Annotated in this window: 51 protein-coding genes and 3 rRNA genes (2 of these 54 only partly in view); 36 read left to right on the forward strand and 18 right to left on the reverse strand. The window is 71.5% G+C overall.

The genetic code is table 11. The features are described 5' to 3' along the window. Positions 1-261, forward strand: the 3' portion of a protein-coding gene (locus JOF36_RS13165) for a GlcG/HbpS family heme-binding protein (protein WP_210027055.1). The gene continues 192 nt to the left of window position 1, outside the view; the window shows 261 of its 453 coding nt (coding positions 193-453); its start codon lies off the left edge, out of view; the stop codon is at positions 259-261. Between the two features lie 58 nt (positions 262-319). Here JOF36_RS13165 and JOF36_RS13170 read toward each other — a convergent pair whose 3' ends face one another. The 3 genes from JOF36_RS13170 to JOF36_RS13180 all read right to left on the reverse strand — a co-directional run bounded on the left by JOF36_RS13170 (position 320) and on the right by JOF36_RS13180 (position 3,781). Continuing rightward, positions 320-1,624 (reverse strand): MFS transporter, encoded by a 1,305-nt coding sequence (locus tag JOF36_RS13170; protein ID WP_210027057.1) that lies wholly within the window; start codon positions 1,622-1,624, stop codon positions 320-322. 68 nt (positions 1,625-1,692) lie between these two features. After that, complete coding sequence (locus JOF36_RS13175) at positions 1,693-2,157, reverse strand: RidA family protein (RefSeq protein ID WP_307862355.1); 465 nt, start codon at positions 2,155-2,157, stop codon at positions 1,693-1,695. Next, positions 2,150-3,781, reverse strand: coding sequence for a gamma-glutamyltransferase family protein (locus JOF36_RS13180; protein ID WP_245350816.1), 1,632 nt, complete (start codon positions 3,779-3,781; stop codon positions 2,150-2,152). The genes JOF36_RS13175 and JOF36_RS13180 overlap by 8 nt, the downstream gene beginning before the upstream one ends. 215 nt (positions 3,782-3,996) lie before the next feature. On the opposite strand from JOF36_RS13180, the gene JOF36_RS13185 reads away from it, so the two are divergent. The 5 genes from JOF36_RS13185 (at position 3,997) to JOF36_RS13205 (ending at position 8,656) form a co-directional block, all read left to right on the forward strand. Further along, the gene (locus JOF36_RS13185) at positions 3,997-5,640 is read left to right on the forward strand and encodes a hypothetical protein (RefSeq protein ID WP_210027059.1); all 1,644 of its coding nucleotides are present in this window, start codon (positions 3,997-3,999) and stop codon (positions 5,638-5,640) included. A gap of 257 nt (positions 5,641-5,897) precedes the next feature. Further along, positions 5,898-6,638: an iron-containing redox enzyme family protein gene (locus tag JOF36_RS13190; RefSeq protein ID WP_210027061.1), complete on the forward strand. Its 741-nt coding sequence runs from the start codon at positions 5,898-5,900 to the stop codon at positions 6,636-6,638. 61 nt (positions 6,639-6,699) lie between these two features. Then, positions 6,700-7,041, forward strand: a complete 342-nt coding sequence (locus tag JOF36_RS13195) for a Rieske (2Fe-2S) protein (protein WP_307862356.1) — start codon at positions 6,700-6,702, stop codon at positions 7,039-7,041. Further along, on the forward strand, positions 7,041-8,267 hold the full coding sequence (locus tag JOF36_RS13200; RefSeq protein ID WP_210027063.1) for an NAD(P)/FAD-dependent oxidoreductase: 1,227 nt from the start codon (positions 7,041-7,043) through the stop codon (positions 8,265-8,267). Before JOF36_RS13195 ends, JOF36_RS13200 begins: the two co-directional genes overlap by 1 nt. Before the next feature lie 11 nt (positions 8,268-8,278). Then, positions 8,279-8,656 (forward strand): Rieske (2Fe-2S) protein, encoded by a 378-nt coding sequence (locus JOF36_RS13205; RefSeq protein ID WP_210027064.1) that lies wholly within the window; start codon positions 8,279-8,281, stop codon positions 8,654-8,656. 17 nt (positions 8,657-8,673) lie between these two features. On the opposite strand, the gene JOF36_RS13210 is transcribed toward JOF36_RS13205, so the two are convergent. The 4 genes from JOF36_RS13210 to JOF36_RS13225 are packed head-to-tail and all read right to left on the reverse strand — an operon-like array spanning position 8,674 to position 12,644. Then, entirely contained in the window at positions 8,674-9,561 is an 888-nt protein-coding gene (locus JOF36_RS13210) for a DUF6282 family protein (protein WP_210027065.1), read from the reverse strand. Positions 9,562-9,598: 37 nt separating this feature from the next. Beyond that, positions 9,599-10,939, reverse strand: a complete 1,341-nt coding sequence (locus JOF36_RS13215) for an MFS transporter (protein ID WP_210027066.1) — start codon at positions 10,937-10,939, stop codon at positions 9,599-9,601. Continuing rightward, the gene (locus JOF36_RS13220; protein WP_210027067.1) at positions 10,936-11,730 is read right to left on the reverse strand and encodes an HpcH/HpaI aldolase family protein; all 795 of its coding nucleotides are present in this window, start codon (positions 11,728-11,730) and stop codon (positions 10,936-10,938) included. The genes JOF36_RS13215 and JOF36_RS13220 overlap by 4 nt, the downstream gene beginning before the upstream one ends. Further along, positions 11,727-12,644 carry a cupin domain-containing protein gene (locus JOF36_RS13225; protein ID WP_210027068.1) on the reverse strand — a complete coding sequence of 306 codons (918 nt, stop codon included), beginning with the start codon at positions 12,642-12,644 and terminating at the stop codon, positions 11,727-11,729. Before JOF36_RS13225 ends, JOF36_RS13220 begins: the two co-directional genes overlap by 4 nt. Positions 12,645-12,794: 150 nt before the next feature. Here JOF36_RS13225 and JOF36_RS13230 point away from each other — a divergent pair, with 150 nt between their 5' ends. Beyond that, entirely contained in the window at positions 12,795-13,577 is a 783-nt protein-coding gene (locus JOF36_RS13230; RefSeq protein ID WP_210027069.1) for an IclR family transcriptional regulator, read from the forward strand. Between the two features lie 153 nt (positions 13,578-13,730). Here the strand turns inward: JOF36_RS13230 and JOF36_RS13235 are convergent, their stop codons facing one another. After that, positions 13,731-15,074, reverse strand: a complete 1,344-nt coding sequence (locus JOF36_RS13235) for an MFS transporter (protein ID WP_210027070.1) — start codon at positions 15,072-15,074, stop codon at positions 13,731-13,733. A 133-nt stretch (positions 15,075-15,207) separates the two neighbouring features. Continuing rightward, positions 15,208-15,825, reverse strand: a complete 618-nt coding sequence (locus tag JOF36_RS13240; protein WP_210027071.1) for a TetR/AcrR family transcriptional regulator — start codon at positions 15,823-15,825, stop codon at positions 15,208-15,210. A 119-nt stretch (positions 15,826-15,944) separates the two neighbouring features. Here JOF36_RS13240 and JOF36_RS13245 point away from each other — a divergent pair, with 119 nt between their 5' ends. Genes JOF36_RS13245 through JOF36_RS13270 form a run of 6 tightly spaced genes read left to right on the forward strand, consistent with a single transcriptional unit; the run spans position 15,945 to position 22,470 of the window. Next, positions 15,945-16,844 carry a hotdog domain-containing protein gene (locus tag JOF36_RS13245; protein ID WP_210027072.1) on the forward strand — a complete coding sequence of 300 codons (900 nt, stop codon included), beginning with the start codon at positions 15,945-15,947 and terminating at the stop codon, positions 16,842-16,844. Beyond that, positions 16,841-17,662 carry an alpha/beta fold hydrolase gene (locus tag JOF36_RS13250; protein ID WP_210027073.1) on the forward strand — a complete coding sequence of 274 codons (822 nt, stop codon included), beginning with the start codon at positions 16,841-16,843 and terminating at the stop codon, positions 17,660-17,662. Before JOF36_RS13245 ends, JOF36_RS13250 begins: the two co-directional genes overlap by 4 nt. Then, positions 17,659-19,299, forward strand: a complete 1,641-nt coding sequence (locus tag JOF36_RS13255) for an AMP-binding protein (protein ID WP_210027074.1) — start codon at positions 17,659-17,661, stop codon at positions 19,297-19,299. The genes JOF36_RS13250 and JOF36_RS13255 overlap by 4 nt, the downstream gene beginning before the upstream one ends. Positions 19,300-19,304: 5 nt before the next feature. After that, positions 19,305-20,522, forward strand: coding sequence for an acetyl-CoA C-acetyltransferase (locus tag JOF36_RS13260; protein WP_210035539.1), 1,218 nt, complete (start codon positions 19,305-19,307; stop codon positions 20,520-20,522). After that, positions 20,519-21,304 (forward strand): NAD(P)H-dependent oxidoreductase, encoded by a 786-nt coding sequence (locus tag JOF36_RS13265; RefSeq protein ID WP_210027075.1) that lies wholly within the window; start codon positions 20,519-20,521, stop codon positions 21,302-21,304. The genes JOF36_RS13260 and JOF36_RS13265 overlap by 4 nt, the downstream gene beginning before the upstream one ends. Then, positions 21,301-22,470, forward strand: coding sequence for an acyl-CoA dehydrogenase family protein (locus JOF36_RS13270; protein WP_307862357.1), 1,170 nt, complete (start codon positions 21,301-21,303; stop codon positions 22,468-22,470). Before JOF36_RS13265 ends, JOF36_RS13270 begins: the two co-directional genes overlap by 4 nt. A 51-nt stretch (positions 22,471-22,521) precedes the next feature. Here the strand turns inward: JOF36_RS13270 and JOF36_RS13275 are convergent, their stop codons facing one another. Further along, positions 22,522-23,931: an MFS transporter gene (locus JOF36_RS13275; protein WP_210027076.1), complete on the reverse strand. Its 1,410-nt coding sequence runs from the start codon at positions 23,929-23,931 to the stop codon at positions 22,522-22,524. 226 nt (positions 23,932-24,157) lie between these two features. On the opposite strand from JOF36_RS13275, the gene JOF36_RS13280 reads away from it, so the two are divergent. Then, complete coding sequence (locus tag JOF36_RS13280) at positions 24,158-25,045, forward strand: LysR family transcriptional regulator (RefSeq protein WP_210027078.1); 888 nt, start codon at positions 24,158-24,160, stop codon at positions 25,043-25,045. Here the strand turns inward: JOF36_RS13280 and JOF36_RS13285 are convergent. Both JOF36_RS13285 and JOF36_RS13290 read right to left on the reverse strand, forming a co-directional pair. Then, positions 24,948-25,898 carry a LysR family transcriptional regulator gene (locus JOF36_RS13285; RefSeq protein WP_307862358.1) on the reverse strand — a complete coding sequence of 317 codons (951 nt, stop codon included), beginning with the start codon at positions 25,896-25,898 and terminating at the stop codon, positions 24,948-24,950. The genes JOF36_RS13280 and JOF36_RS13285 overlap by 98 nt on opposite strands. A gap of 79 nt (positions 25,899-25,977) precedes the next feature. Beyond that, positions 25,978-27,063: an FUSC family protein gene (locus JOF36_RS13290; protein WP_210027080.1), complete on the reverse strand. Its 1,086-nt coding sequence runs from the start codon at positions 27,061-27,063 to the stop codon at positions 25,978-25,980. 77 nt (positions 27,064-27,140) lie between these two features. Here JOF36_RS13290 and JOF36_RS13295 point away from each other — a divergent pair, with 77 nt between their 5' ends. The 5 genes from JOF36_RS13295 (at position 27,141) to JOF36_RS13315 (ending at position 31,132) form a co-directional block, all read left to right on the forward strand. Then, complete coding sequence (locus JOF36_RS13295; RefSeq protein ID WP_210027081.1) at positions 27,141-27,611, forward strand: MarR family winged helix-turn-helix transcriptional regulator; 471 nt, start codon at positions 27,141-27,143, stop codon at positions 27,609-27,611. Between the two features lie 99 nt (positions 27,612-27,710). Then, the gene (locus tag JOF36_RS13300; RefSeq protein WP_210027082.1) at positions 27,711-28,940 is read left to right on the forward strand and encodes an MFS transporter; all 1,230 of its coding nucleotides are present in this window, start codon (positions 27,711-27,713) and stop codon (positions 28,938-28,940) included. Positions 28,941-29,089: 149 nt separating this feature from the next. After that, the gene (locus JOF36_RS13305; protein ID WP_210035544.1) at positions 29,090-29,455 is read left to right on the forward strand and encodes a hypothetical protein; all 366 of its coding nucleotides are present in this window, start codon (positions 29,090-29,092) and stop codon (positions 29,453-29,455) included. Next, entirely contained in the window at positions 29,452-29,748 is a 297-nt protein-coding gene (locus JOF36_RS13310) for a YrhK family protein (RefSeq protein WP_210027083.1), read from the forward strand. The genes JOF36_RS13305 and JOF36_RS13310 overlap by 4 nt, the downstream gene beginning before the upstream one ends. A 76-nt stretch (positions 29,749-29,824) precedes the next feature. Next, positions 29,825-31,132: an aspartate aminotransferase family protein gene (locus tag JOF36_RS13315; protein ID WP_210027084.1), complete on the forward strand. Its 1,308-nt coding sequence runs from the start codon at positions 29,825-29,827 to the stop codon at positions 31,130-31,132. A gap of 13 nt (positions 31,133-31,145) precedes the next feature. On the opposite strand, the gene JOF36_RS13320 is transcribed toward JOF36_RS13315, so the two are convergent. Continuing rightward, complete coding sequence (locus JOF36_RS13320; RefSeq protein WP_210027086.1) at positions 31,146-31,856, reverse strand: DUF899 family protein; 711 nt, start codon at positions 31,854-31,856, stop codon at positions 31,146-31,148. Positions 31,857-31,993: 137 nt separating this feature from the next. Next, a complete protein-coding gene (locus JOF36_RS13325) occupies positions 31,994-32,212 on the reverse strand; it encodes a three-helix bundle dimerization domain-containing protein (protein ID WP_210027087.1) in 219 nt (72 codons plus the stop codon). Positions 32,213-32,635: 423 nt separating this feature from the next. On the opposite strand from JOF36_RS13325, the gene JOF36_RS13330 reads away from it, so the two are divergent. Beyond that, positions 32,636-33,682, forward strand: a complete 1,047-nt coding sequence (locus tag JOF36_RS13330) for a Glu/Leu/Phe/Val family dehydrogenase (protein WP_210027088.1) — start codon at positions 32,636-32,638, stop codon at positions 33,680-33,682. 14 nt (positions 33,683-33,696) lie between these two features. On the opposite strand, the gene JOF36_RS13335 is transcribed toward JOF36_RS13330, so the two are convergent. Together JOF36_RS13335 and JOF36_RS13340 are read right to left on the reverse strand one after the other, a co-directional pair. Then, the gene (locus JOF36_RS13335) at positions 33,697-33,930 is read right to left on the reverse strand and encodes a hypothetical protein (protein WP_210027089.1); all 234 of its coding nucleotides are present in this window, start codon (positions 33,928-33,930) and stop codon (positions 33,697-33,699) included. Position 33,931: 1 nt separating this feature from the next. Then, positions 33,932-35,194, reverse strand: coding sequence for a S8 family serine peptidase (locus JOF36_RS13340; RefSeq protein ID WP_210027090.1), 1,263 nt, complete (start codon positions 35,192-35,194; stop codon positions 33,932-33,934). A 178-nt stretch (positions 35,195-35,372) separates the two neighbouring features. Here JOF36_RS13340 and JOF36_RS13345 point away from each other — a divergent pair, with 178 nt between their 5' ends. The 15 genes from JOF36_RS13345 (at position 35,373) to JOF36_RS13415 (ending at position 52,418) form a co-directional block, all read left to right on the forward strand. Next, entirely contained in the window at positions 35,373-36,245 is an 873-nt protein-coding gene (locus JOF36_RS13345) for a universal stress protein (RefSeq protein ID WP_210027091.1), read from the forward strand. A gap of 93 nt (positions 36,246-36,338) precedes the next feature. Then, entirely contained in the window at positions 36,339-37,967 is a 1,629-nt protein-coding gene (locus JOF36_RS13350) for a long-chain fatty acid--CoA ligase (protein ID WP_210027092.1), read from the forward strand. An 11-nt stretch (positions 37,968-37,978) separates the two neighbouring features. Continuing rightward, positions 37,979-38,266 (forward strand): SDR family NAD(P)-dependent oxidoreductase, encoded by a 288-nt coding sequence (locus JOF36_RS40095; RefSeq protein WP_307862359.1) that lies wholly within the window; start codon positions 37,979-37,981, stop codon positions 38,264-38,266. Continuing rightward, positions 38,224-38,781, forward strand: a complete 558-nt coding sequence (locus JOF36_RS13355; protein WP_307862360.1) for an SDR family oxidoreductase — start codon at positions 38,224-38,226, stop codon at positions 38,779-38,781. The genes JOF36_RS40095 and JOF36_RS13355 overlap by 43 nt, the downstream gene beginning before the upstream one ends. Before the next feature lie 42 nt (positions 38,782-38,823). Further along, entirely contained in the window at positions 38,824-39,477 is a 654-nt protein-coding gene (locus tag JOF36_RS13360) for a TetR/AcrR family transcriptional regulator (RefSeq protein ID WP_307862361.1), read from the forward strand. Positions 39,478-39,614: 137 nt separating this feature from the next. Next, positions 39,615-40,253, forward strand: coding sequence for a TetR/AcrR family transcriptional regulator (locus JOF36_RS13365; protein ID WP_210027094.1), 639 nt, complete (start codon positions 39,615-39,617; stop codon positions 40,251-40,253). Further along, the gene (locus JOF36_RS13370; RefSeq protein ID WP_210027096.1) at positions 40,250-41,695 is read left to right on the forward strand and encodes an MDR family MFS transporter; all 1,446 of its coding nucleotides are present in this window, start codon (positions 40,250-40,252) and stop codon (positions 41,693-41,695) included. Before JOF36_RS13365 ends, JOF36_RS13370 begins: the two co-directional genes overlap by 4 nt. Positions 41,696-43,567: 1,872 nt before the next feature. Beyond that, positions 43,568-45,090 (forward strand): 16S ribosomal RNA (locus JOF36_RS13380). A gap of 321 nt (positions 45,091-45,411) precedes the next feature. Next, positions 45,412-48,510, forward strand: a 23S ribosomal RNA gene (locus JOF36_RS13385). 129 nt (positions 48,511-48,639) lie between these two features. Beyond that, positions 48,640-48,756 (forward strand): 5S ribosomal RNA (gene rrf, locus JOF36_RS13390). The 16S, 23S and 5S rRNA genes sit together here, the layout of an rRNA operon. A 111-nt stretch (positions 48,757-48,867) precedes the next feature. Then, on the forward strand, positions 48,868-49,032 hold the full coding sequence (locus JOF36_RS13395) for a hypothetical protein (protein WP_210027100.1): 165 nt from the start codon (positions 48,868-48,870) through the stop codon (positions 49,030-49,032). Between the two features lie 835 nt (positions 49,033-49,867). Continuing rightward, complete coding sequence (locus JOF36_RS13400) at positions 49,868-50,299, forward strand: VOC family protein (RefSeq protein ID WP_210027102.1); 432 nt, start codon at positions 49,868-49,870, stop codon at positions 50,297-50,299. 69 nt (positions 50,300-50,368) lie between these two features. Next, complete coding sequence (locus JOF36_RS13405; RefSeq protein WP_210027104.1) at positions 50,369-50,761, forward strand: zf-HC2 domain-containing protein; 393 nt, start codon at positions 50,369-50,371, stop codon at positions 50,759-50,761. A 373-nt stretch (positions 50,762-51,134) separates the two neighbouring features. Further along, on the forward strand, positions 51,135-51,839 hold the full coding sequence (locus JOF36_RS13410) for a M24 family metallopeptidase (RefSeq protein WP_210027105.1): 705 nt from the start codon (positions 51,135-51,137) through the stop codon (positions 51,837-51,839). An 81-nt stretch (positions 51,840-51,920) separates the two neighbouring features. Further along, positions 51,921-52,418 carry an Rv2732c family membrane protein gene (locus JOF36_RS13415; RefSeq protein WP_210027106.1) on the forward strand — a complete coding sequence of 166 codons (498 nt, stop codon included), beginning with the start codon at positions 51,921-51,923 and terminating at the stop codon, positions 52,416-52,418. A gap of 92 nt (positions 52,419-52,510) precedes the next feature. Here JOF36_RS13415 and JOF36_RS13420 read toward each other — a convergent pair whose 3' ends face one another. Then, positions 52,511-52,954, reverse strand: a complete 444-nt coding sequence (locus tag JOF36_RS13420) for an Lrp/AsnC family transcriptional regulator (RefSeq protein WP_210027107.1) — start codon at positions 52,952-52,954, stop codon at positions 52,511-52,513. Between the two features lie 187 nt (positions 52,955-53,141). Between JOF36_RS13420 and JOF36_RS13425 the strand changes: the two genes are divergently transcribed. Next, entirely contained in the window at positions 53,142-56,741 is a 3,600-nt protein-coding gene (locus JOF36_RS13425; protein WP_210027108.1) for an indolepyruvate ferredoxin oxidoreductase family protein, read from the forward strand. Positions 56,742-56,901: 160 nt separating this feature from the next. On the opposite strand, the gene JOF36_RS13430 is transcribed toward JOF36_RS13425, so the two are convergent. Next, on the reverse strand, positions 56,902-57,217 hold the 3' portion of the coding sequence (locus JOF36_RS13430) for an isochorismatase family protein (RefSeq protein WP_245351886.1). The gene runs 200 nt beyond the window's last position; the window shows 316 of its 516 coding nt (coding positions 201-516); its start codon lies off the right edge, out of view — the gene reads right to left on this strand; it ends in the stop codon at positions 56,902-56,904.

Genomic DNA, 57,217 nt, shown 5'->3' on the forward strand with positions numbered 1-57,217 from the left:
GCAGCCGGGCACCAGCGCGCCACCCATCTGTTCAACGAACCCCCGAACGGGCCGGCCCTGCCGGGTAACGAGGCGTTCGGGATCCAGCACATGCACACCGGACGGTTCACGGTGTTCGTCGGCGGCTTCCCCCTCGTGTACGACGGCCAGGTCGTCGGTGCGGTCGGTATCAGCGGCGGCAACGGTGAGCAGGACAAGGCGGTCGGTGCGGCGGCGCTCGCCGCATTCGAGGAGCTGGTCGCGGGCGCGGTCCCCGCCTGAGTGCTGCACGACGGACGGGCTCCTCGGCGAGGGGCCCGTCCGTCGTTCCGTTCGCGGATCAGCCGCGGACCCGGCCGGTGAAGCTGACGGCGAGAGCGACGAGCGCGGACCCGGCACACACGAGGGCGACGGCCACGACCGACGCCCGATCGGCCGGGGCGTCGCCGACCGCCAGCGCGACCACCACGCCGCCGAGTGCGGCACCGACGAAGCGCAGCGAGTTGAAGACCCCGAGCCCGGCTCCGGAACCGGCCAGCTGCGCCGATCGGGCGGCCCCGGTGGCAGCCGGGGTCTGGGTCAGGGCCATGCCGCAGCCGACGGCAGCACAGACCGCGACCAGAGCGGGCAGGGCGGAAGCCGTCGCGAAGAACCAGGCCAGGGCGCCCGCGGCGGTGGCGAGGACGAGCAGCCCGCACCGCAGGGCCCACCGAGGGCTCCAGCCCTCGGTCAGCCGCCCGACGACCGGGGCGAGCACCGTCATCGCCGCGGGCACGGCGACGACCAGCAGACCGGCCTCGCGGGCGGGGAGCCCGAACTCGGCGAGCAGGAACAGCGGGACCGCCAGCAGGATCGCGGTCAGGCACAACATCTGGGCCAGCGCGGCCACCGACGAGCGCACGAACCGCGCGTCGAGGAACAGGCCGAGCGGGACGAACGGCCGGGCGACCCGTCGCTCGACGACGACGAACGCCCCCAGTGCCAGCGAACCCGCGCCGAACCCGATCCACACCACAGGCGAGCCCGGGCCGAGGGGTCCGAGCGCCGAGGCACCGACGAGCACCCCGACAGTGCCGAGGGTGAGGGTGAGGGCACCGCCGATGTCCAGCCGGGCCGCCCGTGGTTCGTCGTGCGGGAGCAGACGCAGCGCGCCCAGGAAGGCGACCAGTGCGAAGGGGACGATCACCGCGAAGACCGACCGCCAGCCGGTCGTGTCGGCCAACAGCCCACCGATCGTCGGCCCGGCGGCCTGGCCTGCGCCGTTGGCCGCCGCCCACCACGACACGGCGCGCCCACGGTGCTCGGGGGCTGCGGCCGCGGTGAGCAGTGCGAGCACCGTCGGCAGCACCAGCGCTCCGGACAGACCCTGGACCGCGCGGAACCCGACGAGGGTCGGCAGGTTCGGGGCGAGCGCCGCACCCGTTGCGCCGACGGCGACCCCGACCATCGAGATCAGGAAGAGTCGCCGCCGGCCGATCCGGTCACCGAGCCACCCGGCGATCGGGAGCATCGCAGCGCACGTCAGGTTGAACGCGACCACCACGAGCGTCCCGGCCGTCAGCGGTGCACCGAGATCGGCGGTGATGGCAGCGAGCGGCACCGTGACCAGGGTGTTCGCGATCGTGCTCGCGAACGTCCCGATCACCAGGAACACCATGGCCGGCCCGGGCCCTGTTCCGGTCCTCCGGGCCCGCAGTGCGTCGAGAGCGCCGGTCACCGGGGTCGGACCGGCGTGAGCGCGGCGGTGAGCTCGACCTCCACCGGGGCCCCGCCGGGTAGTGCGAGCACGCCGACGGCGGCCCGCACCGGCAACAGATCCGGGCCGAACCGGTCGGCGAGTACGGCGGATGCGCCGTCCGCGACGGCCGACTGGTCGGCGAAGTCGGCTGTGCAGGCCACCCACACGGTCATCCGGACGGGCCGGGCGAGGACCCGCCCGGCCGCGTCCGCGGCGGAGCGGCACGCGGCCAGCGCGTTCCCCACGGCAAGCCTGGCAGCCGCCGCGGCCTCCGGGACACCGACGGATTCTCCGACCCGGCCGGTCAACCTCAGCCGGCCGGCCCGGCGCGGTGTCATCCCGGCGCTGTGCACCAGGTCGCCCTCGACGACGGCCGCCACATACCGGCCCTGTGGGACGGGCGGTCCCTCCGCGGCCACCGGCCCGGTCACCTCAGACACCGAGCGCCACCCCTTCCTGGCGGAAGTCCGAGCCGCCGGCCAGGCAACCGGTGCGGTGATCGACCGACACGATCTGCGCGCTGCCACCCCCTCCGCCGTCGCCGACCCGGACGACGTGGTGCCCCCGCTCGGCCAGTCCGGCGAGCACCTCCGGCCCGAGGCGGTCCTCGCAGCGCAGCTCGGCCGCGCTGCCCAGGTCACCGGCGTCACTGCCCGGGAAGACCGAGAACCGGGGTGCGTCGACGGCGTCCTGCGGATCGGCGTCCTGATCGAGCAGATGGGAGATCAACTGAACGTTCCACTGCACCTGGCCGTCGCCGCCGGGCGTGTTGCCCACGTGCAGCAGGCGACCGTCGTCGTCGGTGACCAGCCAGGTGTTGAGGGTGTGCAGCGGGCGCCGTCGCGGGCGTACCTCGTTCGGGTGCCCGGGGACGAGGTAGGCGCCGCGGGCAAGCCGGTTGTTGAGCACGATCCCGGTGCCCGGCACGGTCGTCCCCGACCCGAAGGTGAACGCCAGCGACACGATGAGGCCGACGGCACGCCCGTCGCCGTCGACAGCCACCATCGACGTCGTGTCACCGTCGGGGCGGGCGCCGGCGGGCATCGGCAGGTCGCGCGCCCGGATCCGCTCCCGGGCCTCGGCGAGGGCTTCCGGGCTGCCGGCACGGTCCGGAGCGGGCCGGTCCGAACCTGCCCGGTCGTAGCGGTCGTCGAACGCGATGCGGGCCGCACCGGCGAGCCAGTGGACGGCCTCGGCACCGAGGGGCAGGGGCGCCGTACCGCCGGCCCGTAGCTCACCGTCGCAGACGGCGAGCTGGTCGACGACCATCCAGCCGGGTGTCGGCAGCGGAGTCTGGTAGACGTTCCTGCCCGCGTACCGGCCCCGGAGCGGTGCCTCCCCGACGACATGCCCGCTCGCCGCCCACTCGGCCCCGGAGAACGGCGCGCCGCCCGCGGCGAGAGCCTCGACCGCACGCTCGGCAAGGGTTCCCGTGTAGAGCGCGTCGGGATCGCGGGCGAGGGCGGCGATCGACCGGGCGAGCTCGGGCTGCGCGAGCCGGGTTCCGACGGCCGGGGCGCGTCCGTCGCGCAGCAACGCCGCGGCGGTCTCCGGGTTCGCGGCCAGCCGCTCGCGATGGCGGTCGATGTCGTCACGGGTCCGGGCCGTGCACGGCAGCCCGCCGGTGGCCATCCGAACCGCCGGTTCCCACAGCTCCGTCAGCGGGCGTGTGGCCCCGGCCGCATGCAGCGCGGTCAGTGCGGCGACCGCCCCCGGTGCGGCGACCGACAGCGGCCCGTACCGGGGGAGCAGTGCCGCACCGGCGTAACGGTCGGGGGTCCCGCCGTCCGGGCCGAAACCACTACCGCAGAACGCCTCTACCTGCCCGCCCGGCTCGTGGACCAGGGCGAACATGTCCCCTCCGACACCGCACTGCCCGGGCAGCGCGAGCCAGGCGACGGCGGCCATCGCGAGCGCCGCGTCGACGGCGTTGCCCCCTGTAGCGAGTACCTCCGCACCCGTCCGGCTGATCGCGGGATGGCTCGAGGTCACCATCCCGTCGGCTCCGAGCGCCGGTACACGGACGGACGAGGGGAACGCGGACGGGGGCGCGAGGGCGGTCATGCACGGCACGATCCATCGCGCTCGCTCGTGACGACTACGTGAAATCTGCACAGGCAGAGGGCCGCAGCCAGGGCACTGTGTCGTAACGACAACGTGCACAATCGGAAATCCGCGTGCTGTGCACTGTTGGCCTGGATGAGTGGCCGACGGCCTGTGAGTGTGTTCCGCCACACCACCACACAGCACCGCCGTCACTCGGCGGGAAGGAGGCCGCGGTGGCACTGACTGCTGCACACTGGGTCTATCTGGGCGGGATCCTGCTGATCCTCGGCACGATGAGCGCCCGGAAGAACGTCCTCGTCCCCGCACTGCTGGCGACGGTCGCGACCGCTTGGGCGATGACGGGGGACCCGATCGTTGCCGTCCAGGCGATCTTCAACGCCACACTCACAGCGGCTGCGGAGCTCTTCAACATCTTCCTGATCATCGCGATGGTGACCGCCCTGCTCGGCGCGCTCCGCGCAATGCACGCGGATCAGCGCATGGTCACCCCGTTCCAGAAGGTGATGCGCGGCGGGTGGTCCGCCTGGGCCGTGCTGATCGTGGTCACGTTCGGAGTCAGCCTGTTTTTCTGGCCGACGCCGGCGGTGCCGTTGATCGGGGCGATCCTGGTGCCGGCCGCGATCCGGGCGGGGCTTCCCGCGATGGGTGCCGCCATGGCGATCGCGGTGGCAGGGCAGGGCATGGCGCTGTCGAGCGACTACGTGATGCAGGTTGCCCCGGGGCTCTCGGCGACGGCGGCCGGCGCCGACCCGGAGCGGGTCGCCGACGTCGCACTCGTCCTGGCGATCATCACCGGGATCACCGCGCTGGCCATCATGGGGCTGATGCTGGCCCGGCACATGCGGACGCCCTCGGACGTGTACCTCGAGGAGTGGGAGGCCGGCGTGGTTACCGGGCCGCGACCCTCGGCCGGTCTGTTCCAGCGGTTGCGTCGGCGATTCGCCGGCGCCGGGACGACCGGCGACGGGGCCGAACCGCTCATCGTGACCGAGCAGACCGAGGAACGAGTGGCGGTCGGCGCAGCCGTGGGTGGGTCGCCGACCGGCGCGAGCGGTGCGGCGCCACCGCCGTCGGGCGGCTCCGGAGACGTCCCGGACCGCGACGAGAAGCCAACCGGAAAGAACACGCCGCCCCCGGACCCACGCACGGAGCGGTTGGCGAGGCTCTTCGCCGTCGCAGTGCCGGTGACGTTCGGACTGATGATCATCTACTTGGTGCTGGGCGAAGCGGGTGTGGTGCCTCCGGTTGAGAGCGGCTCCGCTGCAGCACTGGTCGGAGGGCTCGCAATCGTGCTCGCCGTGCTGGCCTGTGTCGCGCTTGACGGGCCCCGCGCCGCACTGACCTCGGTCGGTGAGCACGTGACCGACGGGCTCGTATTTGCGTTCCGGGCGATGGGCATCGTCCTGCCGATCGCCGGGTTCTTCTTCCTGGGCAACTCCGACTTCGCGGGGGACATCCTGGGACTGCCCGACGACTCTCAGGCGCCCTCCCTGCTGGTCGACATCGTCATGTCCGCGCAGCACCTCATCCCGAGCAACCCTGTCGTCGTGAGTTTCGGAGTGCTGATCGTCGGGCTGCTCGGCGGGCTCGACGGCTCCGGCTTCTCCGGGCTGCCGATGACCGGTTCACTCTCCGGTGCGCTGGGGCCGGCCGTCGGCATCGACCCGGCGACGCTGGCCGCCGTCGGGCAAATGGGGTCGATCTGGGCGGGTGGCGGCGTACTCGTGGCCTGGTCGTCACTGCTGGTCGTCGCCGGGGTGACCCGGGTACCGGTCATCGAACTCGCCCGACGGTGCTTCCTGCCGGTGATGGCCGGATTGGTCGTCTCGACACTGGTGGCCGCGACGTTCTTCTGACCCCTCGGCGGCATCTTCCGGCCCCGGATCCCCAGGCGTTGCCTGCGGATCCGGGGCCGTCGTCGTTTCGGTCGGGAACCGTGCGAAGTGCTGCAAGATTCCGCCCGTCCTTGTGCTGACTGACCGGCGATCCGGGGCCTCCCGCCACATAACGTCGAGGTCACCGGGTCGGAGGCAACGGTGGCGGAGCGATCGGCCGCCACGAAGGCCACGCCCGGGTCCACCCGATCTCCGAGCTTCCATCTGGAGGGTTCGCCATGACCCTGACCATCGACGAGACCACCGGGGCTCCCGCACCGGGTCTGCTCTCCCGGGAGGAATTCCGAACCGCCCTGGAGGACGCCATCAAGGGCCGCGAGGCGAAGAACGCCTCGTTCTCGAAGGCCTGGGCGGAGGGAACGCTCACCCGCGAGCACTTCAGCCGGTGGGCGGAGAACCACTACCACTACGTCGGCCCGTTCGCGGACTACCTCGGCTACATCTACGGCAACACCCCCGACCACTGCACCGACGCCAAGGACTTCACCCTCCAGAACATGTACGAGGAGGAGCTCGCCGACATCCGGCACACCGACCTCCTCATCCGGTTCGGCGAGGCGTGCGGGACCACCCGGGAGCAGATCGAGAACCCGGACAACATGAACGCGGTCACCCGTGGACTGCAGTCCTGGTGCTACGCCGTCGCGATGCGCGAGCACTTCGTGGTGGCCACCGCCGCGCTGGTCGTCGGGCTGGAGTCGCAGGTGCCGAGCATCTACCGCAAGCAGATCGTCCCGTTGCGGGAGACCTACGGCTTCACCGAGGACGAGATCGAGTTCTTCGATCTGCACATCACGTCGGACGTGGTGCACGGCGAGCGGGGCTTCCAGATCGTGCTGGACCACGCCGACACCCCGGAACTGCAGCAGCGCTGTCTGCAGTTCGTGCGCTGGGGCGCCGAGATGCGGTTCTCCTACACCCGCGCGCTCTACGACACCTACGTCGCGCCCACCCTCTGACCGCCCTGCCGCGGCGGGTGCACCCGCACCCGCCGCGGCCCGACGCCCGGGAGGAGGGCTCGTGAGCGACACCGATACCACGCATTGGATCGCCACCGTCCCGTTCACCGACCTCGCGCGCCGGCGCCGGACCCGCGTCGAGATCGGCGACGGGGCCGTGGCCCTGTTCCTCGTCGGGGACCGGGTGTTCGCCTTCGACGACACCTGCGTGCACAAGGGACGGTCGCTGTCCCGCGGTGTCGTCTGGCGGGGACGGGTCGTGTGTCCGGCCCACCAGTGGGCCTTCGATCCGGAGACCGGCCGGGCCGAGGGACGCGACGAGTGCCAGCCGGTCCACGACGTCCGGGTCGTCGACGGCGTGGTGCTCGTCGACCCCCGCCCCCGCAGCCAGGAGGAGATCTGATGCCCGACCTGCCCCGCAGCCTGGTCACCGTGGGTGCCGGCCAGGCTGCCGTCGCCGCGGTGCGGATGCTGCGCCGCCGCGGCTTCGACGGATCGGTGACCGTGCTGTCCGACGAGCCCCACCTGCCCTACCAGCGCCCGCCGTTGTCGAAGGACTTCCTGCGCGGCGAGACCGGGTCCGCCGACCTGGTGCTGCTCGACGAGGCCTGGGCCGCGGCGAACGACGTCGTGTTGCGGCAGGGGAGTGCGGCCGCGGCCGTCGCTCCCGGTGAGGTGCAACTCGTCGACGGCTCCCGCGTGAACGCGGACGCGATCCTGCTGGCCACCGGGGTGCGGGCGCGCACGTTGCCGGGGGTGGCCGGCGAGCGTGTCGTCCACCTCCGCACGGTCGCCGACGCCGTCCGGCTACGCGACGCGCTCCCGACGATCGAGCGACTCGCCGTCGTCGGTGGCGGACTGATCGGTGCCGAGGTGGCGTCGTCGGCTCGTGACCGGGGAATCGACGTCACGGTGCTGGAGGCAGGGCAGCTGCCGATGCTCGGTCAGCTCGGCCCGCGGATGGCCGAGTTCTGCGCGGAGCTGGCGCGCGACCACGGGGTGGACCTGCGGTGCGGACAGGAGATCGGGTCGGTCGAGGAGACCTCGGGCGGAGTCGCGATCCGGACCGCGACCGGGCGCGTGGAGGCGGATCTGGTGGTCGTCGCCGTCGGTTCGGTGCCGAACGACGAGCTGGCCCGGGCGGCCGGCGTCGCCACCGACCCGGTTCGTGGCGGCATCGTCGTCGACAACTCCTGTCGCACCTCTGCCCCGGGCGTCTTCGCCGCCGGGGACGTCGCGACCCGTGCCGTGGGGGACGGGTACCTGCGGACCGAGCACGTCGACAACGCCACGACCCAGGGCGGGACGGTGGCCCGGGCGCTGCTCGGCAAGCCGGCCCCGCCCGCCGAGGCGCCGTGGTTCTGGTCCGATCAGTACGACCTCAACCTCCAGTTCGTCGGACACGCCCCACCCGAGGCCGAGATCGTGGTCCGCGGCAGCGTCGCCGACCGGGACTTCACCGCCTTCTACCTGTCCGACGGGCGCGTCCGGGCCGCCTTCGCCGTCGAACGGGGTGGTGACGTCCCCGCCGCACGGCAGTTCCTCGCGCTCGGGACGCCGGTCCCGCGTGAGGTCCTGGCCGACGACGACCAGGACCTCTTCGACCTACTCGACAGCATCACCGCCTGAGGAGAGACGCCGTGGAGTTCCACAAGATCGCCCGTTCCGGTCAGATCCCCGAAGGGGTCGTGCGCAGGTTCTTCGCCGGTGAGGTCGAGATCGCGGTCTCGCGCTCCGACGGCGAGGTCCACGCGACGTCCAACTACTGCAGCCACCTCGACTGCCTGCTCTCCAGCGGCAAGGTCACCGACGAGGGGCTGTTGTGCTCCTGCCACGGAAGCGTCTTCGACTACGGCTCCGGCGAGCCGCTGTGCCCACCCGCGACGCGTCCGATCACCGTGTTCCCGGTGCGTGAGGAGGACGGACACGTCCATGTCGGTATCGACGCCGAGCTCGCCGAATCCGCTATGCGCCGCCGCGCGGTGGGGGCGCGGCGGCTCGGGGATCCGGCGTCCTGAGTGTCCGGGACGGGTTCTCAGTCGCTGAGTGAGAGCAGCTCGCGGGGGTTGTCGTGCACGATCCGGCGCAGGTCCTTCTCCGCCAGCCCGAGGTCCAGCAGCGCCTCGGCGACGCGCCGGAAGGCGTCGACCGGGCGGGGGAAGCCTGCCTGGCCGAGGTCGGACCCGATCAGCGTGTTCTCCGGCCCGAGTGCCGAGATCCACTCCATGAGCTGCTCGACCGGCCAGCGCATCCGGGCGCCCGGGTCGTACATGTGCAGCTCGTGCTCGATCAGCGCGCCGCCCTCGATGTAGCTCAGGCACTGCTTCGGGTCGGCGCCGATCACGAAGTCCGGATGCGACACGACGAAGTTGCGCACTCCCCGGTCCCGGGCGGCGGCAAAGCACGCGCTGATGTCCTCGGGGTGCAGGTGCCCGCCGTTGAGGACGGCATCGTGCTCGGCGATCAGGTCGAAGATCGGGAGCAGCTCCGGCACGACCTGCCCGTCCCGGACGACCTCGATCCGCTCCGCGGTCAGTTTCACGGTCGGGGTGGGGAACCCGAGGTTCTCCGCGTGGCAGTCGATGTGCCGGCCCGACGACACGGTCGGCAGGTAGACGATCTTCCCGCCGAGCCCGAGGCAGAGCTGCACCTGGGCGAGGTTGAGGCCGCCGACGGTGGTGTTGAGCGCGACCGCGCCGATCACCTCGGTCGGGATGTCGGCGAGCAGCGGGCGTTGGGCGAGCACATCCATCTGGGTGTTGTGGTGGTGGCACTTGGCGACCATCGCCCGCATGCGCAGGCGCTCCCAGCCGTCACGGGCACCGCCCGCGTGGTCGAACTCCCGGGGCATCGGGGACGGTCCGGAGTGGCAGTGCATGTCGACGAGACCGTCGAGGACTGCGTCGATGGCATCGGTGGTCATGGTGTCTCCTCGAGGTATGTAAGGGATGCGGGCCGGGTCAGCTGTGCATGTCGACGTCACGGGTCTCCGGCCCCAGCCAGGCGCCGGCGGCGGTCAGCAGACCCCCGATCGTGACCAGAGCGGCGGGGGCGAGCTCCGGACCGACGATCGCCTCGAGCCCGAGCAGGTAGTAGGCGAAGAAGGCCGGCAGTACCAGCGCCAGGCTGTAGCCGATGCCGTATCCCGTCGCCCGCATCGAGGCGGGGAACCGCTCGGTCATGTAGGCGGCCACCGGTCCGAACGCCAGGATCCCGACGGTGAAGGCCACACTCAGCAGCCCGGTGGACGTCCAGAACCCGAGTCCGGCGGAGGTGCCGAGGACGGCGAGGGTCCCGGCGCCGACCACGGCGACGAGTACCCCGGTCCCGATGTAGAACGGGCGGCGACCGAACCGTTGGCTGAGCAGGCCCGCCGGTGGGTAGGTCGCGGCGCTGATCAGCGACGCGATCACCAGGGCGATCGTGAGCTGGGTGGACGTCATCCCGGCTGCCGTGGACGCCAGTTCCGGCAGGATCGTGACGGTCACGTTCAGGACGGTCCAGATGCCGGTCATGAGGACGAAGACCTGCAGCAGGCTGCTCCGGTGCGCGCCGAGGAACAGCTCGCGCAACGGCGAGACCCGCTCCTGCGGGGCCTGTTTCTGGTGCTCTTCGGACTCGGGCACGTACTTGACGAAGTAGACGAGCACCACGAGCGCGAGCAGCGATCCGATCACGAACGGGATGCGCCATCCCCACGTCGCGTACGGCGAGTCCGCCGGGCCCGAGGGGAAGATCTGCAGCAACACCAGGGTGAGCAGCGAGATCAGGCACAGCGCGAGCGGGGAGGTCATGGTGATGAATCCGCTGGCGAGGCCGCGGCGACGCTTCGGCGTCCACTCCATCGCGAGCGGGATCGCCGCGGTGTACTCGCCGCCGAGGAACACGCCGTCGAGCAGCCGCAGCGCGATCAGCAGTGCGACCGCCCAGAGCCCGACGCTCGAGTAGCCCGGCAGCAGCGCGATGATCATCGTGGTCACCGCGATACCGGCGATGGCGATGATCGTGGCCTTGCGCCGGCCGGTCCGGTCGGCGAGCACCCCGAAGATCACGGCACCGATCGGCCGTCCCAGCAGGGTCGCGGTGAAGATGAAGGCGGCGACGATCGTCCGCGTGCTCGTGTCGAGGTCCGGTGGGACGAAGTAGGCCATCGCCGGTGCGAGCGCGATGACGGGGACGTAGATGTCGAACTGGTCGACGAAGTAGCCGGTGACGCCGCCGGTGAGCGCGCGGCGGCGTTCCGCGGAACGGTCTGCGGCCGGGGCGGTGCCGGGCCGGTCGTCGTGCGTCGAGGAGGTCATGGCTGGTCCTTCGCTGGGCCGGTGCGTGGTGGCGACGGGTCGCCGGCCGCCCGGAGGTCGTGGACGATCTCGTGCGCCGACCGGCCGAGCATCGTGGCGTCGTTGCCGACGAGGACGAAGTCGTAGTTCAGGGGGAGGGCCCGCGCGGCCGTGGCGGAACCGACGGCGGTACCGAGCGGCACCCGGTGCGCCTCGGCGGCCTTGCCGACCCGGGCGAGCAGCTCGCCGAACTCGGCGGAGTCCGCGGGGAGACCGGTCGCGACCGCGAGATCGGCCGGGCCCACGAACAGCGCGCCCAGCCCCGGCACCCGTGCGATGTCCTCCACCGCCGCGACCGCCTCGGGGCTCTCGAGCTGGGGCACGACCGCGACGTGTTCGCCGCCGGCAAGATAGCCGTCCGGATCGGAACCCCAGCCGCCCGCGCGCACCGTCGGCCCGTAACCCCGGGTGCCGTGCGGCGGGAACCGGGCGTGCGCGACCACGGCCCGCGCGTCGGTGCCCCCGTCGACGTGCGGGACGAGGACGCCGGCGGCGCCGGAGTCCAGCACCCGCCCGATCGTCGACGCCCCGCGGTCGGGCACCCGGACCAGCGCCGGGATCCCACATCCCCGTGCGACGCCGATCAGCTGGTGGACGGTGCCGACGCCCAGCGGGGCGTGCTCCATGTCGAGGGCGACGAAGTCGAAGCCGGCCGCGGCCACCAGCTCCACGCTGTCGGCGACCGGGAGCTTGATCCAGGTCCCGTAGCGGGTCCCGTCACCGGTGAGGAGCTCACCGAACGCCACGGTCACGACGGGGCCCCGGGCGGCATCGGGTACTCGTCCGCGTTGAGCACCCAGCCCGGCCGCTCGGAGAAGTCCAGCCGTGGCGGGCAGAAGACGTCGATCAGCTGGTTGACGCCCTGACCGACCGAGCGGCTGGTGTGCACCGCGGGCGGCGGGATCACGGTGACCGACGGACTCGCCACCTCGACGTGCTCGTCCGGCCGCCAGTCCGCCAGGTTCCTCGTCCACGGCGTCCTGATGTGGTGCACCCACCGGCCCGCGACGGTGAGCGAGTACTGCTCGAAGTCGTCGTGGTGGTGCGGCGAGAGGTTCGCGGTGTCGCGCGGACCGAAGTCCGCGTCGAACAGGTTGACCATGACCGTGCTGCATCGGAAGAGGCGACCGAAGCGGCCCTGTTCGTAGGGGTGGTCGGCGACCGGGTAGACCCGGATCCGGGGGCCGTCGACCGGGCCCGGCCACGGGGCGAACGGCGTGACGTTCGGATCGGGATCGGCGTATGCGGCCCGGTTGCGGCACAGTTCCTGCAGATCAGTGGACCGGGCCGAGAACAGCCTGATCACGGTCGTGTCTGAGTGCACCTCGAGGTGGCTGTCACCGGCGGGAACCACGACGACCGACCGATCGGTGACCTTCGCCCGCTCTGTCCCCGCCCCGATCTCGGCGGTGGCCCCGGCGTCGGGGAACAGGGCCATGTACTCGTCGGGCTGGCCGGTACGTGCGAGCCGCTCACCGGCTCGGGCCTGGGTGTGCGCGACGACGGCGTTCTGTCCCCGGACCCACCACGTGCGGCTCCCGAGGGTGGTGATCTCGGCCGGCTCCAGCTCGCTGAGGTCCAGGAACCGGGCCGGGACGTTCGGTCGATCGGGTGTCTGCCGGCCGGCCGCGATGGCCGATCGGGGGTCGTTGGCTCCGTACGACATCCTGCTCCTCTATGATGTTCACATCGTGAAGCTTTAGTTCGTGATGTGAACAGAGTGACATCGGTCGACCTCGGCGTCAACGGGGTCCTTCCTCGCCGACGGACTACGGTTCGTTCGACCGATCCCGTGGTGAGAGGTGAAGGAATCCGCATGGAGGAGCCGGTGCAGCGCGGGGCCGAGGGGGCATCGTCGGACATCCAGGCGGTGACGCGGGCGAGCCAGATCCTCGCCCTGTTCCGGCCCGACCGGCCGCAGCTGACCGTGGCGGCGGCGGCCACCGAGCTGGGGCTCAACCGGACGACAACCCACCGGTACTTCGCCTCGCTGGTGTCCAGCGGCCTGCTCGAACGCGGACGCGACGGGGTGTCGTTCGTTCCGGGAGGACTCCTCGTCCAGCTCGGCACCTTCGCACTGGGCCGGCGCGCCGTCGTCGACCTCGCGCCAGCGCACCTGGCGAAGCTCTCCCGGACCACCCGGCTGTCGTCCGCGCTGAGCCTGTGGGGATCGACCGGCCCGGTCGTGACCCGGGTCGAGGAGGACGGCACGAGCGCGGTGGTGGTGTCGGTGCGCGTGGGACACCAGCTACCTGTCGACACGGCGCAGAGCCAGGTCTTCCTCGCCTTCATGGCCGACCGGTCCCGGGCCGAGCGGCTGCTCGCCGGTGACACCGGACTGGCCGAGCGCGTCGAGGAGGTGCGGCGCACGGGCCTGTCGTCGACCCACATCGCCGAGTCCGACATCACCGCGGTGGGCGCTCCGGTGTTCGACGAGGCGGGTATCTGCGCCACGATCGCCGTGATCGGGACTGCGCGGACCCTCCCGGTCCGCGAGCCGCACGAGGCGGGCCGAGCACTGGCTGACGCCGCATACGCGCTGAGCGCGGAACTCGGCGGCGAGCGCCACTACCCGGACGGGTTCCCGGGTTGCCCGTGATGGCGTGCCCGACGACGAACGCCGCCGCGCGCGGAGGTCGTTCACGGCGGCGAGCCAAGAGTGCCGAGCGGGCATGGCGACCTCACACCGGTTCGCTCCACCTCACACGTGTTGCAGCGGGTGTGCGGAGCAGTGAACCGGTGTGAGGTGGCCTCACCGCGAGGTGCGCTCGGCTGCGGCGGACGAGGTCTCGTAGAGGTCCCGGCGGAAGTGCTCCCGGATCGTCACGACGGAGACGAACGTGACGACGGCACAGGCCAGGATGTAGGCCGAGACCGACCAGGAGCCGCCGGTCGCGGCGAGCAGCGCGGTCATGATGAACGGCGCGAGGCCGCCGGCGAAGACCGAGGCGAACTGGTAGCCGAGCGACGCGCCGGAGAAGCGGACGTCGGCCGGGAACATCTCCGCGTAGAGCGCGGCCTGCGGACCGTACATCGTGGCGTGGATGGTGAAGGCGATCAGCAGTCCGATGAAGACCAGCGGGGTCGAGCCGGTGTCGACCAGCCAGAACAGCGGGAAGGCGAACAGTCCCATCAGGACGGTGCCGATGAGGTAGAGCTTCTTCCGCGACCCCATCCGGTCGGTGAGCCCGCCGAAGAACGGCATGCTGACGACCTGGGTGAGTCCGGCGATCATGACGCACCACAGGATCGCGTTGCGGGACATGCCGACGGTATCCGTCGCGTAGTTCAGGATCCCGCTGATCAGGATGTAGAACGTGGCGTTGACGACGAAGAACGCCCCGGCCGCCTGGAGGATCTCCCGGCCGTGCAGGCGGACCGCCTCGACCAGCGGGGCCTTGCGCAGACCCGCCTCGCGCTTCGACTCGGCCGACTCCTGCTGCATCTGCCGGAAGACCGGAGTGTCCTCGATCTTCATCTGGACGTACGCGCCGATCAGCACGAGGAACAGCCCCGACAGGAACGGGATGCGCCAGCCCCAGGAGCCGAACTGCTCGTCGGTGAGCGTCGAGGAGAGGATCAGGAAGAACAGGTTGCCGGCCACCGCGCCGACGATCGCCCCGGTCTGGACCAGGCTGCCGTAGAAGCCGCGCCGTTCGACGGGTGCGTGCTCGGTGAGCAGCAGTGCCGCGCCGCCCCACTGGGCCCCGACGCCCAGGCCCTGCACGAGCCGCGCGACCACCAGCAGGACCGGTGCCCAGACGCCGATCGAGTCGTACCCGGGGAGCACGCCGATCGCGAACGTCGACACGCCCATGAGCAGCATCGACGCGACCAGCGGAGGTTTGCGTCCGAACCGGTCGCCCACGTGCCCCGCGATCACGCCGCCGAGCGGGCGGGCCACGAAACCGACCGCGAGCGTCGCGAACGACGCCAGGGTCCCGGCGACCGGACTGACCGACGGGAAGAACAGCTCGTTGAACACCAGAGCGGCCGCGGTGGCGTAGACGAGGAAGTCGAACCACTCGAGCGCGGTGGCGAACACCGCCGCCGTGGCGAGCTTGCCCATCTTCGCGGGCGGTACGTGCTGGTTCATACGGGTCTCACCTCCGGGCCGCTGCGATGCGGCCGCGCCGTGCCGGGGTCAGATCGCTCGGTAGTAGTAACGAACGATCGTTCTGGCAACGTACCGATGCGACCCGAAAGTGGCAAGGGCGACGGCGCGGGCGTCAGCGGGGGAGGGGGCCCTCGACCAGGGCCAGTGCGAACCGCGCGTACTGCTCGGCCAGCTGTCCGCGGCTGAGCGGCCCGTCCGGGCGGTACCAGCCCGCGATCGCGCCGGCGGCGCCCAGGATCGCGCGGGCCGCGTCGTCGGCGTACGGGGTGTGGAAGCTGCCCTCGGTCGTGCCCTGGGCGATGATCCGCTCGAAGGTCGCCTCGGTCGCGTCCCGGTCGACCACCAGCGCGTCCCGGTCCTCGGCGTCCAGGAAGCGCACGTCGTTGGTGGACACGACCATCGCCACCCGGTGGTCGACGACGAATCCCACGTGTGCCCGGACTGCCTCGCGCAGCCGGGACGGCGCGTCGTCGCCGGCCTGATCGACCGCGGTGCGCACGCGTCGCTGCAGCTCGTCGTTGGCGTGCCGCATGGCCGCGGCCAGCAGTTTCGACTTCGACGGGAAGTAGTTGTACAGGTTCGAGAGGCTGGTCCCGGCGCCCTTCGCGACGTCGCGCATGGACGCGCCGTTGAAGCTCTTGGTGCCGAAGGCGTGGATGGCGGCATTGAGGATCGCCGCCTCGTTCCGACGGCCGGTCTCGGCGACGAGGGCCGAAGAACGGGTGTTCATATCGAGAGCCTAACGCACCCACAGGGCGCGGTCGGTTCGTCCTTGACTCGCTTCGACTGCGGTCGTAGCGTCCGACACAAGAACGTTCGTTCGTTACGCCCGGCCGGAGAGGACGATCCATGACGAACAGCACCGCTGCCGGTGCGACCGTGGTTGCGGCGGACCTGCCGGAAGCCGGGCCCTGGTTCGAGGACTTCGAGGTGGGTCAGGTCTTCACCGGCCCGCCGCGGACCTTCTCCGCAGCCGTCGTCGCGGCGTTCGCCGAGCTCAGCGGCGACCGCGCGGCCCTGCACACCGAGCACGGCCACACCGCCGACGGGCGACCGCTCGTACACGGGCCGCTCGGCATCGCCGGCTTCTTCGGCTGGCACCACGATCTGGGGCTGTCCGCTCACGTCGAGGCGGCCCTGGACACCCACTGGGACTATCTCGCCCCGATCCACGTGGGCGACTCGGTGACCTACGAGATGACCGTCGTCCGAGCCCGCCGCACCTCCACGCTGCGCAACGGTGTCCTCGGGCGGCACGTCGTCGTCCGCAACCAGGACGGTGTCGTGGTCCAGCAGGGTCGCACCTCCGCGCTCGTCACGGCGCGCTCGGCCGTCGACGACGCGGCCGGCCGGATCGGGTCGGCGTTCGCCACCCCCGCCTGGACGCGGGCACTCGCCGAGCGTCTCGGGTCCTCGGAGGCGTTCACCCGGGCGACCGGCACCTGGGACGGCTCGATCGGGCTGCGGTTCGGCGACGACGTCGTGCAGTTCCGCATCTACCGCGGGAGGGTGCTGGAGAGCGGGCGGCGCACGCCGAGCGGGCCGACCTTCGTCGTCGGCGCCTCCGACCTCACCTGGGTCCGGCTGATCACCGGCCCGGTCAACGACTTCACCGTCCGGACCATGCGCGACGAGTTCCACACGGACGGCAACGCCTACGAGTACCTCCGGCTGACCGCCGCCCTCGTCGCCCTGGTCGACGAGGCACGGGCGCTCGCCGGTGCCGAACGGAAGGACGACGACCGATGAGGGCGCAGTACATCGAGGTCGGGGGCACGCGCTCGTTCGTCCTGGAGGAGGGCGACGGGCCGCCGGTCCTGTGCCTGCACACCGCGGGCCAGAACGGCGTCCAGTGGCGGGACGTGCAGTCCGGGCTCGCCGCGCAGGGCTACCGGGTGGTGGTCCCGGACCTGCCGGGGCACGGTCGCTCCGAGCCCGCGGCCGGCGGCCCGGTCCGCGACCTCGGCGTGTACGCGGCCTGGTGCGAGGAACTGATCGACCGGCTGGGGTTGGAGCGGCCCTTCGTCGTCGGCTGCTCGATCGGCGGGGCGATCACCCTGCAACTCGCCGTCCGCTGCGGCGACCGGCTCGTCGGGGCGGTCGCGATGGCCGCGCACGGCGGGACGGACTCGCCGGGACTCACCGTGCGCGGGCTGGAGCGCGAGCTCGTCGACGCGTCGGCGCCGAGCCGGTCCGACCGGACCTACTTCGGCACGCTCGCCGTGGTCGGGAGCCGGGTACCGGCCGCGCGGGCGGAGCTCATCGCCCGCATGCACCGCCGCGAGGACCCCGAGGTCTCCAGCAGCGACCTCATCGGCTGGACGACCCACGACGTCCGCGACGGCCTGCCCGGGGTCACCTGCCCCACCCACCTGGTCGTCGGCGCCGACGACCTCTGGCTGGACCCCGCCGAGGTGCGGCGCACCGCCGATCGCATCCCCGACGCCCGCTACACGCTGCTCGAGGGCATCGGGCACTACCCGATGGAGGAGCTCGACGGCTTCGCCGGGACCCTCGACGGCTGGCTGCGGGAGCTGGCCGGGCACCGATCCGCGGTGACGTCGTGACGTCCGGGCCGACGCTGACCGATCTCCTGACCGACACGGTTGCGGCCGCGCCGGACTCGGTGGCACTCGTCGACGGCGGCACGCAGCCCCGCCGGGTGACCCGTGCCGAGCTGTGGCGGCGCACCGTCGTGCTCCGCGACGACCTGCGCGAGCACGGGGTGGGCGAGGGCGACTGCGTCGGGGTGTGGCTCCCGAACTGGTCGGACGCCGTCGTCGCACAGTTCGCGGTCGCCGCGCTCGGTGCGCACGTGATCGGCATCAACACCCGCTACGGCGTCGCCGAGGTGGCCCACGTGCTCGGCCACGCGCGGCCGGGCGCCGTGCTGGTCGCCCACGACTTCCTCCACCTCGACCTGCGCGCGACGTTGCACGACGCGGTGGCGGCGGCCGGCGTCCCCGCGCCGTCGGTCGCGGTGCTCACCGGGCCGGGGCAGGACCCCGCCGCACCGGACGAGGTCGCCGGCTACGACGCCGGCGCGGGCGCCTGGATCCTCACCCCGGCCGGCACCACCGGCGACCTCGACCTCGATGCGCTGCGCGGTACGCCGGACGGGCTCGCGGTGGCGTTCACGACGTCCGGATCGACCGGCATGCCGAAGCTCGCCGCCCACCGTGGCAGTGCCGTCGCGGCGCACGCCCGCCACGTCGCCGTGGCAGGCGGATGGGACGAGAACTCGGTCAGCCTCGTCGTCCTCCCGCTGTCCGGGGTGTTCGGCTACGTCCCGGCGTTCACGGCGATCGCGGCGGGCGGCACGGCACTGCTGGAGTCCACCTTCGACACCGAGGTCGTCGTGGGGCACATGGCGGAGTTCGCGGTGACGCACCTCGCCAGTGCCGACGACGTCGGCGGACGGCTGATGGCGCAGTGGCGGGAACACCCGGCCGACCTCAGCACCTGGCGCCGGATGCTCCTCGGCGACTTCTATGGCAACTCGATGCAGGTCGCAGCCTGGACCGACGACGAGCTGGGCATCCCGACGCTGGGCATCTACGGCTCCAGCGAGACGTTCGCCCTCGCCGCGTTCTGGCGCGAGGACGACCCGAGCCCGGCACGCAGGCGGGGCGGCGGGCGTCCGGTGTTCGACGGTATCGAGGTCCGCGCGGTGGACCCGGTCACCGGCGGGGCCCCGGCCGGCGACGAGCCCGGGGAGCTGCAGTTCCGGGGGTACAACGTGGTCGACGCCTACCTCGGTGACGACGACGGGGCGATCCGGGCGCGGTCGTTCACCGCGGACGGCTGGTTCCGGTCGGGCGACCTCGGCACCGTCCGTGCCGACGGCAGCTTCGACTACCTGTGCCGGATGGGCGACTCGCTGCGCCTGCGCGGGTTCCTCGTCGAACCCGCGGAGATCGAGGTACGGCTGGCCGAGCACCCCGCGGTGGCCCGGACCAAGGTCGTCGGCGTGACCGTCGACGGGGACACCCGGGCGGTCGCGTTCGTCGAGGCCACACCCGGCACCGAGCCCGACCCGGCCGAGCTGCGCGAGTGGTGTGCGGCGACCCTGGCCCGGTTCAAGGTGCCCGCGTCCGTGCACGTGATCGACGAGATGCCGACCACCGTCGGTACGAACGGGTCGAAGATCCGCGCGGGGGCGCTGCGCGAGCTGGCCGAACAGATGATCGAGGTCGAATCGTGAGCGGACTGTCCGATGTGGTGATCTGCGACCCGGTGCGCACACCGGTCGGCGCCGACGGGGGCGTGTTCGCCGGCCTCACCGCCGCCGACCTCGCCACCCAGGCCCTGCGCGGGCTGCGGGAACGGACCGGCCTCGGCGAGGGCGACGTCGACGACGTCGTGCTCGGCTACTGCTACCCGACCAGCGAGGCACCGGCGATCGGCCGGGTCGCGGCACTGAACGCCGGGCTCGGCGTCGGCGTCGGCGGCATGCAGCTCGACCGGCGGTGCGGCTCCGGGTTGCAGGCCGTGCTGCAGGCGGCGCTGACCGTGGGCCAGGGCTGGGCCGACGTCGTCGTGGCCGGTGGGGTGGAGGCCATGAGCCAGGCCGAGTACTACGCCCTCGGCCTCAAGGACGGGATCCGCGCCGACGAGCTGACCCTGGTCAACCGGATCGCGCGCGGGCGCACCACGGCCGGCGGCACCGACTTCCCGGTACCGGGCGGCATGCTCGAGACCGCGGAGAACCTGCGCGCCGAGTACCGGATCAGCCGCGCGGAGCAGGACGAGTTCGCCCTCGCGTCCCAGCAGAAAGCCGTCGCCGCCACCGAGGCGGGCCGGTTCGCCGACGAGATCGTGCCGGTGACCGTGCCCGGGACGCGACGAACGCCCGAGACGGTGGTGACCGTCGACGAGCACCCCCGCCCCGGTCTCACGATCGACGACCTGACCCGGCTGCGGCCGGTGCGCGGCGCTGTCGACCCGGACGCGACCGTCACCGCGGGCAACGCCTGCGGGCAGAGCGACGGCGCCGCCGTCTGCGTCGTCACCACCGCAGACCGGGCCGCCGAACTGGGCCTGACGCCGTACCTGCGGGTCGTGTCGTCCGCGGTGGCGGGGGTGCCGCCGCGCACCATGGGCATCGGCCCGGTGCCCGCGGTGGCCCGGGCACTCGACCGGGCCGGGCTGAGCCTCGCCGACATCGATCTCATCGAGATCAACGAGGCGTTCGCCGCGCAGGTCATCGCCTGCCTGCGGGAGTGGAAGCTCACCGCGGCCGACCACGAGCGGCTCAACGTGAACGGCTCGGGCATCTCGCTCGGGCACCCCGCCGGGGCCACCGGCGGCCGCATCCTCGCGACCCTGGCGCACGAGATGCGCCGCCGCAGCAGCCGCTACGGGATCGAGACCATGTGCATGGGCGGCGGGCAGGGGCTCGCCACGATCGTGGAGAGGATCGGATGAACGTCCTGTGGGTCTTCGCCCACCCCGAACAACGCTCGCTCGGAGGTGCGCTGCGCGACGACGCGGTCGCGGCCCTCGAAGGGGCCGGGCACCAGGTCACGCACTCCGACCTGTACGCGATGGGGTGGAACCCGGTCGTCACGGCCGCGGACTACGGCCACGACGCGGAGGAACGCTTCCGCGTCGGACCGGTGTCGGCCTCCGCGCTGCGCAACGGCACGCTGAGCGAGGACGTGGTCGCCGAGCAGATGAAGATCAAGTCTGCTGATGCGGTGATCGTCCAGTTCCCGCTCTGGTGGTACTCGCTGCCCGCGATCCTCAAGGGCTGGTTCGACCGGGTCTTCCTCAAGGACTTCGCCTACGGGATCGAGGACCCGTCGAATCCCGGGCGGACCCTGCGCTACGGCGACGGAAACCTGGCAGGCAAGCGAGCCCTCGTCGTGACGACCGCGGGCGGACGCGCCCCGGCCCTCGGGCCGCGGGGCCTCAACGGTGACATCTCCGAACTGCTCTTCGCCCTCCAGCACGGAACCCTGTTCTACGTCGGCATGGAGGTGCTCCCGCCGGTCGTCGTCCCCGGGGCCAACCGGGTGTCCGACGAGGAGTTCCGAGCCACCGCGGCGGCGCTGCGCGAGCGGGTGCTCTCGATCCCGAGCACGGAACCGATCGCCTTCCGCACCCAGAACGGTGGCGAGTACGACGACGATCTCGTGCTGCACGACCGGTACGCCCCCGGCATGGCGGGCCTGGGCGTGCACCTGCAACAGGAGCCGACGACGTGAGCGCACAGAGTGCCGGGATCTTCCTCACCGAGGACCGCCTCGCCATCCGGGACATGGCGCGCGAGTTCGCGATGAGAGAGGTCCTGCCGCGGGCGAACGAGCTCGACCCGGTGCAGGGCGAGATCCCGATGGATCTGCGCGCGCAGATGTCCGAGCTCGGCTTCTTCGGGATCCTCATCCCCGAGGAGCACGGCGGGTTGGGCCTGGGACTGTCCGAGTACGCCGTCGTCGTCGAGGAGCTGTCCCGGGCCTGGATGAGCGTGGCGAGCCTGATCGCCCGGGGCCAGCAGTTCACCGCCGGGTTCGACGCGGCGCAGCGCGAGCGCTACCTGCCCGCCATGGCCCGCGGTGAGTTCCTCAGCGCCTTCGCCCTCTCCGAGGCCGAGGCCGGGTCCGACGTGGCGAACCTGAGCTGTCGGGCCACCCCGGACGGCGACGGCTGGCGGATCACCGGCCAGAAGATGTGGTGCACGTTCGCCGACGGCGCCGACTACCTGCAGGTCTTCGCCCGGACCGGGCCGGTCGATCCCGCCCACCGCTCGCGCGGCGTGACCTGCTTCCTGATGCCGAAGGAACGCGGGTCGCTGCCCGACGGGGTGACCGGCACTCCGGTGCGGAAGATCGGTTACCACGGCTGGAAGACCTGGGAGCTGGCCTTCGACGACGCCTGGGCCGAGGAGGTCGTCGGTGAGCTCGGCAAGGGTTTCCGGGTCGCCATGGGGGACCTCGACACCGCCCGGATCCACACCGCCGCCCGCGCGATCGGGCTCGCCAGGGGCGCGCTGGAGGACTCGATCACCTACGCCGGTCAGCGCGTGCAGTTCGGCCGCCCGATCGGCGAGAACCAGGCGATCCGGTTCACGATCGCGGACATGGCCACGCAGATCGAGGCGTCCCGGGCCCTGATGTACCAGGTCTGCGCCGCGGTGGACGCCGGGCAGCCGAGCCCGGTGCAGGCGTCGATGGTGAAGCTCGTCGCCTCCGAGATGGCCGAACGCGTGACCAGCGAGGGACTGCAGATCCACGGCGGGGCCGGCTACACCACGGACTTCCCCGTCGAGCGGTACTGGCGTGACGCGCGCCTGACGAAGATCTTCGAGGGGACCTCGGAGATTCAGATGCGGATCATCTCCGACGCCCTGCTGGGTCGCCCGGACTCCCGCTGACGCCGCCCACTACACCGTCCGGCGGCTCAGCTCACAGGGCGCGACGGCGTGTCAGCTCGCGGCGGGTGTGCCCAGCAGGCGGGCCTTGTCCCGTTCCGGGTTCACCGTCAGCAACGCGATCACCGCACCGACCACGGCCATCACACCGAAGATCTGGAAGGCGGAGGCGTACCCCTCGGCGGGGGTGGCCGCGGCGTCGACGACGAGGCCGGTCAGGTACGGGCCGACGAGCCCGCCGGTCGCCATCAACGCGAGGAACACCCCGAGGGTGCCGGCGAGCTGCCGCGCCGGGACCACCTCGGAGATCGCCGAGTTGAGCAGCGGGAAGATGCTCGCGCCGAACGAGTACCCGACCGACACCACGACCACGGCCATCCACGGCACGTCGAACCAGGGCAGCGCCGTCAACGCCAGCCCGCACGCGAGCAGGCCGGTCGCGGGGAGCACGCCCCGCAGCATCCGCGACGTCGAGCCGCGGGAGATCAGGCGGTCGCTGACCCCGGTGAGCACGAACAGCATCAGCAGGCTGGCGATGCTGGGGAAGCCGAACATCACGCCGGCCTGCACCCGCGAGTACCCCAGTCCCTCCTCGAAGTACGACGGCAGCCAGGTCAGCACGACCGTCACCACCGCGTACATCGGGAGGATCGCCGCGACACCGCCGAGGAAGGTCGGGGTGCGCAGGATCCGGCCCCACGGCACGGCCACCACGGCCGGACCGGTCCGCGCGTCCTGCTGCGCCGCCGTGGTGTCGGCCCCCTTTGTCCCGGCCGGGGTGCCGATCGCCTTCGTCGCCGCCGGGGCGCCGGCCGGCTTCGTCGCGGCTCGCTTGCCGTAGGGGCCCTCCCGCCATGTCGGCAGCCAGACCAGGCACCACGTGACGCCGACGACCGCCAGGGTCACGAACGCTGCCCGCCAGCCCCACGTGGCCACGACCAGCGCCAGCACCGGCGCGATCGCGATCTTCGCGACGGAGGCGGCTGCGGTGATGCAGGCCGACGGCACGCCCCGCTTCTCCGGCGGATGCCAGGAGTAGACGCCGGTGTGGATCATCGCGCCGGAGGGGCCCTCGGCGAAACCGAGGACCATCCGGCTCACGAGCAGCACCGCGAACGTCGCCGAGAGGACGGCGGGCAGCATCGCCACGGCCCACCCGAGCGCGAGCAGCACCAGCGACCACTTCAGCGTCATCCACTTGTCGAGCAGGCCCGCGAAGAACCCGCCGATCGTGAAGGTCACGAAGAACGCGCTGCCGACCAGGCCGATCTGGGACGCGGACAGGCCCAGCTCGTCGGCGAGAGGTTGCGCGACGATCCCGAGGACGGCCTTGTCCGCCCAGTTGATCACGTAGAGCAGCACCAGCAGCCCGGTGAGCCCCCATGCCCTCGTACGGGACCCGGTGCCGGGATCCGGGGTGGTCGTCGCGGTGCCGGCCACCGCGCGAGCTGGGGCTGAGGCCATGTCATCGGACCCTTCGGAGCGGGAGGTACTCGTCGGTGAGGACCCACGGGTCGGCCGGTCGCCGGTACGGGCGAGGGAGGTCGAGTGGTCCGTGTGCCGGGCCAGTGAAGGAGACGTGGGTCGCACCGGTCAAAGACGGGGGCGCGAACACGGTGTGAGGCGTTGCCTATGTGACCAGGTCAGAGGCGCGTCGCGGGGCACGTGTGGCCGGTAGGGTCGGCCGCTGATGGAACTGAACCAGGTCGGGTACTTCCTCGCGGTCGTCGACCACGACGGGATCAACGCCGCGGCGAGCGCGCTCGGCGTGGCCCGGCCCACGGTCTCGCAGGCGATCCGCGTCCTGGAGCGCGATCTCGACGTCGAGCTGTTCCACCGGGTGGGGCGCGGCATGGTGCTGACCTCCGCCGGTCACGCGCTGGTGGGCCCGGCGCGCCGGATGCTGCGCAACGTGGTGTCCGCCCGGGGGGCGGTGGTGGACGCGGCGGGGAAGCCCCGCGGGCGGCTGGACCTCGTCACGTTCGCGAGCCTGGCCGCCGAACCGGTGGCCCGCCTGGTCGGGGCCTTCCGCCAGGAGTATCCCGGGGTGGCCGTGCGCATCGGCGACCTGCGGGACGAGGCGTCGGCGGCGTCGATGGTCCGGGACGGGCACTGCGAGATCGTGTTCTGTCACCTGCCCGCGCTGGACAGCGCGGATCTCGAGGTCCGCGAGCTCGGTGTGCAGGAGTGGTGCCTGGTCTTCCCGCCCGGCTCGCAGGTCCCGCCGGACGACCCGATGCCGCTGTCCACGCTGCCCGACCTGCCGCAGGTGATCGTGCCGCGAGGCGGTTCCCAGGCGGGCGAGATCGAACGGTCGGTGCGCCGGGCCGGCCGGGGGATCCGGCCCGCGGCGGTGCTGCAGAACCGGGAGGCGCGCCTGCCGTTCGTCCTGGCCGGGGTGGGCGCCACGTTCCTCGAACGGTCCCTGGCCGACAACGCCGTCGCGCGCGGGGCCGTCGTGCGCGACATCGACCCGCCGATCAGCCGGTCGTACGGTCTCGTGTTCGATCCGGCGGCGTTGTCCCCGGCGGGGCAGGCGTTCGTGGGCGTGGCGGAGGCGGAGGCCCGTCCCGGATGAGCTCGGCGGCACGCAGGAACGCCGTCGCCGCCGGTGACAGCGGGCCCGGCCGGTGGACGACGCGGACGGTGTGCCGGATCGGCGGGACCGTGGAGCGCACCACCACGTCGCGGAGCTCGCCCTCCGCGATCCGCCGGGGCAGGAACGCCGCCCCGGCGCCGTGCACGACCAGCTCGCCGATCGCCTGCCGGTGGGCGCATTCGACCCCGACGTCGACGAGGTCCCCGAGCTCGGCCTCGAGCACCGCGCGGCTGGGGGAGCCGGAGAGCTCGACGATCAGCGGGATCCCGGCGAGCGCGGTCAGCGGGACCGGATCGGGCAGCTCGGCCGCCAGTGCCGGGGGGAGGACGAGCGCCGTCTCCTGGTCCCACAGCTCGCGGACGGGCAACGACCCGTCCGGCACGGGGCGGTCGATCAGCCCGAGCTCGGCCCGGCCACGGCGTACGTCGCCGACCACCCCGGCGGTGTTCCCGGGGTCGAGCACGGTCAGCCGGATGCCCGGGTGACTCGCCCGCAGCGCGCTGGCCAGGTCCGGGAGCGGATCCACGGTCAGGGTGGCGACCGCGGCGATCTGGAGGCGTCCGGAGGTGAGGTCGCGGACCGACCGGACGCGGCTGCGGGCGTGTTCGGCGTCGGCGAGGATGCGCCGGGCCGGTCCGGTGAACGCCTCGCCGTCGGGGGTCAGGACGAGGTGGCGCCGGGAGCGGTCGAACAGGGTGACGCCGAGCTGCCGTTCGAGCGTGCGAATCGCCTGGGACAGCGACGGCTGGGAGATGTAGAGCGCCTGCGCCGCCCGGGTCGTCCCGCCGTGGTCGACGACGGCCAGGAAGTACTCGACCAGTCGCAGGTCCACCCGTCGCACCGTACTCCGGCGGGCCGCTCCTGCATGATCAACGGCATGTCAGGGCTGTGTCCCCGAGATCGAACAGCCCTCAGGTGCCGCTCGACGGCCGGCTGGGTGCGGGTGCGGGTGTGGGTGTGGGTGCGGGCCGGCGCCGCAGCAACCCGGCGATCGCGGACGCGTTCCCGCGCACCGCGAGCACCAGCAGCGCGACGGCGACCCCGATCGTCGTCGCCAGCAACCGGTCGACGATCAGCGCCGGCGCGGGCTCGGCGGACATGAGGTGGCTGACCAGCAACGGCATCGGCGTGATGAACAGCAGCGCGACGGCGTAGTGGCGCAGCACGAACAGCTCCGCGCCGGCCTGCAGCACGATGACGATCAGCACCACCGCCCAGACCGGCAGCTCCGGTCCGAGGAGCACGGCGGCGACCCCGAGCCCTGCCACGGTGCCCGCGATCCGCAGCACGGCGCGGGCGAGCCGGGCGGTCGTGCCGGACACGGTCAGCGGGACGATGGCCGCCACGAGCGCCCAGTACTGGTGCTCGGTGCCGAGCACGACGGCGAGCGGCGCGGTCAGCAGGCAGGCGACGACGACCTCGGTGACGGTGCCGCGGGCCAGCGCCTCGCGCGCGCCGGTGGACACGAGCGGCCGGTGACCCCGCACGTGGGTGCGCAGTGCCGCACCGGCGCTGCCGACGGCCACCGAGAACGCCGCCGCGGCGGCCGTCGTCGCCACGACCTGCAGGGCCGCGCCGGTCGACAGGGCCGGGATGCTCGCGAACGCTCCGGCCGCGAAGACGAAGAACAGCGGCCCGCCGGGCTTCCAGCCGACCATCTCGCCTGCCAGGGACCCGACCGCGGCGACGGCGACCACCACCGCCAGCGCGAGCCAGGGCGCCCCCGGCAGGTGTGCGGCGAGCACCCCGATCCCGACGCTCGCGACGAGCCCGGCGCCGGTGAGTGCCTGGACCTTGGTGCGCGCCGGGACGGTGAGGTCACGGCCGTAGATCGCGGTGAACGCGCCGAACGCCGCGGCGCCGACCAGGTCCGTCCGCCCGATGGCGAGCAGCACCAGCATCGGAACCGCCACCGAGATCACGCATCGGAGCGCGGGACGGTGCGCCCCGGCGTGCGGTGCGAACCGGGTCAGCTCGCGGGTCAGGCTCTGTGTCACCGGGTAGGCTCCTTTCACTGGTGAACGATAGTAGTTCACTTGTGTACGAAAGGGGTCCGATGGGGGCCGAACGTGATGTGGTCGATAGGATCCGCGACGACTGGGCGCGCCGCCGGCCCGATCTGGACACCGCGCCGGTCGCCGTCGTCGGACGGATCCTGCGCGCGGCCCGCGTCCTGCAGGAGGCCGCGGACGCGCAGCTCGCCGGGGCCGGGCTGACCCGCGCCGAGTTCGACGTGCTGAGCCAGCTGCGCCGCCACGGCGCCCCGCTGCGGCCCGGCGACCTCACCGCCGGGGTCGTCGGCTCGCCCGCCGCCACCACGAAACGCCTGCACAAGCTCGGTGCGGCCGGTCTGGTCCGGCGGGGGGCGGACCCCGACGACGCGCGTGCCGCGCGGGTGTCGCTGACCGCGGCGGGGGAGCGGCTGGTCGACGACCTGCTGCCGCGCCAGCTGGCCGCCGACGCGGAGCTGCTGGAGGTGTTCACGCCGGACCAGCGCGAGCAGCTGGCGGCGCTGTTGCGGAGCGCGCTGCTCGCCTGGGAGTGAGCCGGAAGTGAGCCGGGAGTGAGCCGGCGGGCGGAACCGGAACTTGTCGTTGCTCACGACCGGGTGCCCCGGCCGCCGGCGCCCGTCAGCATGGAGCCGGTGTCCACGACGCACCCCACCTCCACGCGCAGCGCCGTCGCCCCCGCGCTGCTGATCACCGCGATCGTCCTGCTGGCGCTGAACCTGCGCGGCCCGATCGTGGCGGTCTCCGCCGTGACCGGCGAGGTCCAGGCGGGCCTGGGGGTCGACGCGGCCACGGTGGGCCTGCTGACCAGCCTGCCCGTGCTCTGCTTCGGCCTCGCGACGCCGGCCGCGTCGCTGTTGCTGGCCCGGCTCGGGCTGGGCCGGGGTGTGCTGATCGCGCTCGTGGTGCTCGCCGCGGGCATCGTGCTGCGCTCGCTCGGCGGCTTTCCCGAGGCGATCGCGGGAACCCTGCTGATCGGCGCCGCGGTGACCGTCGGGAACGTCGCGGTGCCGGTCGTCATCGGCCGGGACCTGCCGCAGCGGGCGGGGCCCGTCCTCGGGCTCTACACCGCGACGCTCAACGTCGGATCGATGACGACGCTCTCGCTCACCGCGCCGATCGCGGGTGCCACCGACTGGCGGTTCGCGCTCGCGGTGTGGGCCGGGCTCGTCCTCGTCGCGGGGGTGGCGTGGTGGCTCGCGACCCGCGACCTGTGCGAGGACGACGACAGTGCGGCGACGGACACCGGGCCGTCCGTGGAGGCGAGCGGCCCGCTCTGGTGGCGGCGCCCGGTGGTCTGGGGCCTCACGGTGGCCTTCGCCGGGCAGGCCTTCGCCTACTACGGCGTCACGGCCTGGCTGCCGGTACTGCTCACCGACGAGCTCGGGATGACGTCCGAGGCCGCCGGGTTCAGCGCGTCGCTGTTCCAGATCTCGGCGATCGCGGGGGCGTTCGGCGTCCCGGTCCTGCTACGGGTCTGCCCGGCACCGTGGATGCCGGTCGCGCTGGTCGGCGTCGTCTGGACGGCGCTCCCGCTGGGTCTGCTCCTGGCCCCGCAGAGCTGGCCGGTGTGGTCGGTGCTCGGCGGCGCGGCGCAGGGCGGCGGGATCACGGTGATCTTCGCGCTGGTGGTGCGCCGGGCCCGGGACCTCGCCGAGAACCGGCGGATGTCGGCGCTGGTGCAGGGCGGCGGGTACCTCGTCGCGGCGACCGGGCCGTTCGTGGTGGGCGCGGCGTACGAGTACACCGGCGGCTGGGACGTCCCGATGCTGATCGTGCTCGGCGCACTGCTGGTGCTGCTCGTGGTCGGGACCGCGACGGCGGTGATCCGGACACCGCGCGACGCCGTCCGGGCAGCGCGCTGACCTCAGCGGGGAGCGCGGTACCCGGTTTGTCCCGGGTGGATCCGGGGGAGTCCACCGCCGTGACCGACGAGCAGCACGCCGACACCCCCGACCCCCTGCACCTGCGCCCGGCCGGTGTCTCCGACGACGCCGTCACGGCCGTCGGGAAGATGAACGAGGCCGTGGAGATGATCGAGCGTGCCCGCGGGCACCTCTACACGTTCCACCAGCTGACCGGCCACGCCGACGAGCTGCTCGACGACGTCGTCGACGGGCTCACCCGGTCCGGGCACACCGACCTCGCGCAGCGCGTCAGCGACGAGCTGATCGGGCTCAACGTCCTGGCCGGACGCTGGACGTTCCAGGTCGTCGAGGAGTACGACGACGGCTACTACCGCACCTTCCGCGACCTCGACCGCGCGGTCCGCGGCGAGGTGGTCGCGGGTCGCCGGCACGTGATGGAGGCCGAGGTCAAGGAGCGCAGGCGAACCCGCGGGCGTCCCGGCCACACCGCGCGGCCGGACGAACACCCGTGACGACAGGGTCTGGCGACCGCGGCACGGTGGTCTTCCACATCGGGCACGACGAGCTGGTCCTACGGCAGCGCTACGAGGTCGTCAGCATCGTCAACGACCTGATGATCGGCCTGTGGTTCGTCGTCGGCAGCTGCCTGTTCTTCTCCGAGGCCCTGGTGTTCTGGGGGACCTGGATGTTCCTGCTCGGCAGCGTGCAGATGATGATCCGGCCGGGAATCCGGCTCGCCCGGCGCGTGCACCTGCGCCGCTTCCACCCCGGCCGTGGCGCGGAGGGCGGGGCCTACGACTACTGAGGACCCCGACCACCGAGGGCCCGGGTCCGCCTGACGGACGTCGCGCGGGGACGGTCTTGGTTCGTAGCGTCGACCCATGCCGGACGACATCGCCCCCGACCACCATCTGATCCGCTACGCGGGCCGCGGCGCCTTCAGCCCCGGGCTCGTCGAGCGCGCCGCCGGAACGATGCTGTTCACCGAGGACGGCCGCGAGCTGCTGGACTTCACCTCGGGCCAGATGAGCGCGATCCTCGGCCACTCCCATCCGGAGATCGTCGCCACCGTCCGCGAGCAGGTCGGCCGGCTCGACCACCTCTACAGCGGGATGCTGTCCCGCCCGGTCGTCGAGCTGGCCCGACGGCTGGGGGAGAGCGTGCCGGTGCCGCCGGGGGAGACGGCGCTGGACCGGGCCCTGCTGCTGACCACCGGCGCCGAGTCGAACGAGGCCGCGCTGCGGATGGCCCGGCTCGTCACCGGCCGGCACGAGGTCGTCTCCTTCGCCCGGTCCTGGCACGGGATGACCCAGGCGGCCGCGAACGCCACCTACGTCGCGGGCCGGACCGGCTACGGGCCCGCGGCGCCCGGCAACTTCGCGCTCCCGGTGCCGGACCGGTTCCGGCCCGCGATCGTCGATCCGGACGGCAACCTCGACTGGCGCCGCCAGCTCGACCTCGGGTTCGACCTGATCGACGCGCAGTCCGTCGGCAGCCTCGCGGCCTGCATCGTCGAACCGATCCTCAGCTCCGGCGGCGTCGTCGACCTGCCACCCGGCTACCTGACCGCGTTGCGGGACAAGTGCCGCGAGCGCGGCATGCTGCTGATCATCGACGAGGCACAGACCGGGCTGTGCCGCACCGGGGACTGGTACGCCCACCAGCGCGACGGCATCGTCCCGGACATCCTCACGCTGTCCAAGACGCTCGGCGCCGGGCTGCCGCTGGCCGCCGTGCTCACCACCGCCCAGATCGAGCAGCAGGCGCACGACCGTGGCTACCTGTTCTTCACCACGCACGTCAACGACCCGCTGCCGGCCGCGGTCGGCAACACCGTGCTGGACGTGCTGATCCGCGAGCGCCTCGACGAGCGCGCCCGCGACCTGGGCAAGCTCCTGCAGGACGGGTTGTGGGAGCTGGCCGCCCGGCACCCGGTGATCGGCGACGTCCGCGGGCGCGGCCTGCTGGTCGGGCTGGAGCTGGACCCCGGTTCGGGTGCGGCGGACACCGACGCGCTCGGTGCCGCCGTCACCCGCCGGTGCGCCGAGCTCGGCCTGCACATGAACATCGTCCAGCTGCCGGGCATGGGCGGCACCTTCCGGATCGCGCCGCCGCTGACCACCACCGACGCCGAGATCGCCCGCGCACTGGAGATCCTCGACGCGGCGCTGACCGGGGTGACGGGGTGACGCCGGCGCGCGTTCAGCCCGGGTCGCCGTAGGCGGCCGCGATCTCGTCCGAGTCCGCCCACCGGCTGTAGGTGGGCGCCTGCGGCCAGCCCTGCGGCGAGTCCTGCCACACCTCCTGCCGGCCGTAGGGCAGCAGGTCGACCAGCCCGAACAGGTAGCTCAGCTGCTCGGTGCCGCGACCGTCGGTGTGCCAGGTCCGGTACACGGTGTCGCCGTCGCGCAGGAACACGTTGACGGCGAACCCGCCGCCGGGCGGTGCGCCGACATCGCTGCCGAACGAGCTGTTCGCCGTCGAGTACCAGGTCATGGTGTTGCCGACCCGGCGCCGGTAGGCCAGTGCCTCGTCGATCGGGCCCTGCGTGACGATCACGAACCGGGCGTCGAACTTCTCCAGCCCACCGAGCCGGGTGAACTGCGAGGTGAATCCGGTGCAGCCGCCGCACTGCCACTGCGCGCCGTCGTGCCACATGTGGTTGTAGACGATCAGCTGCGGGTGCTCGCCGAAGATCTCGGCGAGCCGCACGGGCCCGTCCTCGCCCTCGAGGACGTAGTCGGGCATCTGCACCATCGGCAGCCGGCGGCGCCGGGCGGCGATGGCGTCGAGCTCGCGGGTGGCGGCCTTCTCCCTCGCCCGCAGCTCGGCCAGTTCCTGCTGCCAGGTCTCGCCGTCGACGACGGGTGGCAGGGCGCGGGTGGTGGACGTGGACGTGGTGTTCGAGGACATGGTGCCTCCGCACGGTCGGTGTGGTTCCCCGACGTGGTGACCGTGTCCCGCCGCGCAACTCATCGGCCGCGGCGCGGCTGTGCGATCAGCGCCGCGGCGCGGCGGTATCGATCAGTGCCGCGGCGCGGCGTTGTCGATCAGTGCCGCGGCGCGGCTGTGTCGATCAGGCGCTGCCGGGCGAGCCGCTCGACCAGCTCGGGGAGGGCGGCGACCGGCACGGTGTCGAGGTCCTGGCGCGAGGCGCGGACGATGCGGTCGACGACGGCGGCCGGTGCGCGGCCGGCGAACTCGGCGGACAGCCGGTCGACGGCCCCGCGAACGCTGGGATCGGTGGAGGGGTGGGCGGGGGCGGACACGGTCGGGATGGTCTCGTCGTTTCGTCGAAGGGGGTGTGCGGTCGCGGTCGACGGCACACGCAGAAGGCCGGATGGGCCCGGAGAGAGAGGTTCGGCCGCCCCTGTGGGGGAGCCGGGACGGCCCGGGCGGTTCACGCTCACCGTAACGGGGCGGCGCCAGGACGTCGAACGCATATTCTACACCTCGGCGTCGGGGGCTGTGATGGAGGGCGGGGTTCGTGCGGTCCACCGGAGGCTCGCCGGTTGCCCGGCCGGCGTTACGGGTTCCACCACGGCAGGTGACGACGCAATGAACACGTGCTGTCAGAAGGCAGATCGTCCATCCGTTGCGCCTCGAAGTGCAGATCCGACAATTCTCTTGTCCGTGCGAGGGGTCGCGCAGTGGACTGTGCGGGCTACCGCCGCCTCATTCGTGGAGACCCCGTGAACATCCTGGACACCCTCGACGCCGATGACTTCGAACAGCTGACCCTCGTCCGGGACCCCGACTCCGGGATCCGCTCGGCCGTCGCCGTCCACGACACGACGATGGGCCCGTCGCTCGGCGGCGTGCGGATGCGGAGCTACCCCTCGCATGCCGACGCGGTCCGTGACGCACTGGCGCTCGCCCGCGCGATGACCTTCAAGTCCGTGCTGGCCGGGCTCGATCTCGGCGGCGGGAAGAGCGTGATCGACGCCGAGCCGACCCGGGCGAACAAGGCCCGGTTCCTGCCGGTGCACGCCCGCCACATCGCCTCGCTGGGCGGTCGCTACATCCCCGGCGCCGACATGGGTACCGATGCGTCCGACATGGAGGTCCTCGCGAAGCACGTGCCGACGGTGTCCAGCAGGCGCGACCCGTCGCCGTTCACCGCCCGCGGGGTCTTCCGGGCGGTGGGTGCCACGCTGGCCCGGACCGGGGACGGCGGCCTGGCGGGCCGCCGGATCGCGGTGCAGGGGCTCGGAAAGGTCGGGCGCGCGCTGGTCACGCTGCTGCGCGAGGCAGGCGCCACCGTCGTCGTCGCCGATGTGGACGAGGACCGGGTGCGCGAGGCCCGGGACGTCGCCGACGCGGTCCCGGTCGCCGTCGACGAGATCCTCACCGCGGACGTCGACGTGCTGTGCCCGTGTGCGGCGGGCGGCGTCCTGACCCCCGCCGTGCTCGACGGGCTACGCGCTCGTGCGCTCGTGCCGGGTGCCAACAACCCGCTCGTCTCGGCGGGGCAGGCCGTGGTCCTGCACGAGCGCGGCGTCGCGTACGTGCCGGACTTCGTCGCGAACGCCGGCGGAGTCATCGCCTGCGAGGCCGAGGTGCACGGCTGCGACGAGGGCGTCGACGCGAAGATCGACACCATCGGCGCCACCGCGGTGGAGATCCTCGATGCCGCCGCGGCGCGGGGGATCGACACGGTCACCGTCGCGTACGAGATCGCGCGGGAGCGGCTGGACGCCCGGGCCGCGGCACGGCCGGCGTTCCCCGCTGTGCCCTGACCGGCCCGCCGTCCTCACTGGACGTCGGAGTCGGGTGGCGCGAGCCGGATCTCCCGGTCCGGTTCCACCGAGGCGACACCGGCCACCCCGGACAGGGCGGGCCGCCGCTCGTCGTCGCAGGTGCCGACGACGACGCCGACCCCCCGCAGCACCTTCTCCACCTGCAGCCCGGCGGCCTCGAGCGCGGTCACGACGTCGTCGATGCCCCCTTCGTCCGTGATGGACACGAGCAGGCGCGTCGTGGCCACGTCAGGCACCCGGGGCCCGGACGAGACCCGCCCCGACGTCGTTCGAGGGCAGCGGGAGCCGCTGCGCGGACTGGGTCAGCCGGGTCCACAGCTCCCGCCCGCGGGCACCGCTGCGCTGCGACCACAGCGCGGCGATCCCGCTGACGTGCGGGGTGGCCATCGACGTCCCGGAGATCGTGTTCGTGCGCTGCGGCATCGGCCAGGACGAGTAGACGTCGACCCCCGGCCCGGCGATGTCGACCTGGCCGCCGTCCACGGCGGAGCTCGCGGCGGAGAAGTCGGCGATCGCCAGTGCGGCGTCCACGGCGCCCACCGCCATGATCGAGGGGCTGTTCGCCGGGACGCCGACGAACCCGGCGTCGCCCGTGGAGCGCGCGGCGTTGTTCCCGGCCGCGGCGATGATCAGCACGCCGGCGTCGAGGGCGCGGCGCCCGGCGTTCTCGTAGGCGACGGAGACCTCGTTCAGGTCGGCGCCGAGCGACATCGACACGATCTGCGCCCCACCGGCGATGGCCCACTCGATGCCCTCGAGGATGCCGGCGTCGGTGCCCGAGCCGTCGTCGCCGAGCACCTTGCCGATCATGATCCCGGCCTCGTGGGCGACGCCGTAGCGGCGTCCCGAGCCCGGCGCGACCGGCCCGCACGCGGTGCCGGCGCAGTGCGTGCCGTGTCCCTGGACGTCCTGGACCTGCTCGCCGCCGACGAACGAGCGGGACTCGACCTGCCGGCCGGCGAAGTCCGGGTGACCGAGATCGAGGCCGGTGTCGAGGACGGCGACGGTGACACCCGCGCCGGTCTCCGGGCAGACGTCGACGCCGGTGGCAGCCAGCCCCCAGGTCAGCTGGTCGGTGTCGCTGAACCGGGTCGCGGCCGGGGCCCCGGCGGGCGCGGCCGCCTTCCCGGCGAGGAACGTCGCGGCGTCCGCGAAGCCCCTCAGGTAGTCCGCCGACAGGCCGGGACCGGTGAGGGCCCGCTGCACGCGTTCCGGCTCGACCGAGAGCACCCGCCGGTCCGCGCGTGCCGAACGCACCCGGTCCGGGTCGAGCTCCGCGACCGCGACCCCGAGCCGCGACAGCAGCGTCGGGTGCGCGCCGGCCGGTGGGTCCAGGCTGCTGGTCACCTCGGACAGCCCGGTCAGGTCCCGGACCGCGGTGCGGGCTGCGCTGTCGTCGTCGCCGAGCAGCTCGTCGTGCAGCACCAGCAGGTAGCGCCCGGTGTGGGTGCCGCCGGCCCGTTCCGTGCCGACCGTGCGCGGGTCCGTCATGTCGTCTCCGATGATCGACGTCGGTCCTCGACATCGTGCCGCACCGGCCCGTCCGCGGCAGGCCCGCCGGGGTCGTCGGTCCCGCCGATCACGGTACGGAGTGCCCGTGCGTCCGCCCCTGCGGCGCGCCATCATGGCCCGGTGGCCGGCGAGGTGCGCCGGGGGTGGGGGAGTACGGATGTCGCAGCAGCGCAACGGTCCGGTCGTCGTCGGCGTCGACGGGTCGGAGTCCGCACTGGACGCGGTCCGGTCCGCGGCGACCGAGGCGGCGGCCCGCGGTACCGGTCTGCGGCTGGTCGCGGTCTTCACCCCGTTGCCCGCAGGCACCCGGCACGACCTCGGGCTGGCGCCGGTCCACCGGCAGCAGGTGACCGACACCCTCCGCGAGCAGCTCGAGTCCGCCGCCCGGGTCGCAGCCGCGGCGGCGCCCGGGGTGGCGGCCGAGACGGAGCTGCGGACCGGGTTCCCGGCCCAGGTCCTGGTCGAGGAGTCCTGGACGGCCGCGCTCACCGTCGTCGGCAGCCGGGGGCTCGGCGGGTTCAGCGGCCTGTTGGTCGGATCGGTGGCGGTCGCGGTGGCCGCCCACGGCGGGTCACCGGTGCTGGTCGTGCGCGGCGACCGGGCGCCGGACACCGGCGGTCCGGTGGTGCTCGGGGTCGACGGCTCGCCTGCCGGGGAGGCCGCGGTGGGCCTGGCGTTCGAGGCGGCGTCGCGCCGCGGTGTGCCGCTGCGGGCGGTGCACGCCTGGTCGGACGTCCACGTCGCCCCGGCCGCCGCGGTACTGATCGACCGGGAGGCCATGGAGACCGAGGAGCGCGCGCTGCTCGCCGAGCAGCTCGCCGGCTGGTCGGAGAAGTACCCCGACGTCGCGGTGGAGCAGATCGTCGTCCGTGACCGGCCGGCGCACGCCCTGGTCGAGGAGTCCGCCCGTGCCGGGCTGGTCGTCGTCGGGTCCCGGGGGCGCGGTGGCCTCACCGGGTTGCTGCTCGGGTCGGTCGGGCACGCCCTGCTGCACCACGCGCAGAGCCCGGTGCTCATCGCCCGTCCCTGAGCCCTCCCGGCCGGCCGGATGATCCGTTCCACGCCCGGTTCGGGGTAGTTTGCGCAGTGACCCACCTCACCGCACGACCATCCAGGAGCAACGATGCTCGGTCTGATGCAGGACCGTCCCCTGACGCTGCCGCACGTGTTCCACCGCGCGGAGCAGTACTTCGGTCACAAGGAGCTGGTCACCGCCACCCCGGCCGGGGACACCGTGACCACCACGATCGCCGAGTGGGCCGGTCGCGTCCGCCGGCTCGCCACCGTGCTCGACACCCTCGGGATCTCCGCCGACGGGCGGGTCGGCACCTTCTGCTGGAACACGGCCCGCCACCTGGAGCTGTACATGGCGGTGCCGTGCACCGGCCGGGTGCTGCACACGCTCAACCTGCGGCTGTTCCCCGACCAGCTCGTGTACGTCGCCGACCACGCCGCGGACGAGGTGGTCTTCGTCGAGCGCTCGCTGCTCGGGCTGCTCTGGCCGCACATCGACCGGCTGCAGACGGTCCGGTACGTCGTCGTGATCGACGACGGCGCGCCGACCGAGATCCCGGACGACCCGCGGATCTCCGACTACGAGGAGCTCCTGGCCGCCGCCGAACCCCGCGCCGGGCGCTTCGTCGTCGACGACGAGAACACCGCCGCGGCCATGTGCTACACCTCCGGGACCACGGGCAACCCGAAGGGCGTCGTCTACAGCCACCGGTCCACGCTGCTGCACTCGCTGGCAACGCTGTTCGCCGACGGTGTCGGGCTGTGCGAGCGGGACATCGTCCTGCCGGTGGTGCCGATGTTCCACGCCAACGCGTGGGGCCTGCCCTACGGCTGCCTGCTGGCCGGGGCGTCGATGGTGCTGCCGGGGCCGAACATGACCCCCGACGCGATCCTGACACTGATGTCCTCCCACCGGGCGACGGTCGCGGCGGGCGTCCCGACGATCTGGATGGGCCTGCTGCCCAAGCTCGGCGAGTACGACCTGTCCTCGCTGCGCACGGTCCTGTGTGGTGGGTCGGCGGTGCCGAAGTCGCTGTCCGAGGGTTTCCGGGCCGCCATCGGGCTGCCGTTGCTGCAGGGCTGGGGGATGACCGAGACCTCGCCGGTCGCGTCGCTGGGCGTGCTGCGCAGCGTGCACGACGACCTGTCCGACGACGAGAAGGCGGACGTCCGCGCGATGCAGGGCCCGCCGGTGCCGCTGGTGGAGCTGCGGATCGCCGACCCCACGACCGGTGAGGAACAGCCGTGGGACGGCGTCAGCACCGGCGAGGTGCAGGCGGCCGGACCGTGGATCGCCGCCGAGTACTACCGCGGTGAGGGCGGCGGCGCGCAGTTCACCGACGACGGCTGGTTGCGGACCGGCGACGTCGCCGTCGTCGACCGGCACGGTTACACCAAGCTGGTCGACCGGACCAAGGACCTGGTGAAGTCCGGCGGTGAGTGGATCAGCTCGGTGGAGCTGGAGAACGAGATCATGGCCCACCCGAAGGTGGCCGAGGCGGCCGTCATCGCCGTCGCGCACGAGAAGTGGGTCGAACGTCCGCTGGCCTGCGTGGTCGTGAAGGACGGCGAGTCCCTCTCCGCCGAGGAACTGATCACCTTCCTGACCGGCCGGGTCGCGAAGTGGTGGCTACCCGAGGCGGTCGAGTTCATCGAGGAGGTGCCCAAGACCAGCGTGGGCAAGTTCTCCAAGAAGACACTGCGCGAGAAGTTCTCCGGTTACTCGCTGCCGTCGTGACGCGAGGACGAGTGGCAGGGAAGGTCGCGCTGGTGACCGGCGCGGCGCGCGGCATGGGGCGGGCGCACTGCGTCCGGCTTGCGGCCGAGGGCGCGGACGTGATCGCCGTCGACGTCGCCGGTCCGCTGCCGAGCGTGCGGTACGAGCACGCCACGCCGGAGGACCTGGACGAGACCGTACGGCTGGTGGAGAAGGAGGGGCGCCGGGTCGTCGCGGCCCGGCTCGACGTCCGGATCTCGAGGCGTTGCGCGGTGCGGTGGACAGCGCGGTGCAGGAGCTCGGCCGGCTCGACGTCGTGATCGCCAACGCCGGGATCTGCGTGCCCGCCCCGTGGGACGAGGTCGATCCGCAGGTGTTCGCCGACACCCTCTCGGTCAACGTGACCGGCGTCTGGAACACGGTCATGGCGGGCGCCCCGCACCTCGTCGCCGCAGGCGGTGGGTCGGTCGTGCTGGTCAGCTCCGCGGCCGGGATGAAGGTCCAGCCGTTCATGGTCCCGTACACGACCAGCAAGTGGGCGGTGCGCGGGATGGCGAAGGCCTTCGCCGTCGAGCTGGGCCGCCACCACGTGCGGGTCAACAGCCTGCACCCGACCGGGGTCGCGACGCCGATGGGCACCGGGGACATGGGCGCCTCGATCGGCGCGGCGATGGCGCGCGACCAGCGGCTCGGACCGATGTTCACCAACCTGATCCCGGTCGACGTGACCCGGCCCGAGGACGTCGCGGACGCGGTGCTGTTCCTCGCCTCCGACGAGTCCCGCTACGTCACCGCGCACGAGATCGCCCCGGACGCCGGGGTCACGGAGTTCTGAGGCGACTACGCTGGCCGCCCCGGCATCGGGGAGGATTCAGTGGTGGGGAAGACGGCACCGCCGGTCCGGCGCGGCCGGCGGCCGATGAGCGACCGCCGGCGCGCGCTGCAACGGCTCGAGATCTCCCGGGCCGCGATCCGGCTCTTCCGCGAGCACGGGGTCGCCGCGACCAGCGGTGAGGACATCGCGGGCGCGGTCGGGCTGTCCGCGCGCACCCTCTGGCGCTGGTTCCGCACCAAGGAGAGCTGTGTCGAGCCGGTGCTGAGCCTGGCCACCGACGCGTTCACCGCCTCCCTGGGCCGGTGGCCGGACGGCCGGTCGCTCGACGAGCACCTGCTCACCGACTACCGCGCCCCGGTCGACAGCGGCCCGGACGACGCCGAGCTGGTCTTCGCCGTGCTCCGGCTGTCCCGCGCCGAACCGGCACTGCGGGCGATCTGGCTGGTGGTGCAGGAACGGGCGGAACCGGTGCTCGCCGGGATCCTGGCCGAGCGGCTCGGCCGGGCCTGCGACGACGTCGCGATCCGGGTGCAGGCCGCGGCGCTCAACGCGGCGTTGCGGATCGCGACCGAGGACATCGCCGCCGCGACCGCGGACGGGCAGGAGCCTCCGATCGACGACCTGGTGGAACGGCTGTCGGCGGCGGTCCGTGCGGCCGGCCACGGCGTCCTGGATCGGACCGCGCACCCCCGCTGACCGCTCGCGGTGAGACGAGGCTCTCGTGGTGCGCACCCGGCTGTCGACGTTAGTGTCAGTGAACGACAACAAGACACTGAACGACAGCGGGAGATGACGTGGTCGCGGTCGACACCCTCAGCCGCGGACGCGCTCCCATGAGCGACCGGCGGCGCAGCCTGCTGCGGCTCGAGATCTCGCGTGCAGCGGTCGGGCTCTTCCGTGCACACGGGGTCGCCGCGACCAGCGGTGAACGGATCGGCGCCGAGGTCGGGCTCTCGGCCCGCACGGTGTGGCGCTACTTCCGCACCAAGGAGAGCTGCGTCGAGCCCGTCCTCCACCGCAACGTGGACCACGTCGTCGCGACGCTGCGACGCTGGCCGCCGGAGCGGACGCTCTCCGAGCACCTGCTCGCCGAGTACCGCCCGCCGGCCGACCCCGAGGCGGCGGCCGACGCCGACGCCGTCCTCGCGGTGATCGCGCTGTCGCGCACCGAGCCCGGGCTGCGCGCGGTCTGGCTGGCCGTGCACGAGCGGGCCGAGCCGGTCCTGGCCGAGGTCCTCGCCGCACGGCTCGCCCGGGCGAGCGACGACGTCGAGGTCCGGGTGCACGCCGCCGCGATCGCCGCCGCACTCCGCATCAGCGGGGAGGACCTCGCCGCCGAGGTCGCCGAGGGCGCGACCGTGTCCGATCCGGTCGCCCGGCTGTGCGTCGCACTGCGAGCCGCGACGCACGGCGTCGGCGCCGCTGCCGTTACCACCGTCCACACCGACGTCCGCGCAGGAGACCCTGAGTGAGTACCCAGTCCCGTACCGATCCGGTACCCGCACGAGGCACCGGAGCGCTCATCGCGGTCCTGGTAGGCGCCGCGTTCGTGATGATCCTCAACGAGACGATCCTGAGCGTCGCGCTGCGTGACCTGAGCGTCGACCTCGACGTCCCGACGACCACTGTGCAGTGGCTGACCAGCGGCTTCCTGCTGACGATGGCCATCGTCATCCCGACCACGGGATACCTGCTGGACCGCTTCAGCCCCCGCGCCGTCTTCATCGCCTCGGTCGGCTCGTTCACCGCGGGCACCGCGATCTGCGGGTTCGCCCCCGGATTCGAGGTGCTCCTGGTGGGGCGGGTCGTCCAGGCGGTCGGGACGGCGATGATGCTCCCGCTGCTGATGACGACGATCCTGCGGCTGATCCCGCCGGAGCGGCGCGGCGCGATGATGGGCACGATCATGATCGTCATCGCCGTCGCCCCGGCGGTCGGGCCGACGATCGGCGGCGCCGTGCTCTCCGGGCTCAGCTGGCGCTGGATGTTCTGGCTGGTGCTCCCGCTCGCCGCGATCGCGCTGGCCGTCGGCGCCCGCCGGCTCCGCCTGGAGGGCGGTGGCCGGCCGGTCCCGCTGGACGTCGCCTCGGTGCTGCTGTCCGCGGTCGGTTTCGGCGGGCTGGTCTACGGCCTGTCCGCGATCGGCAAGGGATCCGGCGGAGGCGTGCCGGCGTGGGTGCCTGCCGTGATCGGTGCCGTGGCGCTCGTCGCGTTCGTCCTGCGGCAGCTCCGGCTGCAGCGGGAGGGCCGTCCGCTGCTGGACCTGCGGCCGTTCCAGCAGCGCTCGTTCGTCGTCGCGCTGGTGCTGACGGCGCTGGTGCTGCTGTCCCTGATCGGTGTCGCCGCGGTGCTGCTGCCGCTGTACCTGCAGACCGTGCTCGGGGTCAGCACCGTCGTCTCGGGGCTCGCCGTGCTGCCCGGCGGGTTGCTGATGGGTCTGCTCGGCCGCCCGGTCGGCGCCCTGTTTGACCGCGTCGGCGCGCGCCCGCTGGTGATTCCCGGCGCGGTGCTGATGGCGGGCGGGCTCGGTCTGTTCTCCACGATGGGCCCCGGCACCCCGCTCGCCGTGGTGATCGGGTTCCACCTGATCCTCATGGCCGGCCTGTCGCTGATGATGACGCCGCTGATGACCGAGGCTCTCGGGGCGCTGTCCGAGGACCTCCACTCGCACGGCAGCGCGATCCTCTCGACGCTGCAGCAGGTCGCCGGTGCGATGGGGACCGCGTTGTTCGTGACGGTCGCCGCGCTCGCCTCGGCCGGTGCGGCCGCGGCTCCGGATGCGGACGGGCTGCACGCGGCCTTCCTCGTCGCCGGTGCGGTGGGTGTCATCGCGTTGCTGCTGTCGCTGCTGGTCCGGTCGACCAAGCCCGGCGTGACGGCCGGCGGGCGCACAGCCACTGAGGCCAGCCACTGAGGCCAGCCACTGAGGTGCGCAGCCGCTGAGGCGCTCACCCGTCCCACACTGAGGTCGTCACCCGTCCCACGCGCGCGCAGCGGGCGATCCGGCACGTCGCCGGGTCGCCCGTTGTCGTCTGTCCTGCCGTGCCCGTCGCTGGGGCGCCTGCTGTCACGTGCCTCCCGGCAGGCGTCGTGTCGCGGGAAGCGATGTCGCTCGGTTCGGTTCGGGGGCCTCGGACGTGACGACCGGCAGGTAGCCGAGCACCATTGCCCGGGAGACGACGAACGCGCACCGCGGCGGTCTGAACGAGCTTGCGGCGCACGTGCCTTGCCGGGTGGCATCGAAGTCCACCGGGCGCCGAGCGCGGTGGGAGCCGGGTCCAGCTCCTCGCGACTCCTTCTCATGGCTCTGCACGGTGACCTGCTGGGGCGGGCTTCGACGTACAGGTCCCGAAGTGACGTACAGGTCCCGAAGTACCGTCCCGAAGTACCGGTCGCGAGGTCGGTACCGGCCCCGCCGGCCGAGTTCGATGAACCGGCCGAGCGCGCCCCACCCGTCGAGCGCGCTGAACGAGCTCGCCGAACCGGCCGAGCACGCTGTACCGGCCGACCACGCTGTACCGGCCGAGTTCGCTGAACTGGCCGAGCTCGCTGAACTGGCCGAGCTCGCTGAACTGGCCGGGTCCGCTGAACTGGCCGAGCGCGCCGAACCGGGCGCCCTCCGTCCGTGGCCCGGCACCGGCGCTGATCTTCCGATCTCCGGCGACACCCCTCCAAAACCAGTTCCCGGCACGCGCCGGCGTGTCGGCGGCGGCACCGCCGCAGGCAGCGGGAAGCGGACCCGGAGTTCGGCGCCGGGGACCTCGGCGTTGCACCGCCGGCTGTGCCGTGACCAGCGCTCGCCCGCCGCCGGCAGGGCCGGCAGCGTGACCCGGAGTCACGGGGGCCCGGAGTGGTGCACTCACCGTGCTGCGATGACAGCAACGTTCGGTTCGGTGCACCCTCGCGCCCGGACCGCACTCGAACGGCACCGGAACGTCCCCACGGTGACGCGCGATCCGGGCTCGGCACCCCATCCGGAGACGGGGGTGGGTCTCGCTCACCGGGGCCCCGACGAGATCGCCGAACGCCGCGGAGCGCTGGGCCGGGCCGTCGCCGAGCGCCTCGTAGCTCCGCTCGAACAGGCCGTCCGATCGCTTCAGGATGGGCTCGGATCACGCAGGCGAGTTCGGTCGACCTGCCCGGCCGGGGGGCACCCGAGGCGTCCGACCGCCGCCGCCGCCGAGCCGACGGACGAGCCGACGGACGAGCCGACGGACGAGCCGACGGACGAGCCGACGGACGAGCCGACGGGAACGTGGCCCGGTCGGCCGGTTCGGGCACGGGCGACTCCGCGCCGACGAGGATGGCCTCGATCGAAGCACCACCGACGGAGAAGTCCGGCTGCGAGCCGGTGCAGAGGACGCGCTGCGGGGCCCGTGCCCGGCGCGGGTGCCGGACGACCAGCTGCCTCGGGACGCCCGGATACGTCCATGACCTGCGGAAACACGGCAAAGCGACCCCCCTGCTCGCAGGCCTTCCACCGTCCTGTAACTTATTCCTTGTCAGCGAGTGAGCCGGACAGAACGGGCCCTGGAGGTCCGGTCAACAGGCCCGCTGGCCACTACGACCCCCCGGTCGCATCGGAGAGATCCGGTGTGGTTATGGTGGTGGGGTCAAGGCGATCCGCCTTCGGATCCGGCTTTACGGTCGGTGATGTGGTGCGGGTGTCTTTTGAGAACTCAACAGTGTGTCGAGCTATTATATGGTTTGGCGTTTTTGTGCCAGATTGTTGTGGTTCGCAGGTCTGACCCCGTCGGGTCTGTGGATCGTTTGTTTTGTCAGGGTTTTGTTGGAGAGTTTGATCCTGGCTCAGGACGAACGCTGGCGGCGTGCTTAACACATGCAAGTCGAGCGGTAAGGCCCCTTCGAGGGTACACGAGCGGCGAACGGGTGAGTAACACGTGGGTGACCTGCCCTCAGCTCTGGGATAAGCCCGGGAAACTGGGTCTAATACCGGATAGGACCTCTCAACGCATGTTGGGTGGTGGAAAGTTTTTTCGGCTGGGGATGGGCCCGCGGCCTATCAGCTTGTTGGTGGGGTGATGGCCTACCAAGGCGGTGACGGGTAGCCGGCCTGAGAGGGCGACCGGCCACACTGGGACTGAGACACGGCCCAGACTCCTACGGGAGGCAGCAGTGGGGAATATTGCGCAATGGGCGAAAGCCTGACGCAGCGACGCCGCGTGGGGGATGACGGCCTTCGGGTTGTAAACCTCTTTCGCCAGGGACGAAGCTTTCGGGTGACGGTACCTGGATAAGAAGCACCGGCCAACTACGTGCCAGCAGCCGCGGTAACACGTAGGGTGCGAGCGTTGTCCGGAATTATTGGGCGTAAAGAGCTCGTAGGCGGTGTGTCACGTCGGCCGTGAAAACTTGGGGCTTAACTCTGAGCGTGCGGTCGATACGGGCATCACTTGAGTTCGGCAGGGGAGACTGGAATTCCTGGTGTAGCGGTGAAATGCGCAGATATCAGGAGGAACACCGGTGGCGAAGGCGGGTCTCTGGGCCGATACTGACGCTGAGGAGCGAAAGCGTGGGGAGCGAACAGGATTAGATACCCTGGTAGTCCACGCCGTAAACGTTGGGCGCTAGGTGTGGGGACCATTCCACGGTTTCTGTGCCGCAGCTAACGCATTAAGCGCCCCGCCTGGGGAGTACGGCCGCAAGGCTAAAACTCAAAGGAATTGACGGGGGCCCGCACAAGCGGCGGAGCATGTGGATTAATTCGATGCAACGCGAAGAACCTTACCTGGGTTTGACATGCACCAGACATCCCTAGAGATAGGGCTTCCCTTGTGGTTGGTGTGCAGGTGGTGCATGGCTGTCGTCAGCTCGTGTCGTGAGATGTTGGGTTAAGTCCCGCAACGAGCGCAACCCTTGTTCCATGTTGCCAGCACGTAATGGTGGGGACTCATGGGAGACTGCCGGGGTCAACTCGGAGGAAGGTGGGGATGACGTCAAGTCATCATGCCCCTTATGTCCAGGGCTTCACACATGCTACAATGGCTCATACAGAGGGCTGCGAGACCGTGAGGTGGAGCGAATCCCTTAAAGTGAGTCTCAGTTCGGATCGGGGTCTGCAACTCGACCCCGTGAAGTTGGAGTCGCTAGTAATCGCAGATCAGCAACGCTGCGGTGAATACGTTCCCGGGCCTTGTACACACCGCCCGTCACGTCACGAAAGTTGGTAACACCCGAAGCCGGCGGCCCAACCCTTTGGGGAGGGAGTCGTCGAAGGTGGGACTGGCGATTGGGACGAAGTCGTAACAAGGTAGCCGTACCGGAAGGTGCGGCTGGATCACCTCCTTTCTAAGGAGTCCCACGTGTAGTGGGGCGCCAGCTTTTGTTCTTCGTTGACTGAAGTTGGTTCCTTATCTGAGACCGCATCTGACAGGGCCGTTCGTGTCCTGGGGTGTGGCTGGGTGGAACACATTGAGCGCCAGATCATGGTTCGGCACACTGTTGGGTCCTGAGAGGACACCGCGCCCGTTTGGTGGGTGGTGGGGTTTTCTTTGGCCGCTCTGGTCCTGCTCTTCCTAACGCTCCCTGTTGTGTGGGTGTGGTGGTTGTGGTGGGGGTGGGTGTGGTTGTGGGTTGAGTGTTGCATAGTGGATGCGAGCATCTTGTTGTGGTCAAGTTGTTAAGGGCACATGGTGGATACCTAGGCATCAGGAGCCGATGAAGGACGTGGGAGGCCGCGATAGGCCTCGGGGAGCTGTCAACCGAGCTGTGATCCGAGGGTGTCCGAATGGGGAAACCCAGCGCCCGTCATGGGGCGTTACCCGTACCTGAATTCATAGGGTGCGTGGAGGGAACGTGGGGAAGTGAAACATCTCAGTACCCACAGGAAGAGAAAACAACAGTGATTCCGTGAGTAGTGGCGAGCGAAAGCGGATGAGGCTAAACCGTGTCCGTGTCAAGCCGGCAGGTGTTGCGGATGTGGGGTTGTGGGATGCATTGTTCACCTTCTGCCGAGGGTGGGACGGCGTTGTGTTGTGTTAGCGGAAGACTTCTGGGAAGGGTCGCCGTAGTGGGTGATAGCCCCGTACGCGAAAGCATGGCACGTGTTGTGGATGTTGTTCCCGAGTAGCAGCGAGCCCGTGAAATTCGCTGTGAATCTGGCGGGACCACCCGTCAAGCCTAAATACTACCTGATGACCGATAGCGGACTAGTACCGTGAGGGAAAGGTGAAAAGTACCCCGGGAGGGGAGTGAAATAGTACTTGAAACCGTGTGCTTACAAGCCGTCAGAGCCTGAAGCGGATTCGTCTGTAGGGTGATGGCGTGCCTTTTGAAGAATGAGCCTGCGAGTTATGCTTCGTGGCGAGGTTAACCTGTGTGGGGTAGCCGTAGCGAAAGCGAGTCCGAATAGGGCGCCTATAGTCGCGGGGTGTAGACCCGAAGCGAAGTGATCTACCCATGGCCAGGGTGAAGCGTCGGTAAGACGTCGTGGAGGCCCGAACCCACCAGGGTTGAAAACCTGGGGGATGAGTTGTGGGTAGGGGTGAAAGGCCAATCAAACTTCGTGATAGCTGGTTCTCCCCGAAATGCATTTAGGTGCAGCGTCGTGTGTTTCTCGCCGGAGGTAGAGCACTGGATGGCCTAGGGGGCCGACAAGCTTACCGAAGTCAGCCAAACTCCGAATGCCGGTGAGTGAGAGCGCGGCAGTGAGACTGCGGGGGATAAGCTTCGTGGTCGAGAGGGAAACAGCCCAGATCACCGGCTAAGGCCCCTAAGCGTGCGCTAAGTGGGAAAGGATGTGGGATCGCCCAGACAACCAGGAGGTTGGCTTAGAAGCAGCCACCCTTGAAAGAGTGCGTAATAGCTCACTGGTCAAGTGGTCCTGCGCCGACAATGTAGCGGGGCTCAAGCGCACCGCCGAAGCCGTGGCAATGAGAACTAGGTTCTTGTTGGGTAGGGGAGCGTCCTGCATGTGGTGAAGCCCGGGAGTGATTTACGGGTGGAATGTGTGGGAGTGAGAATGCAGGCATGAGTAGCGAATGCAGAGTGAGAATCTCTGCCGCCGGATGACCAAGGGTTCCTGGGCCAGGTTGTTCCGCCCAGGGTGAGCCGGGACCTAAGGCGAGGCCGTCAGGCGTAGTCGATGGACAACGGGTTGATATTCCCGTGCTCGTGATAGTGCGTCCATGCTGGGGCCGGTGATGCTAACCATCCGAACCTACCCTGAGCCCTTCGGGGCTCTTGTTTGTGGGGGAGCGTGGGATCCGATCCGGTAGTAGGCAAGTGATGGGGTGACGCAGGAGGGTAGCTCCGCCACGCGGTGGTTGTCGTGGTGTAAGCCTGTAGCCTGACTTCCCAGGTAAATCCGGGGGGTCGTGAAGGGTGAGAGGTGACGCGTAGCCGATTGAGGCGAAGAGAGTGATCCCATGCTGTCGAGAAAAGCCTCTAGCGAGTGCTGTTGCGGCCCGTACCCCAAACCGACACAGGTGGTCAGGTAGAGAATACCGAGGCGATCGAGCGAACTGTGGTTAAGGAATTCGGCAAAATGCCCCCGTAACTTCGGGAGAAGGGGGGCCACTCGCCTTGAAGCCGCTTGCCGGCTAGGGGTGGGTGGTCGCAGAGACCAGGCCCAAGCGACTGTTTACTAAAAACACAGGTCCGTGCGAAGTCGCAAGACGATGTATACGGACTGACGCCTGCCCGGTGCTGGAACGTTAAGAGGACCCGTTAATCCTTCGGGGTGAAGCGGAGAATTTAAGCGCCAGTAAACGGCGGTGGTAACTATAACCATCCTAAGGTAGCGAAATTCCTTGTCGGGTAAGTTCCGACCTGCACGAATGGCGTAACGACTTGGGCGCTGTCTCGACCACAGACTCGGCGAAATTGCACTACGAGTAAAGATGCTCGTTACGCGCGGCAGGACGGAAAGACCCCGGGACCTTTACTATAGCTTGGTATTGGTGCTCGGTTCGGCTTGTGTAGGATAGGTGGGAGACTGTGAAGCGGCCACGCTAGTGGTGGTGGAGTCGTTGTTGAAATACCACTCTGGTCGAATTGGGTGTCTCAACCTCGGGCCATGATCTGGTTCAGGGACAGTGCCTGGTGGGTAGTTTAACTGGGGCGGTTGCCTCCTAAAGAGTAACGGAGGCGCCCAAAGGTTCCCTCAGCCTGGTTGGCAATCAGGTGTTGAGTGTAAGTGCACAAGGGAGCTTGACTGTGAGACTGACAGGTCGAGCAGGGACGAAAGTCGGGACTAGTGATCCGGCACCGCCTTGTGGAAGGGGTGTCGCTCAACGGATAAAAGGTACCCCGGGGATAACAGGCTGATCTTGCCCAAGAGTCCATATCGACGGCATGGTTTGGCACCTCGATGTCGGCTCGTCGCATCCTGGGGCTGGAGTAGGTCCCAAGGGTTGGGCTGTTCGCCCATTAAAGCGGTACGCGAGCTGGGTTTAGAACGTCGTGAGACAGTTCGGTCCCTATCCGCCGCGCGCGTTGGAGACTTGAGGAAGGCTGTCCCTAGTACGAGAGGACCGGGACGGACGAACCTCTGGTGTGCCAGTTGTCCCGCCAGGGGCACGGCTGGTTGGCTATGTTCGGGAGGGATAACCGCTGAAGGCATCTAAGCGGGAAGCCTGTTCCAAGATGAGGTCTCCCACCACCTTGAGTGGGTAAGGCTCCCAGTAGATGACTGGGTTGATAGGCCGGAGATGGAAGCCTTGTGAGGGGTGGAGTTGACCGGTACTAATAGGCCGAGGGCTTGCTCACAACGAGTTGTTCGCATCCACTGTGTGGCCCTGAGCCCACAACCATCCCTGTCTTCGGGGTTGGTTGTGTGTGTCAGGACCTTTGACCAACGGGGTTTCCTGTTGGTTGGGGGGATAAGTTGATAGTGTTGTCGGTGGTCATAGCGTTAGGGGAACGCCCGGTCCCATTCCGAACCCGGTAGCTAAGCCTTCCTGCGCCGATGGTACTGCACTCGACAGGGTGTGGGAGAGTAGGTCGCCGCCGACATTTAACTGTGCATGATGGAGCGCCTCCGGAACCTTTACGGGTTCGGGAGGCGCTCCTTTTTGTGCGCCCGAAACCGGCTCACGGCACACTCCGGAGCGGATGTGCGCCGGCGTGGCGCGAGCCGGGCACGGCGCCGCGCGACCAGGCGCGACCCGGCGCGGCGAGACCCGGCGCGGTTGCGGCGGGGTGCGGCGCGACCCGGGCTTCGGTGCGTTCTCGGCCAACGGCCCGTGCGGATTCGGCTGCGAGGGGCACCTCAGCGTCGTCGCCGCGTGATCGAACCGCCCTGACGTGCCCCTCGCCCCGAGAAACGCCCGGCTGTGGCGACGGCTCCTCGCCGACTCGAGGTTCCGTGAGCGGCGCGGCGCGGGGCGGCACGAGCGGTCCGGCCGGCTCCGCGACACCGTGCGGGGCGGCACGAGGGGTACCTCAGCGCGGCATCCACATGATCGAACCGCCCTGACGTGCCCCTCGCCCGGGCGAGCGGTCCGGGGCGCCGGCGTGACGGTTCCTCCCACCGACCCCAGGGTTCGTGAGTGCGCGGCGGAGCGGCCCGAGGAACTACGAGGGGTACCTGAGCGCGGTGTCCGCATGATCCAAGTGCTCTCACGTGCCCCTCGCGGCCCCGCAAGCTCGTGAGAGGCGGCGTAGCTGGCGTGGGTGGCGCTGGACCGACGCGCGGTGGCTACGAGGGGCACCTCAGCATGATCGAACTGCTCTGACGTGCCTTTCGGCCGGGCGAGCGGTCCGGGGCGCGGGAGTGCGGGCTTCCCTGGCCCAGGGCTGCGGTCGGGGAGTGGGCGGCCGAGCGGCGCAGCGACTACGGCGTGCGGCGAGGGGCACCTCAGTGCCTGCGCCGCTTGATCGAAGTGCGCTGACGTGCCCCTCGCGGCCCCGCGAGCCCGTGAGGGGCGGCGTAGCGGCGCAGCGCCGGCGCCCGGCGGCTGCGAGGGGTACCTCAGCGTCGTCCACGCGTGATCGAACTACTCCGGTGTGCCCCTCGTCGCCTGGTGTTCCGTGAACGGAGCGACCGTCGGACGCGCGTTGGCAGGTACGGATACCGTGGTGAGCGCGGTCGGAGGCTCGGCCGTCGTCGTCGTGAGAGGTCCCCATGAGTACCGCAGCATCTGCCCGTCCCTGCTTCCACCTCGCCGTCCCCGTCGACGATCTGGCGGCCGCACGGCATTTCTACGGCGGGGTCCTGGGGCTCCCCGAGGGTCGCTCGTCGGAGGCCTGGGTGGACTGGGACTTCCACGGTCACCAGGTCGTCACGCACGTCGCGCCGCGGTCCGCCGCGCCGGCGCACAACCCGGTCGACGGGCACGACGTCCCGGTCCCGCACTTCGGGCTGGTCCTGTCCGTCCCGGCGTTCCACGAGCTCGCGGACCGGCTGCGCGCGGCGGGCACGACGTTCGTCATCGAGCCGTACCAACGCTTCGCGGGCGAGCCGGGGGAGCAGTGGACGATGTTCTTGACCGACCCCGCCGGCAACAACCTCGAGTTCAAGGCGTTCGCCGACGAGTCGCAGATCTTCGCGAAGTAGAGGAGTTGGCGGTTGGTCCGGATGGGGGTCGGGTGGAACCGGACGGACCTCGTGTACGACAGTGACGGTATGACCTGTCAGCAGTGCCGCGAGGTCGTGTCCGCGTCCCTGGACGGGGAGGCCGGCGCGGCGGAGCGTGCGGCCGCGGATGCGCACCTCGCCGGGTGTGCGGCGTGCCGTGCCTACGAGCTGGAGGCCGGGTCCGTCGCCCGGCTCGCCCGGGTCCGGCCCGCCGAGCACGTTCCGGACATCGCGGGAGCACTGCTGGCGTCCCTCGGCATCGTGGAACGGGAACCCCAGCGTGTCCCGGCGGCACCGGAACTGAGCTGCCTGCCCGGGGGCTGCTGCGACAGCGCCGCGACCGATGCGGAGGAGGCCGGCTCGGTGTGCGGCTGCCTCGCCACCTGCGGCTGCGGCTGCCAGGACGGCGCACCGTGCCGCTGCGGGATCAGGGCCGCCTGACCACGTCCCCGCCCCGGCTCTGACCCCGGCACCGTCCCCGGCCTCGGCCCGGCTCTGACCTCGAACCCGGCCCCGGCCCCGGCCCCGACTCTGATCCCGTCACCGTCACCGATCACCGATCACCGATCACCGATCACCGACCACCGACCACCGACCCGGCCCCGTCACCGTCACCGACCCGGCCCCGTCACCGACCACCGACCCGGCCCCGACACCGGCACCGGCCACCGACCCGGCCCCGGCCCCGGCACCGGCACCAGCCACCGACCCGGCCCCGACACCGACCCGCCTCGCCACCGGCGGCCCCGTGCCGATGCTGCCGAGCCGCCGGCTCCACACGTACCGTGGCTGCGGACACGAGGGAGGTCGGCCCATGACGAGCACCCCGCTCGACGAGGACACACGTGCGCGCCACCTCGTCGAGGCCGAGCGCAACGCGATCGCCCTGTTCGACGAGGCCACCCGACGGGGCCTGATCGCGCCCGGCGCGACCGAAGGTGCCGTCAGCGACCGGGTGCGGGACCTCGGCGCGGAGCTCTTCGGCACCGACCGGCACTGGCACAAGCGCATCGTCCGGGCCGGGGAGAACACGCTGGCGCCGTACCGGGAGAACCCGCCGGACCGCGTGATCGACCGCGACGACATCGTGTTCGTCGACCTCGGCCCGATCTTCGCCGAGTGGGAGGCGGACGTCGGCCGCACGTTCGTGCTGGGCGACGACCCGGTGAAGCTCCGCCTGCGCGACGACCTTCCGCGCATCTGGGAGGCCGGGTGGGCGCACTTCGAGGCGAACCCCGACATCAGCGGGGCCGAGCTGTACGCGCACGTCGTCGGGCTGGCGGAGGCCGCGGGCTGGGCGTTCGGCGGGCCGCACAGCGGGCACCTGGTCGGCGAGTTCCCGCACGAGTTCGTCGACGGCGAGCGGATCGAGAGCTACATCGCCCCCGGCAGTGACCACCCGATGCGTCGGCTCGACCCGTCCGGCCGCCGCTGCCACTGGATCCTGGAGATCCATCTCGTCGACCGCGAGCGGCGAATCGGCGGGTTCTTCGAGCAACTGCTCACCCTGCGGCACTGACCGGACGAACGCGCCCGGGCCGCGCAGCAGGCCGAACACGTGACAAGATGCACGTCATCCCGCGAGGATGAGGACGACCCGATGAGTGAACGGCGCACCTCCGGCCCTGAAGCGACGGCCGAGCTGGAGAAGGAGCTGACCCGCATCGCCTGGCGCGTCGAGCGCTGGATCGACCCCGGGCCGTCCGCCGTCGTCGCGGGAGCCGCGGTCGCCGCGGTGACGGCGTCGCTGTTGATGCCCTGGTCGGATCGCTACGCCGGCTGGCAGGTGCTGGCCGGGCACGCCGGGATGGGCCCACTGCCCCGGCTGTTCACCCTGGTCGCGGTCGCCGGGCTGGTCGTCTCCGTGCTCGCGCTGCTCATCCGGTTCTGGCCGCTCGCCTGGGCCGCGGCGACGATCAGCGCGGTCGGTGCCCTCAGCGGGTTGTGGGCGCTCTGGTCGCAACAGACGAGCGCCGCGGACGCCGACATCGGGCCCGGTCTGGTCATCACCGTGCTGGGCTTCTGCATCCTGTTCGCGACCTGGGCGCGGATCGTCGTGGCGGCACACCCGCGGGCCGGGAAGACACCACCGGCCTGATCGCCGGCTCGTGCCCTCGTCAAGGAACGTCGGTGTGGGAAGCGGACGCCTGGGGCCGGCGAGTTCCGTGCCGAACGTTCCTCGACAGGACACTAGGTCCGGGTCCACCGGCCGAGCACCATGAGGGTGCGGGTGCCGGTGATCGTCCCCGTCCGCCGCAACCGGTCGATGACCTCCTGCAGGTGCTCGAGATCGCGCACCCGTACCTGGACGAGTGCGTCCAGGTCACCGGCGACGGTGTAGACGGCCTGCACCTCGGGCTGGCGCGACGCCGTCTCGACGATGTCTCCGACGCTGGTCGTGCCGGCGTAGCGGACCTCGCTGAACGCCTCGACCGCCCAGCCGAGCTTCTTGTGGTCGACCTGGACGGTGAAGCCGGTGATCACCCCGGTCTCGCGCAGCCGGTCGATCCGGCGCTTCGTCGCGGCCGTGGACAGCCCGACCCGGCCGGCCATGTCGGCGAAGGTGCGGCGACCGTCCTCGTGCAACAGGCGCAGCAGAGCGTGGTCGATGTCGTCGACCTCGATGTCGGGCACGGGGCCTCCTGCGCAACGGATCGTCGATCGTATGACGGCTGGACTCTATCCGTTGCGTGTTGCCGACGAGTTTCGCGGACTGTGTTGCGGCGTGGTCGCGGTCACGCTGTCCTGGTGGTGCCGCGCCGGAGGCTGCGGGCCGGGCATCGGGGCCCGCGCACCACCATCGACCCGCGAGGAGCCGACGATGACCGGTCCCACCGACGCCCCCGTGACCCTGGACGACAAGTCCGTGGCCCGTGACGGCAAGACCGTGACCGTCGACGAGAAGGCCGTGACCGTCGACGGCAAGTCCGTGACCCTCGACGGCAAGTCCGTGACCCTCGACGACAAGTACACAGCGACCGGCGGCCGAGCCCCGATGACCGGTGTGCAGGCCCTCGTCCGGCTCACCCTGGAGCAGTCCCGTCTCGACGGGGCGCGCGGGCTGGACACCGCGTCGTTCGTCTCCGGGTACCAGGGCTCCCCGCTCGGCGGCCTGGACGCCGAGTTCGGCCGGGCCCGTCGCCATCTCGACGAGGCCGGCATCGTCTTCCGGGCCGGGCTGAACGAGGAGCTGGCCGCGACCGCCGTCGCCGGCACCCAGATGCTCGACGCCGTCCCGGGGCGGCGGCACGACGGCGTCGTCGGGTACTGGTACGGCAAGAACCCCGGCCTGGACCGGGCCGCCGACGCGATCCGGCACGGCAACCTGGCCGGCACCGCGCGGCTCGGCGGTGCCGTCGCGATCATCGGCGACGACCCGTCCTGCAAGTCGTCCACGGTGCCCAGCTCGTGCGAGCCGATGGCGCAGAGTCTCGGCCTGCCGCTGCTCGCGCCCGGCTCGGTCGCCGAGGTCGTCGAGCTCGGGCTGCACGCTGTCGCGATGTCCCGCGCCACCGGCCTCTGGACCGGATTGAAGATCGTCGCCGACGTCGCGGACGCGTCGTCCACCATCGACCTCGGCGCGCTGCACCCGGACCTGCTCGGGATCCCGCGCCCGCCCGCCACCGGCCGTGCCCAGAGTGGTCCGCTGGTCGGCCCGGCCGCGGTGGAGGCCGAGCACGACCAGCTGACCCGCCGCCTCGACCTCGCCCGCCAGTACGCCCGCGAGGCGGGGCTCAACCGGGTCACCTTCGACTCGCGGCACCCGCGGCTGGGAATCCTCGCCTCCGGCACCGGCTACGCGACCGTGCTCCGCGCGCTTGACGACCTCGGTCTCGGCGAGGGCGAGCTCGACGCGCTCGGCATCCGGCTGATCCGGCTCGCGATGCCGTTCCCGATCGACCGCGACGCGCTCGCCGGGCTCGTCGACGGTGTCGGCGAGGTCCTCGTCATCGAGGACAAGGTGCCGTTCCTGGAGGGGCACCTGCGCGACGCCCTCTACGGCGGCACGCACCAGCCGCTGATCACCGGGCGGCGCGACGACCGCGGGCGCCCCCTGCTGCCCGCTCGTGGCCAGCTGTCCGCGGAGGAGGTCGCCCGCGCCGTCGCCGCCCGGCTGACCGCCGGCGGTGCCGAGCTGCCGGCGCGGGCCCACGAGCACCTGGACGCACTGGCCCCGCCGAAGCGGTCCCGGATCGATCTCGGTGTCACGACGGCCGCCGACCTGGGGAGCCGCACGCCGTACTTCTGCTCCGGCTGCCCGCACAACACCTCGACCCGCACCGGCGACGACACGCTCGTCGGGGTCGGTATCGGCTGCCACGCGATGATCGCCCTCGACGGCGGGCACCGCGGCCGCCAGATCGGGCTGACCCAGATGGGCGGCGAGGGTGCCCAGTGGTTCGGGCTCGCGCCGTTCACCGACGACCGCACCCTCGTCCAGAACCTGGGCGACGGCACGTTCCACCACTCCGGCTCGCTGGCGATCCGCGCGGCCGTCGCCGCCGGCGTCACGATGACCTACAAGCTGCTCTACAACGACGCCGTCGCCATGACCGGCGGGCAGCGCGCCGAGGGCCGGATGGCGGTCCCCGAGATCACCCGCTCGCTCGCCGTCGAGGGAGTGCGGCGGATCGTGGTCACCACCGACGAGCCGAAACGGTACCGGGGGATCGCGCTGGACCCGATCGCGTCGGTCCGGCACCGCGACGACCTGGCGGACGTCGAGTCCGAGCTGGGCGCGGTCGACGGCGTGACCGTCCTGATCCACGACGACCGCTGCGCCGCCGAGGAGCGACGGTTGCGCAAGCGCGGGAAGCTTCCCACCCCCGCCGAGAAGGTCGTGGTCAACGAACGGGTCTGCGAGGGCTGCGGCGACTGCGGGGACAAGAGCACCTGCCTGTCGGTGCTGCCGGTCGAGACGGAGTTCGGCCGCAAGACGCGCATCCACCAGCCGTCGTGCAACTCGGACTTCTCCTGCCTCAAGGGCGACTGCCCGTCGTTCCTGCTGGTCGAGCCCGGAACCCGGCCCCGCCGCGAGATTCCCGCGCTGCCGGTCGCGCTGACCGAGCCGCAGCCGCGGGTCGACGGCGACACCACGCTCATCCGGATGCCCGGCATCGGCGGCACCGGCGTCGTGACCGCGTCGGCGATCCTGCAGATGGCCGCGCACCTCGACGGGTTGTGCGCCGCCGGTCTGGAACAGGTCGGGCTGGCGCAGAAGGGCGGCCCGGTCGTCTCCGACGTCCGGATCTCCAAGCAGCCCGTCGCGGGCATCCTGCGTGCCTCGAAGGGCACCGCCGACGTCCTGATCGGGATGGACGTGGTCGGCACGGCCGCCGACACCAACCTCGCCGTCGCCCGCCCCGGGCACACCGTCGCCGTCGTCAACACCTCGCTGATGCCGACCGCGGCGATGGTCACCGGCCGCGTCGTGCTGCCGGGATCCACCGAGGACGCCGTCGAGCGGATCGGTGCCGTGACCCGGGACCTGTTGGCCGTCGACGCACAGACGCTCGCCGAGGCGCTGTTCGACGACCACCTCCCGACGAACATGCTGCTGCTCGGCGCCGCCTACCAGCACGGCGTGCTGCCGCTGTCGGTCGAGGCCATCGAGGAGGCGATCGCGCTGAACGGGGCCGCGGTGGAGCGGACGCTGACCGCGTTCCGCTGGGGCCGCGCCGCCGCACTCGACCCCGCCGCGGTCCGGGCCGCGCTGCTCACACCGCAGCCGGCCACCGTCGCGGTCGACCGGGCGGCTGGGGAGCTCGCCCGGTCGACCGCCGCCGGGGACCCGGACCTCGAGCAGCTGCTCGAGGTCCGGATCGCCGACCTGACCGGCTACCAGGACGCCGGGTACGCCCGGCGCTACGCCGAGGAGGTCCGCCGGGTCGCGGCGCTCGCCACCGCCCGCGCCGGCGAGCAGGCCGGCTCGCGGATCGGTACCGCCTACGCCCGCGGGCTGCACGCGCTGATGGCCTACAAGGACGAGTACGAGGTCGCCCGGTTGCACCTCGACCCGGTCGAGGTCGCCCGCCGGGAGGCCGAGTACGGGCCCGACGCGAAGGTCTCGGTCATGCTGCACCCGCCGTTCCTGCGCGCGCTGGGAATGGGCAAGATCAAGATCGACGGTCGGGTGGCGCGACCGGCGTTCACGGCGCTGCGCGCGGCACGACGGTTGCGCGGCACCGCGCTGGACGTGTTCGGCTACGCCGGGGTCCGGCGGGTCGAGCGGGAGCTGGTGGGGGAGTACCAGGCCGTGGTGCGCACCGCGCTGGAATCCCTCGACGCGAGCACCACGGACGAGGTGGTGGCGGTCGCGGAGACCGCGTCGCTGGTGAAGGGCTACGAGGACGTGAAGCTCGCCGGCGTCGAACGGTTCCGCGCCGAGGCGGCGACGCGTATGGGAGCCCTGCGGAGCTGAAGCCCCCGGGCCGCCCCGCCGGGGCCCCGGGCGCCTACGCCGGCCGCGCCCGGACACCGGCTGATCACCGGTTGAGGAGTGCGCCGTACGCGTAGCGTTCGCGGCACTCCACAACCGGTGATCATGAGGATCCTTCCCCCTGACCACGGAGGGCCGGGGGCTACTTCAGGAGCTTGTGCACCTCGCGGAACCGCGGGTGCCTCGCGTCGGCCAGCCATTCGAACAGCACCATCTCCGAGGTCACGATCTCGGCGCCGGCCGCGCGGGCGCGCTCCAGCGCGACGGCCTTGTCGTCGGGGTCGCGGGACCCGACGGCGTCGGCCACGATCAGGACCCGGTGGCCGTCGCCGGCGAGGTGCAGCGCGGTCTGCAGCACGCACACGTGCGCCTCCGCGCCGCTCATGACGATCTCCGAGCGACCGGGCGGGACGAGGCCGCTCTCGTCGGCGCCGAACCGGGTCTTCGGCATGACCAGG

It is taken from the genome of Pseudonocardia parietis, assembly GCF_017876315.1.
GTDB classification, from domain to species: domain Bacteria; phylum Actinomycetota; class Actinomycetes; order Mycobacteriales; family Pseudonocardiaceae; genus Pseudonocardia; species Pseudonocardia parietis.

What these genes read in the sequence shown, in the direction of transcription:
- JOF36_RS13305 (WP_210035544.1), top strand. Translation starts at nt 29,090, where the DNA reads ATGAACGAGGCCGTGGAGATGATCGAGCGTGCCCGCGGGCACCTCTAC.
- JOF36_RS13320 (WP_210027086.1), bottom strand. Translation starts at nt 31,856, where the DNA reads ATGTCCTCGAACACCACGTCCACGTCCACCACCCGCGCCCTGCCACCC.
- JOF36_RS13240 (WP_210027071.1), bottom strand. Translation starts at nt 15,825, where the DNA reads ATGAACACCCGTTCTTCGGCCCTCGTCGCCGAGACCGGCCGTCGGAAC.
- JOF36_RS13230 (WP_210027069.1), top strand. Translation starts at nt 12,795, where the DNA reads ATGGAGGAGCCGGTGCAGCGCGGGGCCGAGGGGGCATCGTCGGACATC.
- JOF36_RS13315 (WP_210027084.1), top strand. Translation starts at nt 29,825, where the DNA reads ATGCCGGACGACATCGCCCCCGACCACCATCTGATCCGCTACGCGGGC.
- JOF36_RS13225 (WP_210027068.1), bottom strand. Translation starts at nt 12,644, where the DNA reads ATGTCGTACGGAGCCAACGACCCCCGATCGGCCATCGCGGCCGGCCGG.
- JOF36_RS13425 (WP_210027108.1), top strand. Translation starts at nt 53,142, where the DNA reads ATGACCGGTCCCACCGACGCCCCCGTGACCCTGGACGACAAGTCCGTG.
- JOF36_RS13245 (WP_210027072.1), top strand. Translation starts at nt 15,945, where the DNA reads ATGACGAACAGCACCGCTGCCGGTGCGACCGTGGTTGCGGCGGACCTG.
- JOF36_RS13190 (WP_210027061.1), top strand. Translation starts at nt 5,898, where the DNA reads ATGACCCTGACCATCGACGAGACCACCGGGGCTCCCGCACCGGGTCTG.
- JOF36_RS13400 (WP_210027102.1), top strand. Translation starts at nt 49,868, where the DNA reads ATGAGTACCGCAGCATCTGCCCGTCCCTGCTTCCACCTCGCCGTCCCC.
- JOF36_RS13415 (WP_210027106.1), top strand. Translation starts at nt 51,921, where the DNA reads ATGAGTGAACGGCGCACCTCCGGCCCTGAAGCGACGGCCGAGCTGGAG.
- JOF36_RS13410 (WP_210027105.1), top strand. Translation starts at nt 51,135, where the DNA reads ATGACGAGCACCCCGCTCGACGAGGACACACGTGCGCGCCACCTCGTC.
- JOF36_RS13215 (WP_210027066.1), bottom strand. Translation starts at nt 10,939, where the DNA reads ATGACCTCCTCGACGCACGACGACCGGCCCGGCACCGCCCCGGCCGCA.
- JOF36_RS13345 (WP_210027091.1), top strand. Translation starts at nt 35,373, where the DNA reads ATGTCGCAGCAGCGCAACGGTCCGGTCGTCGTCGGCGTCGACGGGTCG.
- JOF36_RS13210 (WP_210027065.1), bottom strand. Translation starts at nt 9,561, where the DNA reads ATGACCACCGATGCCATCGACGCAGTCCTCGACGGTCTCGTCGACATG.
- JOF36_RS13235 (WP_210027070.1), bottom strand. Translation starts at nt 15,074, where the DNA reads ATGAACCAGCACGTACCGCCCGCGAAGATGGGCAAGCTCGCCACGGCG.
- JOF36_RS13340 (WP_210027090.1), bottom strand. Translation starts at nt 35,194, where the DNA reads ATGACGGACCCGCGCACGGTCGGCACGGAACGGGCCGGCGGCACCCAC.
- JOF36_RS13250 (WP_210027073.1), top strand. Translation starts at nt 16,841, where the DNA reads ATGAGGGCGCAGTACATCGAGGTCGGGGGCACGCGCTCGTTCGTCCTG.
- JOF36_RS13365 (WP_210027094.1), top strand. Translation starts at nt 39,615, where the DNA reads ATGAGCGACCGGCGGCGCAGCCTGCTGCGGCTCGAGATCTCGCGTGCA.
- JOF36_RS13275 (WP_210027076.1), bottom strand. Translation starts at nt 23,931, where the DNA reads ATGGCCTCAGCCCCAGCTCGCGCGGTGGCCGGCACCGCGACGACCACC.
- JOF36_RS13200 (WP_210027063.1), top strand. Translation starts at nt 7,041, where the DNA reads ATGCCCGACCTGCCCCGCAGCCTGGTCACCGTGGGTGCCGGCCAGGCT.
- JOF36_RS13180 (WP_245350816.1), bottom strand. Translation starts at nt 3,781, where the DNA reads ATGACCGCCCTCGCGCCCCCGTCCGCGTTCCCCTCGTCCGTCCGTGTA.
- JOF36_RS13350 (WP_210027092.1), top strand. Translation starts at nt 36,339, where the DNA reads ATGCTCGGTCTGATGCAGGACCGTCCCCTGACGCTGCCGCACGTGTTC.
- JOF36_RS13405 (WP_210027104.1), top strand. Translation starts at nt 50,369, where the DNA reads ATGACCTGTCAGCAGTGCCGCGAGGTCGTGTCCGCGTCCCTGGACGGG.
- JOF36_RS13265 (WP_210027075.1), top strand. Translation starts at nt 20,519, where the DNA reads ATGAACGTCCTGTGGGTCTTCGCCCACCCCGAACAACGCTCGCTCGGA.
- JOF36_RS13280 (WP_210027078.1), top strand. Translation starts at nt 24,158, where the DNA reads ATGGAACTGAACCAGGTCGGGTACTTCCTCGCGGTCGTCGACCACGAC.